Annotated in this window: 49 protein-coding genes and 1 pseudogene (1 of these 50 only partly in view); 23 read left to right on the forward strand and 27 right to left on the reverse strand. The window is 71.6% G+C overall.

The window, feature by feature from the left end; all coding sequences use genetic code 11:
• A partial coding sequence (locus AB0C27_RS29830; RefSeq protein WP_357850289.1) for a GAF domain-containing protein occupies positions 1-1,377 on the forward strand: 1,377 nt, incomplete at its 5' end.
• A 25-nt stretch (positions 1,378-1,402) separates the two neighbouring features.
• On the opposite strand, the gene AB0C27_RS29835 is transcribed toward AB0C27_RS29830, so the two are convergent.
• On the reverse strand, positions 1,403-2,290 hold the full coding sequence (locus AB0C27_RS29835; protein ID WP_357850291.1) for a M48 family metalloprotease: 888 nt from the start codon (positions 2,288-2,290) through the stop codon (positions 1,403-1,405).
• Positions 2,291-2,445: 155 nt separating this feature from the next.
• Between AB0C27_RS29835 and AB0C27_RS29840 the strand changes: the two genes are divergently transcribed.
• The 4 genes from AB0C27_RS29840 (at position 2,446) to AB0C27_RS29855 (ending at position 7,862) form a co-directional block, all read left to right on the forward strand.
• Positions 2,446-3,621: an OmpA family protein gene (locus AB0C27_RS29840; RefSeq protein WP_357850294.1), complete on the forward strand. Its 1,176-nt coding sequence runs from the start codon at positions 2,446-2,448 to the stop codon at positions 3,619-3,621.
• A 156-nt stretch (positions 3,622-3,777) separates the two neighbouring features.
• Positions 3,778-4,623 (forward strand): shikimate dehydrogenase, encoded by an 846-nt coding sequence (locus tag AB0C27_RS29845; RefSeq protein WP_357850297.1) that lies wholly within the window; start codon positions 3,778-3,780, stop codon positions 4,621-4,623.
• Between the two features lie 39 nt (positions 4,624-4,662).
• Positions 4,663-6,399: a TIM barrel protein gene (locus AB0C27_RS29850; protein WP_357850300.1), complete on the forward strand. Its 1,737-nt coding sequence runs from the start codon at positions 4,663-4,665 to the stop codon at positions 6,397-6,399.
• A 113-nt stretch (positions 6,400-6,512) separates the two neighbouring features.
• Positions 6,513-7,862, forward strand: coding sequence for an MFS transporter (locus AB0C27_RS29855; protein WP_357850303.1), 1,350 nt, complete (start codon positions 6,513-6,515; stop codon positions 7,860-7,862).
• Here AB0C27_RS29855 and AB0C27_RS29860 read toward each other — a convergent pair.
• A complete protein-coding gene (locus tag AB0C27_RS29860; protein ID WP_357850306.1) occupies positions 7,825-8,172 on the reverse strand; it encodes a nitroreductase family deazaflavin-dependent oxidoreductase in 348 nt (115 codons plus the stop codon). The two genes, AB0C27_RS29855 and AB0C27_RS29860, sit on opposite strands and share 38 nt — an antisense overlap.
• Before the next feature lie 149 nt (positions 8,173-8,321).
• On the opposite strand from AB0C27_RS29860, the gene AB0C27_RS29865 reads away from it, so the two are divergent.
• Positions 8,322-8,969, forward strand: coding sequence for a TetR/AcrR family transcriptional regulator C-terminal domain-containing protein (locus AB0C27_RS29865; RefSeq protein WP_357850308.1), 648 nt, complete (start codon positions 8,322-8,324; stop codon positions 8,967-8,969).
• A 69-nt stretch (positions 8,970-9,038) separates the two neighbouring features.
• On the opposite strand, the gene AB0C27_RS29870 is transcribed toward AB0C27_RS29865, so the two are convergent.
• Positions 9,039-9,428 (reverse strand): hypothetical protein, encoded by a 390-nt coding sequence (locus AB0C27_RS29870; protein WP_357850311.1) that lies wholly within the window; start codon positions 9,426-9,428, stop codon positions 9,039-9,041.
• Positions 9,429-9,724: 296 nt separating this feature from the next.
• On the opposite strand from AB0C27_RS29870, the gene AB0C27_RS29875 reads away from it, so the two are divergent.
• From AB0C27_RS29875 to AB0C27_RS29890, 4 genes are all read left to right on the forward strand, one after another.
• Positions 9,725-10,357 carry an isochorismatase family cysteine hydrolase gene (locus AB0C27_RS29875; protein ID WP_357850314.1) on the forward strand — a complete coding sequence of 211 codons (633 nt, stop codon included), beginning with the start codon at positions 9,725-9,727 and terminating at the stop codon, positions 10,355-10,357.
• Positions 10,358-10,492: 135 nt separating this feature from the next.
• Positions 10,493-12,358 (forward strand): ABC transporter ATP-binding protein, encoded by a 1,866-nt coding sequence (locus AB0C27_RS29880; RefSeq protein ID WP_357850317.1) that lies wholly within the window; start codon positions 10,493-10,495, stop codon positions 12,356-12,358.
• Positions 12,359-12,450: 92 nt separating this feature from the next.
• On the forward strand, positions 12,451-12,915 hold the full coding sequence (locus tag AB0C27_RS29885) for a MarR family transcriptional regulator (protein ID WP_357850320.1): 465 nt from the start codon (positions 12,451-12,453) through the stop codon (positions 12,913-12,915).
• Between the two features lie 100 nt (positions 12,916-13,015).
• Positions 13,016-13,921, forward strand: coding sequence for an LLM class flavin-dependent oxidoreductase (locus tag AB0C27_RS29890; protein WP_357850323.1), 906 nt, complete (start codon positions 13,016-13,018; stop codon positions 13,919-13,921).
• Positions 13,922-14,031: 110 nt separating this feature from the next.
• Here AB0C27_RS29890 and AB0C27_RS29895 read toward each other — a convergent pair whose 3' ends face one another.
• Positions 14,032-14,604 carry a RidA family protein gene (locus tag AB0C27_RS29895; protein ID WP_357850326.1) on the reverse strand — a complete coding sequence of 191 codons (573 nt, stop codon included), beginning with the start codon at positions 14,602-14,604 and terminating at the stop codon, positions 14,032-14,034.
• A gap of 204 nt (positions 14,605-14,808) precedes the next feature.
• On the opposite strand from AB0C27_RS29895, the gene AB0C27_RS29900 reads away from it, so the two are divergent.
• Together AB0C27_RS29900 and AB0C27_RS29905 are read left to right on the forward strand one after the other, a co-directional pair.
• The gene (locus AB0C27_RS29900; protein WP_357850329.1) at positions 14,809-15,183 is read left to right on the forward strand and encodes a helix-turn-helix domain-containing protein; all 375 of its coding nucleotides are present in this window, start codon (positions 14,809-14,811) and stop codon (positions 15,181-15,183) included.
• Between the two features lie 256 nt (positions 15,184-15,439).
• Positions 15,440-15,700, forward strand: coding sequence for a hypothetical protein (locus AB0C27_RS29905; RefSeq protein WP_346112245.1), 261 nt, complete (start codon positions 15,440-15,442; stop codon positions 15,698-15,700).
• Between the two features lie 355 nt (positions 15,701-16,055).
• Here AB0C27_RS29905 and AB0C27_RS29910 read toward each other — a convergent pair whose 3' ends face one another.
• The 6 genes and pseudogenes from AB0C27_RS29910 to AB0C27_RS29935 all read right to left on the reverse strand — a co-directional run bounded on the left by AB0C27_RS29910 (position 16,056) and on the right by AB0C27_RS29935 (position 25,538).
• Positions 16,056-18,533, reverse strand: coding sequence for a beta-galactosidase (locus tag AB0C27_RS29910; RefSeq protein ID WP_357850333.1), 2,478 nt, complete (start codon positions 18,531-18,533; stop codon positions 16,056-16,058).
• A 51-nt stretch (positions 18,534-18,584) separates the two neighbouring features.
• On the reverse strand, positions 18,585-19,799 hold the full coding sequence (locus AB0C27_RS29915; RefSeq protein ID WP_357850336.1) for an MFS transporter: 1,215 nt from the start codon (positions 19,797-19,799) through the stop codon (positions 18,585-18,587).
• 411 nt (positions 19,800-20,210) lie between these two features.
• The gene (locus AB0C27_RS29920; RefSeq protein WP_357850339.1) at positions 20,211-22,346 is read right to left on the reverse strand and encodes a serine/threonine-protein kinase; all 2,136 of its coding nucleotides are present in this window, start codon (positions 22,344-22,346) and stop codon (positions 20,211-20,213) included.
• 91 nt (positions 22,347-22,437) lie between these two features.
• Positions 22,438-23,835 (reverse strand): DHA2 family efflux MFS transporter permease subunit, encoded by a 1,398-nt coding sequence (locus tag AB0C27_RS29925; protein WP_357850342.1) that lies wholly within the window; start codon positions 23,833-23,835, stop codon positions 22,438-22,440.
• Between the two features lie 4 nt (positions 23,836-23,839).
• Positions 23,840-24,993 (reverse strand): annotated as a pseudogene (locus tag AB0C27_RS29930) (FAD-dependent oxidoreductase).
• Between the two features lie 41 nt (positions 24,994-25,034).
• Positions 25,035-25,538, reverse strand: a complete 504-nt coding sequence (locus AB0C27_RS29935; RefSeq protein WP_357850345.1) for a peptidase inhibitor family I36 protein — start codon at positions 25,536-25,538, stop codon at positions 25,035-25,037.
• A gap of 198 nt (positions 25,539-25,736) precedes the next feature.
• On the opposite strand from AB0C27_RS29935, the gene AB0C27_RS29940 reads away from it, so the two are divergent.
• Positions 25,737-26,213: a hypothetical protein gene (locus AB0C27_RS29940; RefSeq protein WP_357850348.1), complete on the forward strand. Its 477-nt coding sequence runs from the start codon at positions 25,737-25,739 to the stop codon at positions 26,211-26,213.
• Positions 26,214-26,222: 9 nt separating this feature from the next.
• On the opposite strand, the gene AB0C27_RS29945 is transcribed toward AB0C27_RS29940, so the two are convergent.
• The 12 genes from AB0C27_RS29945 to AB0C27_RS30000 all read right to left on the reverse strand — a co-directional run bounded on the left by AB0C27_RS29945 (position 26,223) and on the right by AB0C27_RS30000 (position 40,066).
• The gene (locus tag AB0C27_RS29945) at positions 26,223-28,007 is read right to left on the reverse strand and encodes a hypothetical protein (protein WP_357850351.1); all 1,785 of its coding nucleotides are present in this window, start codon (positions 28,005-28,007) and stop codon (positions 26,223-26,225) included.
• A gap of 194 nt (positions 28,008-28,201) precedes the next feature.
• On the reverse strand, positions 28,202-28,513 hold the full coding sequence (locus tag AB0C27_RS29950; RefSeq protein ID WP_357850354.1) for a hypothetical protein: 312 nt from the start codon (positions 28,511-28,513) through the stop codon (positions 28,202-28,204).
• Positions 28,514-28,683: 170 nt separating this feature from the next.
• Positions 28,684-29,886, reverse strand: a complete 1,203-nt coding sequence (locus AB0C27_RS29955; protein WP_357850356.1) for an erythromycin esterase family protein — start codon at positions 29,884-29,886, stop codon at positions 28,684-28,686.
• A 97-nt stretch (positions 29,887-29,983) separates the two neighbouring features.
• Positions 29,984-31,912 (reverse strand): amino acid transporter, encoded by a 1,929-nt coding sequence (locus tag AB0C27_RS29960; RefSeq protein WP_357850359.1) that lies wholly within the window; start codon positions 31,910-31,912, stop codon positions 29,984-29,986.
• A 382-nt stretch (positions 31,913-32,294) separates the two neighbouring features.
• Complete coding sequence (locus AB0C27_RS29965) at positions 32,295-32,819, reverse strand: DUF1707 domain-containing protein (protein ID WP_357850362.1); 525 nt, start codon at positions 32,817-32,819, stop codon at positions 32,295-32,297.
• Positions 32,816-33,619: an ABC transporter permease gene (locus AB0C27_RS29970; RefSeq protein WP_357850364.1), complete on the reverse strand. Its 804-nt coding sequence runs from the start codon at positions 33,617-33,619 to the stop codon at positions 32,816-32,818. The genes AB0C27_RS29965 and AB0C27_RS29970 overlap by 4 nt, the downstream gene beginning before the upstream one ends.
• Complete coding sequence (locus AB0C27_RS29975) at positions 33,619-34,581, reverse strand: ATP-binding cassette domain-containing protein (RefSeq protein ID WP_357850367.1); 963 nt, start codon at positions 34,579-34,581, stop codon at positions 33,619-33,621. The genes AB0C27_RS29970 and AB0C27_RS29975 overlap by 1 nt, the downstream gene beginning before the upstream one ends.
• A gap of 17 nt (positions 34,582-34,598) precedes the next feature.
• The gene (locus AB0C27_RS29980; protein ID WP_357850370.1) at positions 34,599-35,540 is read right to left on the reverse strand and encodes a DUF4097 family beta strand repeat-containing protein; all 942 of its coding nucleotides are present in this window, start codon (positions 35,538-35,540) and stop codon (positions 34,599-34,601) included.
• Positions 35,540-36,079 carry a hypothetical protein gene (locus AB0C27_RS29985; protein ID WP_357850373.1) on the reverse strand — a complete coding sequence of 180 codons (540 nt, stop codon included), beginning with the start codon at positions 36,077-36,079 and terminating at the stop codon, positions 35,540-35,542. Before AB0C27_RS29985 ends, AB0C27_RS29980 begins: the two co-directional genes overlap by 1 nt.
• 278 nt (positions 36,080-36,357) lie before the next feature.
• Positions 36,358-37,503, reverse strand: a complete 1,146-nt coding sequence (locus tag AB0C27_RS29990) for an indoleamine 2,3-dioxygenase (RefSeq protein WP_357850376.1) — start codon at positions 37,501-37,503, stop codon at positions 36,358-36,360.
• 178 nt (positions 37,504-37,681) lie between these two features.
• Positions 37,682-38,593 (reverse strand): diacylglycerol kinase family protein, encoded by a 912-nt coding sequence (locus AB0C27_RS29995; protein WP_357850379.1) that lies wholly within the window; start codon positions 38,591-38,593, stop codon positions 37,682-37,684.
• 657 nt (positions 38,594-39,250) lie between these two features.
• On the reverse strand, positions 39,251-40,066 hold the full coding sequence (locus AB0C27_RS30000) for an SGNH/GDSL hydrolase family protein (protein ID WP_357850382.1): 816 nt from the start codon (positions 40,064-40,066) through the stop codon (positions 39,251-39,253).
• Between the two features lie 350 nt (positions 40,067-40,416).
• On the opposite strand from AB0C27_RS30000, the gene kdpF reads away from it, so the two are divergent.
• The 6 genes from kdpF to AB0C27_RS30030 all read left to right on the forward strand — a co-directional run bounded on the left by kdpF (position 40,417) and on the right by AB0C27_RS30030 (position 49,675).
• On the forward strand, positions 40,417-40,509 hold the full coding sequence (kdpF, locus tag AB0C27_RS30005) for a K(+)-transporting ATPase subunit F (RefSeq protein ID WP_357850385.1): 93 nt from the start codon (positions 40,417-40,419) through the stop codon (positions 40,507-40,509).
• Positions 40,506-42,167: a potassium-transporting ATPase subunit KdpA gene (gene kdpA / locus AB0C27_RS30010; RefSeq protein WP_357850388.1), complete on the forward strand. Its 1,662-nt coding sequence runs from the start codon at positions 40,506-40,508 to the stop codon at positions 42,165-42,167. The genes kdpF and kdpA overlap by 4 nt, the downstream gene beginning before the upstream one ends.
• A 1-nt stretch (position 42,168) precedes the next feature.
• Positions 42,169-44,268, forward strand: coding sequence for a potassium-transporting ATPase subunit KdpB (kdpB, locus tag AB0C27_RS30015; protein WP_357850391.1), 2,100 nt, complete (start codon positions 42,169-42,171; stop codon positions 44,266-44,268).
• Position 44,269: 1 nt separating this feature from the next.
• Positions 44,270-45,097: a potassium-transporting ATPase subunit C gene (locus AB0C27_RS30020; RefSeq protein WP_357850394.1), complete on the forward strand. Its 828-nt coding sequence runs from the start codon at positions 44,270-44,272 to the stop codon at positions 45,095-45,097.
• Positions 45,094-47,628: a DUF4118 domain-containing protein gene (locus AB0C27_RS30025; protein ID WP_357850397.1), complete on the forward strand. Its 2,535-nt coding sequence runs from the start codon at positions 45,094-45,096 to the stop codon at positions 47,626-47,628. Before AB0C27_RS30020 ends, AB0C27_RS30025 begins: the two co-directional genes overlap by 4 nt.
• 217 nt (positions 47,629-47,845) lie before the next feature.
• Positions 47,846-49,675 carry an AfsR/SARP family transcriptional regulator gene (locus AB0C27_RS30030; protein ID WP_357850400.1) on the forward strand — a complete coding sequence of 610 codons (1,830 nt, stop codon included), beginning with the start codon at positions 47,846-47,848 and terminating at the stop codon, positions 49,673-49,675.
• A gap of 19 nt (positions 49,676-49,694) precedes the next feature.
• On the opposite strand, the gene AB0C27_RS30035 is transcribed toward AB0C27_RS30030, so the two are convergent.
• Both AB0C27_RS30035 and AB0C27_RS30040 read right to left on the reverse strand, forming a co-directional pair.
• Complete coding sequence (locus tag AB0C27_RS30035) at positions 49,695-50,588, reverse strand: M48 family metalloprotease (RefSeq protein WP_357850403.1); 894 nt, start codon at positions 50,586-50,588, stop codon at positions 49,695-49,697.
• Positions 50,585-50,947, reverse strand: a complete 363-nt coding sequence (locus AB0C27_RS30040) for a BlaI/MecI/CopY family transcriptional regulator (protein ID WP_357850406.1) — start codon at positions 50,945-50,947, stop codon at positions 50,585-50,587. Before AB0C27_RS30040 ends, AB0C27_RS30035 begins: the two co-directional genes overlap by 4 nt.
• A 170-nt stretch (positions 50,948-51,117) precedes the next feature.
• On the opposite strand from AB0C27_RS30040, the gene AB0C27_RS30045 reads away from it, so the two are divergent.
• Positions 51,118-51,771, forward strand: a complete 654-nt coding sequence (locus tag AB0C27_RS30045) for an SAM-dependent methyltransferase (protein ID WP_357850409.1) — start codon at positions 51,118-51,120, stop codon at positions 51,769-51,771.
• Between the two features lie 80 nt (positions 51,772-51,851).
• Here the strand turns inward: AB0C27_RS30045 and AB0C27_RS30050 are convergent, their stop codons facing one another.
• Positions 51,852-52,001, reverse strand: coding sequence for a hypothetical protein (locus AB0C27_RS30050; protein ID WP_357850412.1), 150 nt, complete (start codon positions 51,999-52,001; stop codon positions 51,852-51,854).
• Between the two features lie 9 nt (positions 52,002-52,010).
• Positions 52,011-53,231 (reverse strand): acyltransferase, encoded by a 1,221-nt coding sequence (locus tag AB0C27_RS30055; protein WP_357850415.1) that lies wholly within the window; start codon positions 53,229-53,231, stop codon positions 52,011-52,013.
• A 353-nt stretch (positions 53,232-53,584) separates the two neighbouring features.
• Here AB0C27_RS30055 and AB0C27_RS30060 point away from each other — a divergent pair, with 353 nt between their 5' ends.
• The 3 genes from AB0C27_RS30060 to mltG all read left to right on the forward strand — a co-directional run bounded on the left by AB0C27_RS30060 (position 53,585) and on the right by mltG (position 56,748).
• Positions 53,585-55,249, forward strand: a complete 1,665-nt coding sequence (locus tag AB0C27_RS30060) for an ABC-F family ATP-binding cassette domain-containing protein (protein ID WP_357850418.1) — start codon at positions 53,585-53,587, stop codon at positions 55,247-55,249.
• A gap of 75 nt (positions 55,250-55,324) precedes the next feature.
• Complete coding sequence (locus AB0C27_RS30065) at positions 55,325-55,837, forward strand: SigE family RNA polymerase sigma factor (protein WP_357850421.1); 513 nt, start codon at positions 55,325-55,327, stop codon at positions 55,835-55,837.
• On the forward strand, positions 55,834-56,748 hold the full coding sequence (gene mltG, locus AB0C27_RS30070; RefSeq protein ID WP_357850424.1) for an endolytic transglycosylase MltG: 915 nt from the start codon (positions 55,834-55,836) through the stop codon (positions 56,746-56,748). Before AB0C27_RS30065 ends, mltG begins: the two co-directional genes overlap by 4 nt.
• Positions 56,749-56,752: 4 nt before the next feature.
• Here mltG and AB0C27_RS30075 read toward each other — a convergent pair whose 3' ends face one another.
• Positions 56,753-57,237, reverse strand: the 3' end of a protein-coding gene (locus AB0C27_RS30075; protein WP_357850427.1) for a glycosyltransferase family 4 protein. It continues 688 nt past the right edge of the window; 485 of the gene's 1,173 nt are visible here — the last part of the coding sequence; its start codon lies beyond the right edge, outside the window; it ends in the stop codon at positions 56,753-56,755.

The raw sequence follows: 57,237 nt of genomic DNA on the forward strand, positions 1-57,237 counted from the left end.
CTGCTCGGGCTGCTGATCAAGGATGCCAGGCCGCTGCGGCTGCGGCGCATCTCCGACCATCCGGAGTCCTACGGCTTCCCGCCCGGCCATCCGCCCATGGGCACCTTCCTGGGCGTGCCGATCCGGGTGCGTGATGAGGTGTTCGGCAACCTGTATCTGACCGAGAAGCGCGGTGGCGGCGAGTTCGACGAGGAGGACGAGGCGGTGGTGATCGCGCTGGCCACGGCGGCCGGCGTGGCGGTGGAGAACGCCCGTCTGTATGAGGAGTCGCGCAGCCGCGAGACCTGGTTGCAGGCGTCGTCGGAGGTGACCACGAGCCTGCTGTCGGGCGCCGACCCGCGCGAGGTGCTGTCGGTGGTGGCCGCCCGCGCCCACCGCATGAGCGACGCCGACGTCGTCCTGATGCTGCTGCCCGGCTCGTCGCGGGAGACGCTCGTGGTGGAGGTCGTCGAGGGGGAGGGCGCGGAGGAGCTGGAGGGGACCTCGATCGAGCTGTCGAGCACGCTCGCGGGCGACGCCTTCACCCGGGGCGAGGTGGTGTCCTGCGCCGACCTGCAGACCGGCCCCTTTCCCGACTCTCCGCTGCGGCGGCTTGGGTACGGCCCAGGACTGATGGTCCCGCTGGGAGCAGCACCGGCGGTGCGGGGAGTGCTGATGCTGGCCAAGCGGAGCGGGCGGCTGCCGTTCAGCGGCGCGGCCGAGCAGATGTTGCGGGCGTTCGCCGGTCAGGCGGCGGTCGCGCTGGAGCTGGCCGAGGCGCGGCGCGACGCCGAGCGGCTGGGTCTGCTGGAGGATCGCGACCGGATCGCGCGAGACCTGCACGATGTGGTCATTCAGCGGCTGTTCGCCACCGCGATGACGCTGATGAGCACGCTGCGGCTGGTCGAGCGGCCCGAGGCGGGCAAGAAGCTGCAGCACGCGATCGACGAGCTGGACGAGACGATCCGGCAGATCCGCTCGTCCATCTTCGCCTTGCAGGCCTCCTACGACGACACGCCGCCGAGCCTGCGCGGGCAGATCGTGGAGCTGGTGGAGGGGGCGGGCAGCCACCTGGGGTTCATGCCGGGGCTGCGGATGGAGGGCCGGCTCGACACCGAGGTGCCCGAGGCCGCCGCCGAGCACGTGGTGGCGGTGCTGCGCGAGGCGCTGTCCAACGTCGTACGGCACTCGCACGCGACCAGGGCCGAGGTGTCCGTCGAGGTCGCGGGCGGCGCCCTCACCCTGCTGGTCACCGACAACGGCGTGGGCCTGGGCGAGGGCGGGCGGCGCAGCGGGCTGCGCAACATCGAGGAACGGGCCGCGCGACTGGGCGGCTCGGTGGAGCTGGAGCCCACGAAGGAGGGCGGGGCCCGGCTGTGCTGGCGGGTCCCCCTATGAGACCAGGCTGTGAAGCCGATCGTCCTCAGGTCAGGCGGTTCACCCGCTGGGCGATCGTCGGGTGGCTCGACCACCAGCCGTGCCTGGCGGGCTCTGCGGCCACCAGGCCGACGGCGGGGATCGTCGCCGCCCGCAGGTCGGTGGCGGGGATCCCACAGCCGATGATCTTGAGCAGGGTGGCGGCCAGCAGCGCGGGCTGCCCGGTCTGCACGGCCGCGTCGTGGTCGGCGGCCAGCTCGCGGCTGCGGCTCAGCGCCCGCAACGGCAGCCGGGCCAGCACGCTGAACACCCACAGCACGGCGATCCACGAGGCGAAGGAGGCCAGGAAGAACATCACCGGAAGGTCGCGGACCTGCTGGAGGAAGGGCACCGGGCGGCTGTTCCTGCGCACGTACTTGCGGGCGACCCGCATCCCCCAGGCCATGGCGATGGTCAGCGAGCCGGCCAGCGTCATGAAGGCCACGTCGCGGTGGCGGATGTGCGCGACCTCGTGCGCCATGGCCACGGTGAGCTCCTCCGGCTCCAGCGTGTCCAGCAGCCCCTGGGTCACCATGACGGTGGTGTGCCGGCGCGAGCGGCCGAGGGTGAAGGCGTTGGGCCGCGGGTCATCGCTGACCGCGACGCGCGGTTTGGGCAGGTCGTTCAGCGCGCACAACCGGTCCAGCACGGCGTGCAGCTCCGGCTGCTCCTCGGGCGAGACGATCCGGGCCCTGGTCGCCTTGCGCGCCATCCACTCGGTCGCCCACCACTGCGGCAGCACCGCCAGCGCCACCGCGACCACCACCACGGGCACGACGATCCCGGCCAGCAGCGCCAGCCCGATGGGCACGGCGTAGACGAGCGCCAGCAGCGCCATCGCCACGATCATGCGCGGAACCAGTCCCTGTGCCGAGCGCCGGGCCATCAGCCTCATCCACCCATCTGCCGGAGGTCGCGTCCTCACTCCCCAGTGGACCTCTCGCGGCCGGGGAACTCAAGGCCCGTGATCCCTTTTCCGGCTCTATACAGATCCTGAAGGTGGATGTCCTACCGTCGTGGGTCTACGCGATCCTTGTGGGAGATTTGATCATGACGAGAACCCTGCTCGTGACACCGCTGCTCGCGATGGTGCTGGCCGCGTGTGGCTCGGGTGCGACCGGCGGGGGCGGGGAGGAGCGCCAGACACCGGCGGCGACGGGCTCGGCCGGCACGGTGACCAGTCCGGCGCAGGCCGGTGAGACGACGGGCAGCCCTTCGGCGACGCCGACCGGCCCCGAGCCGACGCACTGCCCGAACGGCGAGCTCATCCCCGCCGTGGACAGTCCGGCCGTGCACGCCGATCCGGTGGTCATCCCTGAGGCGAAGGTGGGCGGCACGACCATTCCCGCCGTCACCATCCCCGGTGTGGACATCCCCGCCGTGCACATCCCGGCCCAGTGCACCGAGATCGCCCCGGCACCCGGCGGCTGCCTCGGCGCCGCGTCGATCCCGCCGGTGTCGATCCCGGCCGTGGAGATCCCCCCGGTCGAGATCCCCGGCGTGAACGCGGGCGGGATCAAGCTCGACCCGGTCAGGGCCGAGGGCAAGCGGGCGGAGGCCAAGCACGCCCAAGGCGTCTCGACGCCCGAGGTGTGCCAGGTCAAGCCGAAGCGCGGGAGCATCGTCCCGTTCGTGATCCGGCCCTTCATCATCAGGCCGTTCATCATCAGGCCCTTCGTGATCAGGCCGTTCATCGTCCGGCCCGGCGCCTGTAACAAGCAGAACGAGTGCCTGCCGGCCGTCGAGGTGCCCGCGGTGGAGGTGCCCGCCGTCGAGGTGCCGGCCGTGGAGATCCCGGCCGCGGAGCTGAAGGCGTACGAGGTGGGCAAGAGCGAGGTGCTGGAGGGAGAGGGCTCGATCGCGTTCAGCATCGAGGCCGACGTGCTCTTCGACTTCGACAGCGCCACCGTCAAGCCCGAGGCCGCTGCCGAGCTCAGGCGCGTCGCCCGCGAGATCGGGAAGAAGGCGGGGAAGGACGCGCGGATCGCCGTGGACGGGCACACCGACGCCAAGGGTGAGGACGCGCACAACCAGCCGCTGTCGGAGCGGCGGGCGCAGGCGGTCGTCGACTGGCTGGCGGACGAGGGCGGCCTGGACCGTTCGCGGCTGAAGGCGCGGGGATACGGGGAGAGCAAACCGGTCGCGCCGAACACCAAGGCGGACGGCTCGGACGACCCGGAGGGTCGCGCCAAGAACCGGCGCGTGGTGGTCTCCACGGCGACCTGAGCCATCCGGCCGAGGAGGTCAGCGGCCCCCGCGCGATCGTCCGCGCCGGGGGCCGTTGAGTTTCGCCGTCCGTGAGGCTTCTGTCTGGTCATGTAACTCACTAGTACGTACATTAGGAGGACATGCGCGGTCGTACCCGCTGGAAAGGGAGAAGTGATGGATTCGTTCCTGATCGGACTGATCGGCTCGGGTATCGGCCCCTCCTTGAGCCCGCCCCTGCACGAGCGTGAAGCCGTGCACCACGGGCTGCACTACGTCTACCGGCTGCTCGACACCGACCGGATGGGCGGCGACGTGGGCGAGCTGATCCGCACGGCGCGCCGGTTCGGCTACGACGGGCTCAACGTCACCCATCCCTGCAAACAGGACGTCATCCCGCACCTGGACGAGCTGTCGCCGGACGCCCGCATGCTCGGCGCGGTCAACACCGTGGTGTTCGACGGCGATCGGGCGATCGGCCACAACACGGACTGGACGGGCTTCGCCGAGTCGTTCGCGCGCGGCCTGCCCGACGCGCCCGCCCGCCGGATCGTGCAGCTCGGCGCAGGGGGAGCGGGGGCAGCGGTCGCGCACGCGCTGCTCACGATGGGCGCCGACCGGATCACCGTGGTCGACTCGGAACCGGCGCGGGCCCGCACCCTCACCGGGGAGCTGACCGCCCGCTTCGGGGACGGGCGGGCCCGCCCCGCGCCCGCCGCCGAGCTGCCGCGGCTCATGGAGCGGGCCGACGGGCTGGTGCACGCGACGCCGACCGGCATGGCCCGGCATCCGGGGATGCCGCTGCCCGCCGGGCTCCTGCATTCCGGCCTGTGGGTGGCCGACATCGTCTACCGGCCGCTGGAGACCGAACTGCTGCGGCAGGCGCGGGCGGCCGGCTGCCGGACCCTGGACGGCGGCGGCATGGTCGTCTTCCAGGCCGTGCACGCGTTCCGGCTGTTCACGGGCCGGGAACCGGACGCCGAGCGGATGCTCGCGCACCTCACCGATCTCGTCGCCGTCTGAAGCCCGCCTGGCGAAACCGCCGTCAAAGGGAGGAAAAGCGTGCGCAAGTCCATCGCCACCGTGTCGGTGAGCGGCACCCTGGTGGAGAAGCTGGAGGCCATCGCGGCCGCGGGGTTCGACGGAGTGGAGATCTTCGAGAACGACCTGCTGGCCTGCCCGCTGCCACCGGAGGAGATCCGCGCCCGCGCGGCCGATCTCGGCCTCGGCATCGACCTCTACCAGCCCTTCCGCGACTTCGAAGGGGCGCCGGCCGAGCTGCTGGCGGGCAACCTGCGCCGGGCCGAGCACAAGTTCCGGCTCATGGAGCGCCTCGGCGCCGATCTGCTGCTGCTCTGCTCGAACGTCTCGCCCGCGGCCGTCCCCGATGACGACGTGGCGGCCGGGCACCTGCGGCTGCTGGCCGAGCGGGCCGCCGAGCACGGCATCCGCGTCGCCTACGAGGCGCTGGCCTGGGGCCGGCACGTCAACGAGTACCTGCACGCCTGGCGCCTCGTCCGGCTGGCCGACCACCCCGGCCTGGGCGTGTGCCTGGACAGCTTCCACATCCTGTCGCGGGGCTCCGACCCGATCGGCATCGAGGCCATCCCGGGCGAGAAGATCTTCTTCCTGCAGCTCGCCGACGCGCCGCGGCTGGCCATGGACGTGCTGCCGTGGAGCCGCCACTATCGCTGCTTCCCCGGTCAGGGCACGTTCGACCTGGCCGGGCTGCTCGCCGGCGTGCGGCGCGCGGGCTACGCGGGGCCGCTGTCGCTCGAGGTGTTCAACGACGTCTTCCGCCAGGCGTCGGCGGAACGCACCGCGCTGGACGGCATGCGCTCGCTCATCGCCCTGGAACGGGAGGTGGCGGGCGCGGCCCATCCGGCCGTGCCCGCCGGGTTCGCCTTCGCCGAACTGGCCGGCCCCGCCGGGCTCGGCGGGCTTCCCGCGGCGCTCGGCTTCACGCGTACGGGGACACATCCCGGCAAGCCGGTGGAGCTGTGGGAACAGGGCGGGGCGCGGCTGCTGGTCAACGCCACGGGGGCGGCCCCCGCGCTCGTCGCGGTCGGCCTGGACAGCCCCGACCCCGCCGGAGCGGCCCGGCACGCCGAGTCGCTGCTGTCGCCGATCCTGCCGCGCGCGCGTACGCCCGATGAGGCGGAGCTGAACGCGGTGGCCGCGCCGGACGGCACCGAGATCTTCTTCTGCGACGACGGCTGGCTCGCCGACTTCACCCCTTCCCGGCCGTACGGGGAGCAGCCGGGCCACGTCACCGGCATCGACCACGTCGCGCTCACCCAGCCGCGGCACCACTTCGACGAGGCGGCGCTGTTCTACCGCAGCGTGCTCGGGCTCCGGCCGCAGCAGAGCCTGGAGGTGCCCGACCCGTACGGGCTGCTGCGCAGCAAGGCGATGTCGAGCCCCGGCGGCGAGGTGCGCGTCGTGGTGAACGTCGCCCAGGTCGGCGCCGACCACCTTCCGTGGCAGCACGTGGCGCTGGCCTGCGACGACGTGGTGGCCGTGGCCCGCAGGCTGCGCGAGGAGCATCCAGGGCTGCTGCTGCCGATCCCCGGCAACTACTACGACGACCTGGACGCCCGGTGGGAGGTCGATCCCGAGCTGCGCGGCCTCGGCGTCCTCTACGACCGGGACGAGCGCGGCGGCGAGTTCCTGCACCTCTACACCGTCACCGCGGGCCGGGTCTTCTTCGAGCTGGTCCAGCGGATCGGCGGCTACCAGGGGTACGGCGCCGGCAACGCCGCCGTCCGGCTGGCGGCTCAGCACGCGGGACGTCGCTGAGGCGGCGTGTGCGCGGCCAGAACGTCCGAAACGCGGTCTTGTAACGTACGAACCAGTGAGTTAGTTTCGCTGGAAGCATCACCCCCCTCGAATTCCCCTGTGAGGAGCGAATCGTGACCGTGCCCGGCAAACCTCGGAAAGCGGCCGTCGCTGCCTGGATCGGCAGCGCGCTGGAGTACTACGACTTCTTCATCTACGGCACCGCCGCCGCGCTGGTCTTCAACCGGATCTTCTTCCCCTCCTCCTCGCCCGCCACGGGAACCCTCCTCGCCCTGGCCACCTTCGGGGTCGGCTACCTGGCCAGGCCCGTGGGCGCCTTCGTGCTCGGGCACGTGGGGGACAAGTTCGGCCGCAAGCGGGTGCTGGTCACCACGCTGGTGCTGATGGGCGCGTCGACGTTCCTGGTCGGCTGCCTGCCCACGTACGACGAGATCGGGGTGGCGGCGCCGATCCTGCTCGTCGCGCTCCGCCTGCTGCAGGGGTTCTCCGTCTCCGGGGAGCAGGCGGGCGCGAACGCGATGACGCTGGAGCACGCGCCTGAGGACCGCCGGGGCTATTACACCAGCTTCACCCTGAACGGCACGCAGGCCGGCCAGATCATCGCCACCGCGATCTTCCTGCCGGTCGCCGCCCTGCCCGAGGAGCAGTTGCTGAGCTGGGGCTGGCGGGTGCCGTTCTGGCTGAGCGTGGTGGTCGCGGCGGCGGGTGTGATCATCAGGCGGACGCTGGAGGAGACGCCCGCGTTCGAGCGGGAGGTCGCCACCGACACCGTGGCGAAGATGCCGCTGGCGGTGCTCTTCCGCGAGCAGTGGCGTGACGTGCTGCGCGTCGTCGTCGCCGCGGTCATCGCGTCCGTGAGCACGATCTTCACCGTGCACGCGCTGTCGTACGCGGTCAACACCATGGGCCTGGAACGCACGCCGATGTTGTGGGTGGGGGTGCTGGCCAACATCGCCGCGCTGATCTCTATCCCGCTGTGGGGCAGGCTGTCGGACCGGGTGGGCCGCAAGCCGGTCCTCATCGGCGGCTCACTGGGCAGCGCGGTGCTGATGTTCGGCTACCTGTGGTCGATCTACACCGGCGACTTCCTGCTGATCTTCGTCGCGGGCATCGCGCTGTTCGGCATCGTCTACAGCGCCGTCAACGCGGTGTGGCCGTCGTTCTACGGGGAGATGTTCACCACCCGGGTACGCCTGTCGGGCATGGCGATCGGCACCCAGATCGGCTTCGCCATCGCCGGGTTCGGGCCCACCGTGGCCACCGCCGTGGCGGGCACCGGCCCGGAGAGCTGGCTCGGCGTCTCGATCATCACCGCGGTGTTGTGCCTGGTCAACGTGGCCGCGGTCGCGACCGGGCGGGAGACGTACCAGGTGCCGACCGCCCGGCTCGGGCTGCCGCAGGAGGTCGGGGCCGGGCGGCGGGACGTCAGCTCGCGGCCAGGTCCATCCGCAGGAACTCCTTGATGCGGAGCACGCGTACGGGGCGGCGCGACTTGGTGGGCAGCGCCTCCAACGCCTCGTCCCTGCCGACGACGCGGGGGGTGGCGAGTTCCACCTCCTTGCCGTCCACCAGGAGTCGCGCGCTGCCCGCCGCCAGGATGTTGCGCACCCAGTCGGAGCGCGATCCGTACACGAGGATGAACAGGTAGCCGCCAGGGACGGGAAAGGCGTCGAGCGGCGTGTGGTAGGTGCGGCCGGAGGCACGACCGACGTGCGTCAGCACGGGCGATTTTCCCTGGGCGAGCGTGAGCGGGTTGAACACCCGCTTGTTCACGTGACCCCACCATAACGGCATCGGCATCGCGGACCCCTCTCGGCTGGCGTGCTCCGGCACGAAGACTTACGTTTGTAAGGTGACTTACTACCGTAAGGCTGACTTACACTCGTAAGGTTGTCAACCGTCACCAGCTCCGGAGTTCTCTCGTGTCACCAGCGCGGCCGCTCAGCAGGGACCTCGTGCTGGAGGCCGCGGTCCGGGTCGCCGATCGCGGTGGCATCGAGGCCGTCACCATGCGGCGGGTGGCGCAGGAGCTGGGCGTGGAGGCGATGTCGCTCTACCACCACGTGCCCAACAAGGACGCCATCCTCGACGGCGTGGTGGACGTGGTCTTCACGGAGATCGAGCTGCCTCCCGCCGGGTGCGACGACTGGCGCGACGCGATCCGTGTGCGCGCCGGCTCGGCGCGGGCGGTCCTGGCGCGGCACACCTGGGCGCTCGGCCTCGTGGACTCCCGCCGCAACCCGGGGCTGGCGACGCTGCGTCATCACAACGCCGTCCTCGGGGTCCTGCGTGAGGCGGGGTTCAGCCTGCAGATGGCCGCGCACGCCATCTCGATCATCGACAGCTACGTGACCGGGTACGTGCTTCAGGAGGCGAACCTGCCGCTGAGCACGCCCGACGAGGTCGAGGACGTGGCCGGCGGCATCCTCGCCGAGCTGCCGGTGGAGGAGTTGCCGTACCTCGCGGAGATGATCGTCGATCATGCCCTGCGGCCGGGCTACGACTACGGTGACGAGTTCGGCTGGGGCCTGGATCTGATCCTCGACGGGCTCGAAGCCCGCAGGAAGTGAGCCGCGCGGTCCTTCCCGCGGCTCAGGGCCTGCTCGGCGGAGGCGCAGACAGGGGAGCCCGGTCTGGAGTCACGCCGCCTTCGCCGGGTGCCGCCGCTGGTGCGGGTGGCGGCGATGCGGGCAGGACGGCGTATCGCCGGCACGCCCCCGGGTCCTGCGGGCCTCGGCGGCGGGGGTCATGGGCTCAGCGGAGGGGGTCGCGGGCTCGGCGGGCGGCAGGAGGTCGTCGGGTCCGGCCTCGGGGGACTCGGCGTCGAGCACGGCGAGGGCCACCGGCTGGGCGGCCGATGGGGGCTGGTCGTCGGGTACGGCGAGCGCCGGCTTGATCCGGATCTGGGCGATCTCGGGGGCGGGCGCGGGCGGCTGGGCCGGGGCCGCGGGCAGCAGCACCTCCTCCAGTCGCTGCATGAGCATCAGTCCGGCCAGGAGAAGCAGAGGGAGAGCCAGGACGGCCAGCATTCCAACGAACCTTCCAATGTCACTGTGAGCCAAGTCGCTTGCTGCCGACACTGCCCGGGACTTCGCCCGCTATGCGCAGGATCGCCGATCCGCCGCGGGTCAAGGGGCCGCGCGTCACCCACATCGGCAGTGATTATCCCATAACTGCATAAAGCGCGTGTCGCAGAACCCGCCCCGCTCCTCCCGTTCGCCCGTTGTGCCAGGTCGCGATGGGTGAGGGTGGGTATATCGGCAGCAGGAGCGGACCCCGTATGGGTGGCTTTCCGTTTCTTCGTCCGAATCTGAGGGGGAACGTCATGACCCGCGCCTACGGCCCAGGCAGCACGGCGGTGCTGCTGGTCGACCCGTACAACGACTTCCTCTCCGAGGGCGGCAAGCTCTGGCCCCGGCTGCGGCCCGTGGCGGAGGCGGTCGGGCTGGTGGACCACCTGCGCGCCGTGCTCGCCACCGCGCGCGGGGCCGGCATGCGGGTGATGTACGTCCCGCACCGCCGCTGGCGGCCGGGCGACTACGACACCTGGGACCATCCGAACCCGACCCAGCGCGGCATCCAGGAACGGCACTCCTTCGAGTACGGCACCTGGGGCGGGGAGTTCCACCAGGACCTCCAGCCGCACCCCGAGGACATCGTCATCCATGAGCACTGGGCGCAGAGCGGCTTCGCCAACACCGACCTGGACTTCCAGCTCAAGCAGCACCACGTCACCCACGTGGTGCTCATCGGCGTGCTGGCCAACACCTGCCTCGAATCCACCGGCCGCTTCGCCATGGAGCTCGGCTACCACGTGACGCTGGTGCGCGACGCCACCGCCGCGTTCCAGCCCGAGATGATGCACGCCGCGCACCACCTGAACGGCCCCACCTTCGCGCACGCCATCCTCACCACAGGGGAGCTCGTCACCGCGTTCGCGGGCGACACCGCCGGCTGAGCGCACCCGCCGGCCACCCGGCGCCCACCCGTCGGCTGCCCGCCGGCGCCGCTGGGCGCGGCGGAAAATCATTGGCTGTCCGGGCACGCCCTGCGGCAGCATGGCCACGGTGGGTCGCGGCGTTCGGGAGGGCCGATGTCTGTGCTTGAAACGGGGGAGGGCTCAGGAGACGGCCCGTCCGTACGGAAATCAGCGGTGCTGCTGGTCCTGCGTCATTACGGCGGGGAGCTGAGGCGTCAGTGGCGCGTCTCGGTGCCCGCGCTGACGCTGCCGGCGCTGGGCAACGTCTGCCTGTTCTATCTGGCGCCGCTCGCGGTGGCCGGGCTCGTCGGGCATCTGGCCGCGGGCGGCGACGGCTCCGTCATGGCGCTGCTGCCGTACGTGCTCGGCTTCGGCGCGCTCCTGCTGGCCGGCGAGACGCTGTGGCGCATCGGCCTGCACTTCCTCAACCGCACCGACGCCAGGGGCATCGAGCGGCTCGGCGTGATCGGCATGGACGAGCTGCTGGTCAAGGACACCGCGTTCTTCCACGACAACTTCGCCGGCTCGCTGACGAAGCGGGTGCTCGGCTTCTCCAGCAGGTTCGAGGAATTCGTCGACACGCTGACATTCTCGATCATGGCCAAGCTGGTGCCGCTGATCTTCGCCTCGGTGGTGCTCTGGCAGTACCACCCGCTGCTGGTCATCGTGCTCCTGGGCCTCATCCTGCTCACCGGCTTCCTCGTCGCCCCGCTCATCCGCCGCCGCCAGGCGCTGGTGGAGCGGCGCGAGGCCGCCAAGGTACGCGTGTCGGGCCACGTCGCCGACGTGCTGTCCAACATGGACACGGTCCGCGCGTTCGCCGCCGAACGCCGCGAGGCGAGCGAGCACCGGGAGCGGATCGCCGAGCAGCGCCGGCTGTCACTGCGCTCGTGGGACTTCGGCAACCTGCGGGTCGACACCGTCGTGGCCCCGCTGGCGGTCCTCACCAGCGCCGTCGGCCTGCTGCTCGCCGTGGCGCTCAGGGGCGGCCTGGGCGTGGAGGCCATCGTGGTGACCTTCACCTACTACTCGAACACGATCAACATCATGTTCGAGTTCAACCAGATCTACCGGCGGCTGGAGAGCACGCTCACCGAGGCGGCCCAGTTCACCGAGCTGCTGCTGGAGCCGCCGACCGTGGTCGACCCCGCCGACCCGCAACCGCTGCGCCCGGCCGACGCGGGCATCCGCTTCGAGCGGGTGAGATTCGCCTACGGCGACGGCCCGCCGCTCTTCGACGGGCTCGACCTCGACATCCCCAGCGGCACCAAGATCGGGCTGGTCGGCCAGTCGGGCGGCGGCAAGAGCACCCTCACCCGGCTGCTGCTGCGCCTCATGGACATCGACGGTGGCCGGATCCTGATCGGCGGCCAGGACATCGCCCGCCTGCGCCAGGCCGACCTGCGCAGTTTGATCTCGTACGTGCCGCAGGAGCCGGCCATGTTCCACCGGTCGATCCGCGACAACATCGGCTTCGCCCGGCCCGGCGCCACCGACGCCGAGATCCTCCGGGCGGCGCAGGCGGCTCATGTCACCGAGTTCGCCGAGTCCCTGCCCGACGGCTTCGACACCCTGGTCGGCGAGCGCGGCGTCAAGCTCTCCGGTGGCCAGCGGCAACGACTCGCCCTCGCGCGGGCCATCCTGCGCGAGGCGCCGATCCTGCTCCTGGACGAGGCGACCAGCGCCCTCGACTCCGAGAGCGAACTCCTGGTCCAGGAGGCGCTGTGGCAGCTCATGCGCGACAGGACCGCGCTCGTCGTCGCCCACCGGCTGAGCACCGTCGTCCGGATGGACCGGCTGATCGTGCTCAACCGGGGGCGGATCGTGGAGCAGGGCACCCACAGTGAGCTGCTGGAGGCCGACGGGCCCTACGCCCGGCTCTGGCGGCACCAGTCGGGCGGCTTCCTGATCGACGACGACCTCGACGCCGACCCCGCAGGAGCGGCCGGCACGGCCACCGCCGACGCCGTGCGCGGCTGACCGGCCGGCACGGTCACCGCAGCTGCCGGTGCGCGGCCGACCGGTCGGGCAGTTCACGATAGTTCGTTGCACGAATTCGTTATTCTGGGTCGGTGAGTGAGAACGCAGGTGGTCCGATCGGGCCGGTGAGCGCCCTGGTGCGGGCCACGTTCCTGGTGAACGCCGTGTACGCGGCCTCCGCCCGCGAATACGGCCTCACCCAGCAGCAGGGGCAGCTGCTGTGCGTGCTGATGGCGCAGCCGTACGGGATGAGCGAGCTGGGCGCGGTGCTCGGCCTGGCGAAGTCGAGCCTGACCGGACTGGTCGACCGGAGCGAACGCAACGGCCTGGTCGAGCGCAGACCGGACCCGCAGGACTCCCGCGCCGTGCGGGTGGCGCTCACCCGGCGGGGCGCCAAGGTGGCCGAGGGCTTCCACGCCGAGACCTGCCACCGGGTCGAGGAGCTGATCGCGGGCTTCGGGCCGGCGGAGCACGACACAATCGCCGCCCTGCTCGGCCGGGTCGTGGCCGAGAACAAGGTGCCTACGGTCTTCCTGGAGCCGGAGCGGGCCGGCTGACTTGCAGTTCGTACTACGAATCAATATGGTTCGTAACACGAACTCAAAGTGACGATGGCGATCGACTGCCTATGGTCGCGCACGGGGGAAAGGCAGAACAATGTCCGCACATGACGTAGTCTTCGGTTTCGGCGCGCATCCCGGCATCGACGACATACCCGGACTGCTGCGCACGGTCCAGCAGGCCGACCGCGACGGGCTCGACCACTTCAGCGTGGCCGACCACCCCTATCTCGGCGGGCGCCTCGACGCCTACGCCACGCTCGGCTTCGTCCTCGGGAGCACGCGGCACATCGCCGGCCTGGTCAACGTCACCAACGTGCCGACCCGGCCGCCGGCCATGCTGGCCAGGACGGTGACGTCGCTGTCGGCACTGTCGGGCGGCCGGGTCGTGCTGGGTGTGGGCGCGGGCGGGCTGTGGGACCGTATCGCCGACATGGGCGTGCCCCGGCTGTCGCCCGGCGCCGCCGTGGACGCGTTCGAGGAGGCGATCACCCTGGTCAAGCTGCTGTCGGGCGGCGGCGCGCCGGTCACCTTCGAAGGCGCCCACTACCAGGTGCGCCAGATCGAGCCCGCCCCCGTCGCCGCGCCGCCCGTGTGGACCGGATCGGTCGGCCCCAAGTCGCTGGCCGCCACCGGCCGCGTGGCCGACGGCTGGATCCCCGGCCATGCGGCCGACTGGCTGAGCGAGCGTTACCGTACCTCCCGGCCGATCATCGACGAGGCCGCGGCGGCGGCCGGCCGCGACCCGGGCGAGATCCGTACGATCTACAACCTTCCCGGCCGCATCACCGACCGGCCGCTGCCCGTCACGCGCGGCGACGACGGCCGCTGGCTCGGCGGATCGGCCGCGCAGTGGATCGAGGAACTGACCGGGGCGGTGCTGGAGCACGGCGCGTCCGGTTTCACGCTTTTCTCCGCCGAGAACGGCGCCGCGGACGACACCGTACTGGCCCGCTGGGCCCAGGAGATCGCCCCGGCCGTACGCGAGGCGGTCACGAAGTAGGACGCGAGGTGGTCACCGGGCGGGACCTGCTTCCTCGCCACCGCCGAACACGGCCGGCTCGCCGACCTGGAACCACGCCACCGCCGCCGGGCCCGGCAGGCAAAGGTTCCTCAGTCGAACAGCATCGCCGTACCCTGGATCTCCATCAGCATTTCAGGCAGCCATAGCCGGTTGATCCCGATCACGGCCATCGCCGGGTAGTTCGGTCCGACGAGCCGGCGCCAGACGGCCTGGATCTCGTCCCAATGCGCCTGGAACTGCGGCATGTCCACAACGTAGGCGGTGAGGCTCACGAGGTGCCGTGGCCGGCCGCCCGCCGCGCGTACCACGCTGAGCAGATTGCGTAGCGTCTGCTCGTACTGCGCTACGACACCGACCGCCCACGTGCCGTCCCGGTGCTGTCCGCTTGCGCCACCGAGCAGGAGCGTTCGACGAGCTTCGACCACGACGCCGTGCGACCAGCCCTGTGGCGCGGGAAGGTCGCTCGGGTTGATCACCTGGTACGGCCGCCCCGTCGCCTGGGCCGTTCCCGGCATCGTGGTGCTCGCGACCGCGGCGACTGCGGTGGCCGTGGTGACAGCGGTGGCCGCGCCCGCTGTGCCGGCCAGCAAGGCGCGCCGCGCGAGCGATCGGCCGGTCGAGGCCGCGGGCGGCTGCTCGTCCTCGGGGACTCGTACGTCCATGATCTGGTCCTTTTCGTGAGGGTGAAGTTGCGGATCTTCCGGCGGGAGGGGCCGTTCAGGTCGTCGGCGACGCGCTGTCCGAGTCGGCCGGGCGGACACCGGCGGCCGCGCGGTGCGGGTTCTCCGTGCCGGAATGAGCCGACTCCGCCCAAGCTAGAGTCATTGGATAGCGGGTACCAAAAGGAAACTAAAGGAGAGGGAGCCATGGTCAGCTACACGAGTGATCAGGTATTCGATCCGTGCCCGATCGCGCCCGCGGTCCGGGTGATCTTCGGGCGATGGACCACGGACGTCCTGTGGGTGCTCATGCACCAAGGCCGGATGCGCTTCACCGATCTTCGGCACCGGATCCCCGATGTGACGCCGAAGGTCCTCTCCCAGCGCCTGCGTCAGCTGGAACGCGACGGGCTCGTAACGCGCTCCTACTATCGTGAAATGCCGCCGCGCGTCGAGTACGAGGCCACACCACTCGCGCACAGTCTCGTGTCGATCTACACGATGGTCGACAACTGGTCGAAAGAGCACACGCACGAGGTCGAGGCCGCACGCGCCGCGTACTCCGGCCCTCTGGTTTCATGACTTCTTGACCGCGACCGGTGGCACGTGCGGCGGCTCCAGGAACTCCCATGATCCCTCGCGGACGGTGGTGCTCGCGGCGTAATGTGAGTTCTCCTCATTCGCCGGGCTCGTTGTGAAACGTGGGGCCGCGGGGATTCATTTTCTAGATCCGGATGATATTGGGCGCGAAATCGATGTGCCGAGCGCGTACAAGTACATAGAGCGGAATTAATCGGCTTCCTATCGTGAGCAGCAATCTCCACGAAAGGAAGAGGTCATGCGAAAGATCCTCGCGGGCGGCGTCCTCGCCGCTTCATTGGCGCTCTCCGGTCTTGCCACCGCAGCCCCCGCCCAGGCGAGCACCACCACGACCGGGGTCACCTCGGTCAGTGACAGCGCCGGCTGCAAGCACGGCTACTACTGGCACAAGCACTGGTACAAGAAGTGGTACAAGAAGGGTCACTGGTGGAAGGGCCACTACCACAAGAAGGGCCACTACCACTCCTACTACAAGTGGCACTGCCACAAGAAAGGCTAAAGACAGCTGAAAAAGGGCCCACCGGCGTCTAGCCGGTGGGCCCTTTTCGCTGAGTCAGCGTCTCGCATGCGTCACAGCAATCTTCTTCACCTAGCGGCGGCGACGCCTGCGGCGTGCGCTCCTGCTGGTGTCGGAGTCTCCACTGCCTCCACCCGGAATCGGATAGGGCTTGCGTGACTGCTGCACGCTTGTCAGTCCGAGATAATGTAGCAACGACATGAGTTTCCCCCGATTGGATCATGTGCCGATCCCTCGTACGAACCGGTACTGCTTCGTTGTCGACACCTGTGCAAACCAGCCCCCCATAACGATGCTTCCCCGGTAGCCCCTTCCGGGCGAATCCTCGCCCAGCCTTTTACCAGCCGTGTACCCGCCCGGGGGGTGACCCGGCAGGGAGCACGGTCCGCGGCAGCCGAACCAGGCTGACGGAACGCAGCTCCAGCACGCTGCCGCCGGGGTATGCCGTGGGCCGGGCCTGGGGCGAGACGTACACGGGGGCGTCCTCGCGCAGCGGCAGCAGCCGCAGCTCCAGGCAGCCGTGTTCCCTGAGCGGTTCGCGGAATCTGCGCAGGCCGATCTCCCAGACGGGCCCGTGCCAGAACTGGTCGGCCACGAGGCGGCCGCCGAGGTAGGCCCGCCCGACGTCGCCGATCCAGTCCAGCCGCAGCAGCACCTCGTCCTCCTCTGCGCCGCAGTCCGCTGCGGCATTCTGCGCGAACGCCTCCTCGGGGATGGTGATCCGGTAGACGGCGGCCTGGCCGAAGTCGGCATCGGTGGGCGCGGAGGCCCGTCCTGAGGCGGCGTCCACGACCGGTGGCCGGGCCGGGCCCGCCGGTGCGACCAGCTCCACCTTGGCCTGGGGCATCGGGTCGGGCGAGGGGGCGGGCAGTGGCAGGACCCCGAACACGCCGTCGGTCGTGGCGGCGGAGTCGGGGGCGGGGAAGATCCGGACCTCGTCGGCTTCGCCGTAGCAGGTCAGGCATTCGTCGTCGATGACCGCCGGGCCGTCGCTCAGCACGAGCCGATCGGCGTCCCAGAGCCGGCCCCGGGTGGCGGTGAGGGCGCCGGCGGCGTCCAGCACGAGGACGGACGCCCGGCCTCCGGACGCGTCGCTCACCCGCACCAGACACCCGGGCCCCGGCCGCAGCCCCGCGACCACAAGCCGGTCGCCTTCCCGCCGCACGGTCGCGGGATTCGCGGCTGCTGTCACTGTCACGGGATCTGCGTCTCTGGTCGCGGTCGCAGAACCCTCGGTCGCGGTCGCCCGGCCCTCGATCACGGTTACCGTCGCGGCGTCGAAGACCAGCTCGACCGGGATCCCCGCCGTCTGCGTGAACACGTGCACAGGCTCTTCGTCGTCGATCACGCACACGGGCTGCGCGGTGGCCGTCAGCAGCAGGCTCCGTCCGACGGGCCGAGCGAGCGGCCAGGCGAAGTACGCGCCGGACGGCACCGTCACCGGCTCGCTCGGGACGACGAGCTCGCGGCCGTCCAGCTCGACGGCGAATTGGACGCCGTCATGGGCGGGCAGCGTCTCGACGGGCTGGTGGTTGTTGACGAACAGGAAGCCGGAACGACCGTCGGAACGCACGCACCAGCGCAGCGTCTCCCGGTCGGCGGTGTCGGCGGGCGCGCCGGGCGGCATGGTCAGCGTCATGGTCGCCAGATCGGGCCCGTCCGTGGCCAGCCACAGGTGCTGCAGCCGCAGGTGGCGGTAGGAGTCGCGGAACTGGCCGTACTCGCCGAGCGGGGCCTGGAAGTCGTAGTTGATCACCGGGCAGTCGTTCGGATAGCCGGTGGCGTGCGACTCCTGGAGGGTGGACAGCTCGCCGACCTTCTGCGAGGCGCCGTGGTACATGTAGTAGCCCTGCCACACCGACCCGCTGCCCAGCTTGACCAGCGCGAGCGCGGCGATGTCGGCGGCCGTCACGAGGGGACGGCGGTGGTAGGAGGTGTACATGCCGCCGCCCAGCTCACAGGTGGCGAACGGGTAGCGCGCGAGGTGGCTCTCGTCCGAGCCGGCCGCCTCGGTGGTGCGCAGGTCGGCGCCGATGGAGTCGTCGTCGCGGCCCGGGCCGAAGAAGTAGTGGGCCCGGCTCTGGCGCGGCCAGCCGTCGTGGGCGGTGTCCCACGCGGCCTCGGGATAGCCGCCGAACAGCGGGATCAGCTCGTCCGCAGGAAGCCGCGCGTGGCCCCAGCCGGTGGCCGTCCACAGGGGCGCGTCGATGCCCGCAGCCCTGGCCAGGCGCTTGAGCGTGCGAAGGTGCTCGGGCTGGTCGTACAGCTCGTTCTCGATCTGCACCGCCACCACCGGGCCGCCGTCCGCCCGGGTCAGCCCGGCGAGCCGGTCGCCGATCTGCTCGAACAGCGGCCGCACCAGCGCGAGGTAGTGGAGGTCGTCGGTACGCGGCACGCAGTCCGCCGCGAGCAGCCAGTCGGGGAAGCCGCCGTTGCGTGACTCCCCGTGCCCCCACGGGCCGATCCGCACCACCACGTCCAGGCCCAGCTCGGCGCAGGTGGTCACGAACCGCCGCAGGTCACGGTCGCCGCTCCAGTCGAAGACGCCCCGGCGTTCCTCGTGCAGGTTCCAGAAGACGTACGTGGCGACAACGCCCACGCCGCCGCCCCGTACCTTCAGCAGCTCCTCGCGCCACTCGGCGGCGGGGTAGCGGCCGTAGTGGAACTCGCCCATCACGGGGAACCACGGTCGGCCCGCCCGGCTCAGATGGCGCGAGTTCACCGTGATCGCGTCAGGATGCTCGGGTGGATCGCCGAGCCGCAGCGGCGTTTCCAGGGGCGGAGGTACGTGCCCCGGCACAGTCAGTCGCCGCATGGGCGCACCTCTCCTCAGACGGCAGCAAACTGGCGGAAATACTACTGAAGCTCACAGCGCGGGGCGGCGAAGGAGCCGCTCGCGCCCCTGGCCGCGCAGCGCGATCGCCGCCACCAGGGCGGAGGCGCCGACGCCGGTCAGCGCTGCCGTCGCACCCACCGGGCCCAGATCGAAGAGCTGCCCGATCACCAGTTCGCCCGCGAAGGAGAACATCCCGGCGCAGAACGCCAGCACGCCGTAGTACGAGCCGAACCGCTCGGCCGGGGCATGCCGGGTGACACGCTGGAAGATCGACGGCTGGATGAGCCCGTTCGCCACCCCGTTCAGCACGGCGGCGATCATGAGCGGACCCGGCTGCGTACCGTCCAGTGAGGCCAGCACGAAGAACGCCGCCGCCGCGCAGCACAGACCGGCGCGCAGCACCCACGGACGTTCGCCCCGCCGACCCGCCGCCACGAACGGCTGCGCCGCGGCGGCGACGGCGGCGAGGACGCAGAAGCAGAGCGTCGCCGCGCCGGGCGCGAAGCCGAGCAGCGGCACAGCCGTCATGATGTGGTTGGCCAGCAGCGTTGTGGGCGCGGTCAGCAGCGCGAAGAGCAGGAACGAGCGGTCGCCGAGCACCGCCCGCACCCCGGCGGCCACCCCGCTGAACGCCGCCGGCGCGGGTTCTGGCCGGCCCTTGGGCAGGAGCAGGAACAGCCCGCAGGAGATCGTCCACATGGCGGCGGCGGCCCCGGCCAGCAGCGCGAACCCGGGCCCCGCGGCGAGCAGCAGCAGCCCCACGGGCGGGCCCGCGACCGTCGCGACGTGCTGGGCGGTGACGTACGCGGCGAAGCCCCCGGCCCGGTGCGCCGGCCCGGCGCTGGCCAGCAGCGTCTGGGCCGCCGGGTTGTAGAGCGCGCCGCCCACCGCGATGACAACGGCCGCGCACAGCAGCGTGCTCACCTCGCCCGCCGTACCGAGCAGCCCGAAGCCCAGCGCGCGCAGCAGGCACGCGATCACCCCCGTCCGGCGCGCCCCGAGGCGGTCGGTGAGCACGCCGATCGGCAACAGGAGCGCGAACTGCAGCCCGGTACGCACCCCGAGCACCAGCCCCACCGTGCCGGCCAGCAGACCGAGATCGTGCCGGAGGTGCGCGACCAGGTGCGCCATCACCGAGAAGAAGCCCAGGCAGGCGGAGAGCTGGATCACGACCACCGTGACGACCACCCGGCGGCCGGAGACGTCCTGGAGGGGCGGGGGAGAGGCGGGTGCGGTGACGGTCACGGGAGTGAGCACACCAGAGAACGATCCGGCCGGTCCAATATCGGTACACCCCACGACCGATACCCGAAACCATATCAACGCCCATCCGCCCAGGCCGGCGCCTTTCCGACAGCACCGCTCGGCCCGCATTGCCCGGGGCCGCACCGCCCAGGCCGCAGAGTCCTGGGCTGCATCGCGCGGGACAGTACCGCGCGGGTGGCATCGTTCGCGGTGCTGCGCCGGGCCGCCATCGCCGGCGCAGTACCGCGCGGGGTCGCATCGTCCCGCTGGAGGTGGGACGTTGGGCGGGGGACGAGGGACGTGGAGCGTCGGACAGGTGATGCTGGGAGCGGGATGGCGGAGGTCGGAATCGTGTCGCCTGGTTGGCGGTGACCCCGTCCCGATGGCGGGATCGCGCAGGTCGGAGCAGGGTCAGGGTGCTGTGTCGGTCCAGCTGTGCGTGTCGGCGATCACGTTCGCGTCCGCGTGACTGATCCGGTACGGCTCGGTGAAGTCGACCGGGGCCGTCTTCAGCTGCGCGCGGTCGAAGGCGACGGAGATGCTCGCCCCCGAGATCACTGGCTTGACCTCGACCGGGCCGGTCGCCGGTGCCCATTCGGCGCTCCACGCGCCGTCGCGGCCGGTGAATGACAGCACGAAGGTCTTGCCGTCCTGCTCGATGGAGACCGCCCACCGGCTCTGGCTCTTCCCTCCGGACGGAGCCTTCGCCGGGATGGGGCCGGCGGTGACGAACGCCAGCGTGACGCCGTCCTGGCCGCCGTTCGCCGCCGCCACCAGGAGGTCCGCGTACGGAGGCGCCTCGCCCGAGTCCGGCCCGCCCTTCACGTCCCCGCGTACGTCCTTCAACGCCGCGCTGCGGAAAGCCGGCTCGGGGATCGAGCACGTGAGGTCGGCCCGCGTGGTCCGGTCCGGCGTGACCCGGGCCGTCGTCGAACACGTCTTGCCGGCCACGGCCGTCTGGAGCCGGTAACCGCCCCGGGGCAGCGAGAAGCGGAACCCGCGGCGGTCCGCGCGCCGGCTCGCCACCCGCTTGCCCTTGCCGGTGAAGACGTCGACCTGCCCAGGCTGGTAACCGTCCTCTCCCGGATCGCCGGAAGACGGCCCGCCGCTGTGCACGATGCCACCGACCAGCACGCCCTCGGCCGGAGCCGGAGGAGACGGGTCCTCGGAGGGGACGATCTCCGGGGTGGTCTTGACGGGGGCGGGGGTCGTCGGCTTGTCGCGGGGCTTGTCGTCGTCGTCCCGCGTGTGGGTGAGCAGGTCCGGCGACGGGTCGGCGGCGATCGGCGGTGTCGGGCCGGCCTGCGCCTGGGACGCGGACGACTCCGGCGGACCGGTGCCCAGCAGGTTCCAGGCCGCCGTTGCCGCGACGGCCATGGCGACGAACCCGGCTCCCACGCCCAGCGCCCGACGCCGTACGCGCCGCCCACCGGCCGGGGCGGAAACCGTGGCCCGCCCCGTACCCATCCCGGAGCCCGCCGCCCCACCAGCCGCGCCACCAACCGCAGCCCGACCGCCGGCCTCCGGACCGCCACTCGAACCGGCCCGCCCGCTCGCCGTCGGCCCGCGACCCGAACCGGCCCGCCGGCCCGCTGTCGGCCGCTCACCCGAGGCGTCCAGCGCTGACCGCCCGTCCAACCCAGGCCGCTCACCCGAGCCGGAAAGCCCGTCCAATGACGGGCGCGGGGCTGATCGGTCCGCGAGCGACGCGCCAGGCGCCGCCCGGTCGGCGAGCGCGCGGGCCACCACGGCCAGGGCCCCGGCGCTGGGCCAGCGATCCGCCGGATCCTTGGCCAGCGCCCGCATGACCACCTCGCCCACCGCCGCAGGCACGTGCGCGGGCAGCGGCGCCGGCGCCTCGTGCAGGTGCTTGAGCGCGATCGCGACCGCGTTCTCGCCCTGGAACGGCGCCTGCCCCGTCAGGCACTCGTAGGCGACCACGCCCAGCGCGTACACGTCCATCGCCGTGCTGGGCGCGGCGCCCTCGGCCTGCTCGGGGGCGCAGTACACGACGGTGCCGAGCACGATGCCGGTGGCGGTCAGCTTGCCGTCGCCCGCCGCCCGGGCGATGCCGAAGTCGGTCAGCACGACGCTGCCGTCCGGCCGGATCACGAGGTTGCCCGGTTTGACGTCCCGGTGCACCACGCCGGCGTCGTGCGCGGCCTGCAACGCCTCGGCGGTCTGCGCGACCAGGTCCATCGCCGCGCCGGCCGGGATCCGCCCGCCGCGCGACAGCAGCAGGTGCAGCGGCTCGCCGTCCAAATACTGCATGACCAGGTACGGAGTACGCCGCCCCGACAACTCGGCGATCCCGAAGTCGAACACGGCCACCACGCCCGGATGGTCGATCGTGGCCATCGACCGGGCCTCGGCATGGAACCGGGCCGCGAACTCGGGGTCGCCGTCCAGCCCCGCGCGGATGGTCTTCACCGCGACAATTCGGTCGAGCAGGAGGTCGTGAGCCCGCCACACCTCGCCGTGACCGCCGCCGCCGAGCCGTGACACCAGGCGGTAGCGATTCGCCAGCACGGTATCCGGACTGATCATGTTGCTGAGCCCCCGCCCTTCGCTCCGACACAAAGTGTCCGTTCTTGAAAGACGGCTCGGGCGGGTCAACGGTTCGAAGATCGGCCGATTTCTACGACGGCGCGCTCCCGGCGCGTACGTTCCGTGGCAGCAGGGCGACCAGCCCGAGCAGCACCGCGGCGGCCGGAACGCCCCAGAACAGCACCTCAGGAATGGCCGCCGCGGTCGCCGCAGGACCGGGGACGCGCCCCTGGAGCTCGCGGGTGAGCAGGCTGCCGAAGACCGCCACGCCGAGCGACAGCCCGAGCCCGCGCACGGACACCACGGCTGAGGTGGTGGCGGCCAGGTCGGCGGGAGGGGCCGCGTTCTGCGCGACGACGACCAGGTTCTGCATGAGCAGCCCGAACCCGGCGCCCAGCACCGCGATCCCCGCCGCGAACAGCAGGTATGGGGCGCTGGGAGTGAGGCCGCCCAGCACCGCGAACCCCACCGCCGCGATGGCCGCACCGGCCATCAGATAGGGCCGGAACCGCCCGCTCGCGCCGATGCGGGCCCCGGCCAGGAAGGAGACCGCCATGAACGTCAGCACGTACGGGTTCAGCGCCAGCCCCGCCTGCGTCGCCCCCATGCCGTACCCGGCCTGCAGATACGTGGGCAGGTAGACGATCGAGCCGCCGAGCAGCGCGCCCAGCAGCGCGGCGGCGGGCAGGGCGGTCCGCAGGGCGGGGTGGGCGAACAGCCGAGGCGGCAGCAGCGGGTCGGCCGCCCGCCGTTCCTGCCGTACGAACAGCGCAGTCAGCACCACCAGCGCGCCCACCAGCCCGAGGATCGTCCCGGATGTCCACGCGTAGACGCGTCCGCCCCATTCGGCCACCAGCAGAAGACTAACCATGGCGCCCGCGAGCAGCACGGCCCCGGCCACGTCGGCCCTGCCGTGCGCGCCGGGCGTCGGCAGACGCAGCGCGTACGCGGTGAGAGCCACGCCGAGCAGGCTGAGCGGCAGATTGACGTAGAAGATCCAGTGCCAGCCCCAGGCGTCGGTGATGGCGCCACCGGCGAGCGGCCCGCCCACGCTGGCCAGCGCGAACACGCCGCCGGTGAAGCCCTGCACCCTGCTGCGCAGCCGCGGCGGGTACAACTCGGACAGCGCGATCGTCGGCAGCACGAACAGCCCGCCCGCGCCGATGCCCTGCACCGTCCTGGCGGCGATCAGCTGCGGCATCGACTGCGCCAGGCCGCACAACGCCGAGCCCGCGGCGAACACGACGACCGCCGTGACGAAGACGGCGCGCCGGCCGAACCTGTCGCTGACGCGGCCGTAGAGCGCGCCGGTCGCGGTCGAGGCCAGCACGTACGAGGTGACGACCCAGCCGATCGCGTCCATGCCGCCCAGGTCGGCGGCGATGTCGGGCAGGGCGATGGCCACCACCGTCTGGTCGAGCACCGACAGCAGCATGCCGATCAGGAGCCCTGCCGTGGCGAGGGGGACGTTGCCCGTTCTGGAGGACATGAGCTCAGCCCTCCCGTCGCGCGAACGGGTCGGGCAGGCCGAAGTCCTCGCCGAGCAGGTCCTGGTCGACGGCCCCGCCGGCCAGGGTGCCGCTCGCGGCGGCGGCGATCACCGCGGCGAGCGGCATGGGCACGGTGCGGCGCCTGGCCATGTCGCCGGCCGCGTACACGCCGGGCACACTCGTCCGGCCGAACTCGTCGATCTCCACGCACCCGTCGGCGAAGGCCGCGCAGCCCAGGTGCTCGGCCAGGGCGGAGCGCTGGCGCGGCACGTTCGCGACGAACACCGCCGCCCGTTCCAGCGGCGGGCCGCTCTCGAACACGATCTGTTCCAGCCGTCCGTCCGCGCCTTCCAGCCGGGTGACGGGCTCGCACCGCACCGCCACGCCGTACGCGGTGAGCGTCTCCCGCGCAGCGGGGCCAGCGGCTCGCCGCCGGTGCAGAGCACGACGCCGGCGGCGAACCGGCTCAGCTGCAGCGCCAGCCGTACGCGGCCGGGCCCGGCGCCGAGCACCGCGACCGGCAGGCCGGTGCACTCGAAGCCGTGGCAGTACGGGCAGTGGAACGCCGACCGGCCCCACAGCTCGGCCACTCCGGGCGGGCCGGGAAGCTCGTCGGCCAGCCCGGTGGCCAGCAACAGCCGCCGCGCTCCCACCGTCCTGCCATCGGACAACTCAACCCGGAACCCGCCACGTGCCACGTCGGCGCCGGGAACGCCCTCCACGTTCTCCGCCGCAGAGGCCGCAGAGGCCGCAGAGGCCGCAGAGGCCGCAGAGGCCGCAGAGGCCGCAGAGGCCGTGGGGACCGTGGGGACCGTGGGGACCGTGGGGACGGTGGGGACCGTGAGAACCGCCTCCGCAGCGGCAACCGTCCCCGCCAGCGTCCGCACCGCCGGATACCCGGCCAGCTCCCGCCGGCCAAGCTCCCGCAGCTCGTCCGGCGGGGTCCCGTCCCTGGTCAGAAAGTTGTACACCGCATCGGCCCGGGCATTGCGCCCGTCCCCGGCGTCGACCAGCAACACCGTGCGGTGCACCCGCCCCAGCACCAGCGTCGCGGCCAGACCGGCCGGCCCCCCGCCGGCGATGACGACGTCGTACATCGTTGCCTCCATGAGTTCGGTTGTTCGAACGGAGGCAAGTCTGCAAGTTAAGGTCAACATGAAGTCAAGCGACTCCACGCGACCCCCGCACGGGCCGGCCGTCAGCCGGTGTAGCCGCGCGCCGCGTAGTCGTAGGCGTCGTTGTAGTAAACGTACGGCTTCTTCCCCTCGAAGGGCTGGAACTGGTCGGGCTGCCACTTCTTCTTGTTCTTGAGGAAGTAGTTGTCGGCCGGGCACTTACCGCGAGCCCAGAACGAGGAGATCCTGTCGCGCCACCAGTCGGTGAATTCGTACTTCTTGCACTTGGACGCGGACGCCTTCCACCTGGCCATCGCACCACGGAAGTTCGAGTCCGTGTAGACGCAGTAGTACCCCGCCTTGCAGTCCTTCGCCGTGGCCGAAAGCAGCACGGAGACCGCGCCGCCCTCATAGGAGATCTCGTTGTTGCTCACCTTGGTCCCGTTAGGGAAGGCCGCCATGTACGCCTCGACCCTGGCACTGCCGGAGGCAGCCTGGGCCGGGACCGCGCTGGAGGCGACGACCCCGGCGGCGACGGCGACACCGGCGGTCCTCAGGACTTTGACGAGAAGCGGATGCTGGCTCATTTCGTCTCCTTCTCCGTGTGGTCGCCACGAAGATAGGCACCCCGATGTTGAGCCCCCGTTGAGTCCCCGTTGACCCCCGTGCTCGTGCTCAGGCCGCTTCATACCACCAGGGCATGAAGCGGTGAACCGCTGGCGCCCGGACCTGGGCTGGGTCAGGATTGAAGCATCTGTCGGCACGGCCGTTCACGGAGGTATGGCATGCGCGCCCGATGCGTGGCCATGGTGGCGTGCGTACTCCTCTCGGCATCCTGCTCGGCCGGGCCCTCGCTCGGCGACGCCGTGGCCGAACTGCGGAAGGACACCCGCACTCTGGAGACGGACGACGTCTTCAAGAACCCGCTCAAGAAACTGACCATCCTCGAACGCCCGGACAAGGACGTCCCGTGTGGCGAGGGCCGGTTCAAACGGGTGATGCGAGCCACGGCCGACTACGAACGCGCCGCCGGCCAGACCGTGGACGCCTACCTGAACCTGGCCCAGAGCCTCATGGAGGACACCCTCTCCCTGCCGCGATTCGGTTACACGGTGACGTCCGACCCCGGCCGGCGGGACAAGCCGGCGGCACGGGTCATCCGGGGGGTGAAGGACGAGGCGGGGGTGACGATGACCGTCGACGTGCGGCCCGACTCTCCGACGTGGTCCATCCGCGCCGAGACCGGCTGCTTCGCCTCCTGAGGATCGTCGTCAGCTCCAGATGTCGATGATGTCCCGGGAAAGAGTGCTCGTGCCCAGCCGGGAGGAGTCCTCCATCTTCGCGTCGAACCGCGGATTGTCGTCCATCCACCGTTCGAATTTTGCGAGCTTGTCCCTGAGGGTCTTCCCGCGGTCGCCGTTCCCGGCCTCCCTGGTGGCCTCCGCGACGATCTCGTCGTAGGTCTTGAGCCGGCCGGTCGTGCCGCTGATCAGTTCGGGAGGCGGGGCGCTCGCCGGGAATCCGGCTTCGTACAGCATGCCCGCCAGGTCGTAGCGGTGCCGTACGACATAGTCGAGCTGCTCGGCCTCCAGCTTCTCGGCCCGGGTCTCGAAGCTGTCGGCCCATCCGTCCAGCGCGGTGCTGACCCCGTACGCCTTGGCGACGTCCCATGCCGCGTTGACGACCCGCTCCCTGACCACGGCGCCGCCCAGGGCGGCCAGGTCGCCCACCGGAAGCTTGTCGATGCCCAAGGAGAGGGTGTTCTTGACGATGTCGCGCAGCAGCTCGTCCTGTGCGTCCATCTCGCCCCGCACGTCGCTGATCGCCTTGTACTCGATCCCGCCGAAGTCGCCGAACACCTTGCTCGCCATCTCGAACTGACCGCTGTCCTGGCCCTTGTCCAGGCGGGCGGCGGAGACCATGGTGTCGTGGTAGAACGTGGCCATCGCGGCATCGAAATCACCGGTGGCCCGTTCGTCGGCGGCGAACGTGCGCAGGAAACGATAGGTGTCGCCCGGGCTCAGATGGAAGGACGGCGTGATCCCGGCGACGTCGGTCCATCCCTCCGGCGCTCCCATGGTCGATGAGCGGTAGAGCGCCCTGTCGATCCGCGCGCCCGTGACCATCTCGTGGGCGTACGACGTGGCGATCGCACTCATCGAGTCAGCGGCGGTGAGCGGCAGATCCTCGCCGAAGGAGCCCATGGCGGCGATGGTGTCGAACGCGAAGGCGGCGGCTTCGGGGGAGTGCCGGCCGGGCCGCTCGTCCACGGCCTCGGACCCGTCGGCCAGCACGCGGCCGAGAGAGTCGGCGACCTGGTCGCCGTAGCCGTGGCCTTTCGCGTACTGGACGAAGAGCTTCATCTTCTCGGTCTGCGAGAGCTTCACGTCGTCCCCGCCCATCCGGGCGAACGTGTCGCGGATGACGGCTCCGTCGCCTTCGAGCACCGACAGGGCCATGGCCACGGTGTCCGGGGGAAACCCGTAGGCGCTGACGTCGGTGACGGTTCCGGCGCGGAAATCCCCGCGCGGATCGGCCACGAACTCGTCGAGCACCAGGGCGCGGGCGGCGGACGCGCGATAGGAGGCCGGCGCGCCGGAGTCCTTGAGCAGGGCGAGGCGGTTCCAGGCGACGTCGCGCCCGGCGGGCTTCAGCAACTGGCTCCTGACTTTCGCGAAGCCAGGGATGGCGGTGGGCGCCGCGAGAGCCGCGCCGAGGGCCTGGCTGAATGCCGCCAGATCCGCTTTCGCCGTCGAACTGCCGGTCGCGGCGATGATCTGAGGCAGGTCGTCGCGGATGTGGGGCGGCAAGGACGCGTAGAAGGCGGCGGCAGCCTGGGGGTCCTGCTTCAGGGCCGCGATGTCGTCGGCGTACGCGTGGATCTCCGCGGCCTGGTCGCGTTGCTCGTTCTTCGTCCTGGTGCTGAAGACGCCGGTGACCTTCTTGGCGAGGCGGCGGGCTCGCTCGAGGTCGTCCAGATCGTAGGGCAGCAGCAGGAAACCGGGGCTCGCGCCGTCGCCCAGCTCCTCGATGGTCTCGACACGATAGGTCAGCATGGAAAGCTGGCTCGTGCCCCAATCGGCGATATCCCGTATTTCGCGGAATATCGCGGTGCTCATGTCGTTCCGGCGAAAGCCGGCCTCGAACTCCGCGCAGAAAGCGGTGATGGTGTCGATTCCGCCTTCCAGCGAACGAGACATTCGTTCCATTCTTCGTGGATCAACGCCGCAGAACTCGTTGACCGGAGTCGTCATGGGATCCTGCCCGCCATCTCACGCCGGATGTGGTTCGCCTCCGCGGCCGTCACCTGGGGCGGATGACGGCTCAGCTCCTCCTCCAACGCGTTGACCACCTGCTCGGCGAGCCGGGCCAACCGGCGATGACGAAACTCGAGGTCATGCGTCCACTTTCTGGCGGTGGGCCCCGTCCACACCTGGTTGGAGTACATGTCGGCGACCGGGGCCTGGTAGGCCGTCCGTACGTGGGCGGCCTGGTCGCGAGCGCGGGTGAGAAGCTCGCGGAGCACCATGTGCCTGGGATTGGGCACCAGCGGCTCGGCCATGGAGGTCTCCCTGGGCCTGACTCCAGAAATGGTCAACGTGAACCGTAGACCGGCTTATTGCCGGCGGCAAGCGAAAAGCCCGCTTGGCTATGGGAATGGCGGACGCCGCCGATCGGAATTGCGCGAACCGGCACCAGGATCATCTTCCGGCGCCGGTCGCGGGCGGGGGCTCAGGCCGGTGGCAGGTCCTTGATGTAGAGGAGGCCGTCGTACGTGGGCGGGTGGGTCGGGTTCAGGGGGATGTAGCCGTAGTACGGGGATTCGCGGGGTGCGGGGGCGGCGGTGAGGGTGGTGGCGAGGTGGCGGGTGTCGATGAGGTGGCGGTCGCCGGGGAGTTGGTGGAGGAGGCCCTGGAGGGTGTCGGGGGGTGGGGCGGGCACGTCGTGGTGGGCGATGGTGCCGACGTCCGTGGCCAGGAAGGCGTAGTCGTCGCCGAGGCGGGGGCTCACCAGCGCGCCCGCGCCCCACCAGTCGAACGGCCGGCCCGCCATGGTCAGCGTGCCCTTGTCGCGCTGGAGGTGGGTGTTGTGGGCGTAGACCAGGGTCGGGCCCTGTTCGGCCAGGGCGAGGAGGTTGGCGGCCATCATCGTGTCCCGCACGCTCGCCAGCCGGGGCCAGCGGGCCGGTGAGGTGTCGGCCATCCAGTAGTGGTAGCGCAGCAGGCCGGTGGCGGTGCGACCGTACAGGCGGGCCCGTTCGAGCTCGCCGGGGGTGGAGGTCGCGATCAGGTGCGGCAGGGACGCGTCGAACAGGGCCACCAGGTCGTCGGCGAGCAGCCGCAGTTGCCTGGCGTCGTCGGAACGGCCTACGGATTTGGACGGTTCCCAGGCGGCGGCGGGGTCGGTCCAGCGTTCGTCGGCGCCGATGAGCTGGTCGAGGGTGTCGGCCGTGCAGGGGAGCAGGGCCGGCTCGACACGGGCGGCGAGGTAGGCGTGGAGTGCGGTGAGGACCTGCCGGGGGCTCGCGGCGGCCTCCGTCTCCAGCGGGCCGTCGAAGCCGGCGAAACGCAGCTGCTCGGAGGCGGGCCTGCCCTCGTTGTACGCGCGCATCCAGCGAACGAGCTCGCGGTTGCCCGGTGACGTGCCCCATCCGTGGCTGATGCCGCGCTCCACGACCTCGTCGAGCGTGCCTGTGCCGGAGGTGACGTAGTCGTCCACGGTCAAGCCCGCCAGGCAGTCGCTCTCGAGCGCGATGATCCGGTAGCCGTCCTGCTCGACGAGCTGCCGGAACAGGTCGTTGCGTACGTCGAGCAGGAGTTCTTCGCCGTGGGTGGGTTCGCCGAGGGCGAGCAGGCGCGGCCGGGCCCGCAGGAGTCTGGAGACGGTGGCGGCTTCGACGGCATGGGCGGATTCTTGGATGATGCCGATGTCCATGCCTTCAACGGTATCGTTGAACTTTCAGTGTGAACTTTTGCCGATATCTCCGTGGTCGTGGTGCTGAAAGCTTCAAACGAGGGGCAAAGGCGGGCGATCAGCCGACGTGGACGACCGGACGGCGGGCGGGATCCGGTTCGGCCTGGCGGAGCACCTCGCGGGTCAGGGGCGGCACGTCGCCGCCGCCGAAGACGAGGTAGCGCAGCAGCGCGCCGATGGGGTTGCCCTCGGCGGCCCAGTGGAAGTAGACGTGAGGCGTCTTGCCGTACGTGTCGCGCAGGTGCAGCAGCAGTGCGGCGATGGAGTTGGCCACGGTGGTGCTCTGCAGGCGCAGGACGCGGAAGCCGTGCCGTTCCTCGCCGACCACCCGCAGTTCACCGGCGAACTCCGAGGCGTCGGGGATGGTCACCTCCAGGAAGAGCAGGCCCTCGCTGGTGCGCAGGCGGTGCAGCTCCCACGCCTCGCGGGCCTTGTCGACGTACTCCTTGGCGTCGCGGGTGTGGGGCTCGTTCGCGATCAGGTAGATCTCGCCGGCCTCGTTGATGAAACGGTGGGCGCAGTCGTCCAGGCTGATGGTGGTGACGCGCAGTTCGGTGGAACGGGTGGCGCGGGAGACCAGCGAGATGACCACGATGGCCAGGACGAACAGCAGGGCGATGACCAGGCCGTCGGGCCGTTCGATGATGTTGGCGACGGTGGCGTAGGCGAAGATCAGGCTGATGAGCCCGAAGTAGGCGGCGGCCTTGAACCGGCGCGCGGTCCAGGCGGCCAGGGTGACGGCGACGCCGGCCGACAGGATCAGGGCCAGCACCCCGGTGGCGTACGCGCCGCCCTGAGCCTCCACCTCGGCGTCGAAGAACACCGTGATGAGGAACGCGATGCCGGTGAAGACCAGCACCATCGGCCGGGTGGCGCGGGTCCAGTCGGGGGCCATGCCGTAACGCGGCAGATAACGCGGGACGATGTTGAGCAGCCCGGCCAGGGCGGAGGCCCCCGCGAACCACAGGATGGCGATGGTGGACAGGTCGTACGCGGTGCCGAACCAGTCGCCCAGGTAGAGGTGGGCGAGGTAGGCCAGGGCGCGGCCGTTGGCCGAGCCGCCCTCCGCGAACTCCTCGGCCGGGATGAGCACGGTGGTGGCGACGCTGGAGGTGATCAGGAAGACGCTCATGATCAGGGCGGCGGTGGTCAGCAGCTTGCGCGCGCCCCTGATCCGTTCCGCGAGCTCGCCCTTGACCAGGGGCATGACGGCCACGCCCGTCTCGAAGCCGGACAGGCCGAGGGCCAGCTTCGGCATCACGTACAGGGCGACGGCCACCATGGCGATCGGGCTGGAGTAGTCGGAGGCGAGCACGTCCCGCCAGCCGGCCACCTGCTCGGGATGGGTGAGCACCCGCTGGACGGCGGTGCCCACGACGACCAGGTTGAGCACCAGGTAGACGGCGACGAGGACGACCGCGATGGAGATGGCCTCGCTGAAGCCGGCCAGGAACACCCCGCCGAGCGCGGCGATCAGAGCCAGGGTGACCGGCACCTGCCAGCCCGCCCAGGAGTGCGGGACGAAGGGATTGTGCAGGATGTGCGCGGTCGCGTCCGCCGCCGACAGCGTGATGGTGATGACGAACGCGGTCGCCACGAACCCGAGCAGGAACAGCACCAGCAGCTTGCCCCGCCAGCCGGGCAGCAGCCGCTCCAGCATCGACAGCGAGCCCAGCCCGTTGGGGCTGTCGGCGGCCACCTTCCGGTAGACCGGCAGCGCGCCCAGCAGCGTCAACGCCACCAGCAGGAGCGTCGCCACGGGGCTGAGCGCGCCGGCGGCCAGCGCGGCGATGCCCGGCTGGTAGCCGAGGGTGGAGAAGTAGTCGACGCCCGTCAGGCACATCACCTGCCACCACTGGTGCCGGTGCCCGGCGGGCTCCTCGGCGGCGGGGCGGTTCACCGGGGTCTCGGGGGTGGGCAGGCCCTTGAGCAGCCACCGCCGCAACGGCGTGTCGGGCACAGCCGCACGCTGGTCCACCTCGGTCACCTGGGTCCTTCCGTCGTCAAGGGGACGTCAGGACGAAGACACTAGTGAGGCAAGTACGGGTACCAGCGTGATCATGGCGTCAATAAAACGTCAATATTCGGGCGGATGGGGTCGGGGTCGGGGGTGAGAGCGGGTGGTCTCATCCGCAGGGAGGCCTGACGGGGGGCGGACGGGGGTCAGACAGGTAGCCGGTGGCCGGGATCTCACCTGCGGGCACGCGGACTTTAGGGATTCACCTGAGGGAGGGTCGGCTGTGGGGATCGCACCTGCAGGCGGGCCGGCCGTGGGGATTGTGCCCGTGAGTGAGTCGGCCGAAGGGATCGCATCCGCGGGAGGGCCGCTGTGGGGGTCACGCCCGTGGGTGGGCCGACCGTAGGGGAGGTCAGCTGCGGGCTGGGCGGATGACGAGGCGGCCGTAGGGGAGGGCGCCGGTGACCTGGACGTGCAGCTCGCCGGGACGCCGGCGGCCCGGTGCCTTGCAGATCACCCGGCCCCATTCGGCCCGCACCCCGTCGGCGTCCACACTCGCACCCGCGGGCACGATGATCGTGGCCTGGCCATAGGCGAGGTGGAGCTCGATGTCGACCTGCGCGTGCCGGATGACGGCCCGCGACAGGTCGAGCCGCACCCTGCCGTACGCGGACTCGATGTGCAGGCGCCGGGGGACGTTCCAGTCGCCCGACCGCTTGAGGCCCCCGCCGACCGACTGGAGCCTGACCACCTCGTCGTGACGCGGCAGGTCGGCGACGACGAGTTCGAGCTCCTGGACCGAGCCGGCGCCGAGTGCGCGTTCGAGCCGCCGCTCCAGCTCCTCCTGGTCGAGCCGCCCGTCGGCGTACGCCTGCTGCACCAGCTCCACCGCCCTGTCGCGGTCCCCGTCGGAGACCCGTGCCGTCGCGGGGTTCACCGGCTGACGGCTCTCTTGTACAGCCGCGTGGCCAGCGGCACGAACACGGCCAGCAGCACGACCGACCACGCCAGCGACACCGGCACCGCGTGCTGGAGCGGCCACGCGGCGGGCGTCGGTATGGCCGGGCTGGTGTTGCCGAACAGCTCGCGCGCGGCCTGGACCAGCGTGGAGACGGGGTTCCACTCGGCGATCGGCTTGAGCGGGCCCGGCAGGCGGGCGCTGTCGACGAAGGCGTTGGACAGGAACACCATCGGGAACGACAGGATCGTGGCCACGTTGTTGAACACCTCGGGCGTACGCAGGGCCAGCGCGACCGTCGCCGTCACCCAGGAGAAGGCGTAGGAGAACAGCAGCAGCATCAGGAAGCCCAGCGCGGCCTCCGGCGGCGAGGAGTTGATCCGCCACCCGACGAGCAGGCCGACCGCGACCATCGTGACCATGCTGGTCAGGTTCATGATCACGTCGGCGATGGTCTGGCCGGTCAGCACCGCCGACGGGGACATCGGCAGCGTGCGGAACCGGTCGAAGATGCCCCGCTGCAGGTCCTGCGTCAGGGTGTAGCCGGTGATCTGCGCGCTCGAGACGATGGTGAGGACGAAGATCCCGGGGAGCAGGTATTCGCCGTAGGACATGCCGGGCAGGCTGATCATGCTGCCGAAGACGTAGGTGAACAGCAGCACGAACACGATCGGCAGCATGACCACGCCGCCCAGCAGGTCGGGGGCCCGGCGGATCTTCAGCGCGTTGCGCTTGGCGATCGTCATGCCGTCGGCGACGGCCAGGTTGAGGGCGTTCATCACACGGTCTCCTTGACCTTCTCGTCGGCCTGGTGTCCCGTGAGGGTGAGGAACACGTCGTCCAGGGTCGGCCGGCGCAGCCCGGCGTCGCGTACGGTGACCCGTTCGGCGGCCAGGCGGCCGAGCGCGGCGGTCAGCGCGCTCACCCCGCCGCTGACCGGGACCGTCACCCGCAGGATGTGCGGATCGCGCTGCGGCGCTCCTACGGCCAGCGGCGCCAGCGCCCGCTCCGCGGCCTCCAGGTCGGCCGGGCTGGTCAGCCACACCTCGACCCGGTCGCCGCCGACCTGCCGCTTGAGCTGGTCGGACGTGCCGAGCGCGATCACGTGCCCGTGGTCGACCACCGCGATGCGGTCGGCCAGCCGGTCGGCCTCCTCCATGTATTGGGTGGTGAGCAGGACCGTGGTGCCCTCGGCGACCAGCTCGGAGATGACGTCCCACAGGCTCGCCCTGGCCCGCGGGTCCAGGCCGGTGGTGGGCTCGTCGAGGAACAGCACCGGCGGGTTGGCCACCAGCGCCCCGGCCAGGTCGAGCCGCCGCCGCATGCCTCCCGAGTAGCCCTGCACCGGCCGGTCGCCGGCCTGCGTCAGGTCGAAGCGCTCCAGCAGCTCGCGGGCGCGCTGCCGGCTGCGCTGCACGCCCAGGTGGTAGAGGCGGCCGACCATCTCCAGGTTCTCGGCGCCGGTGAGGTGGTCGTCCACGGCCGCGTACTGGCCGGAGGCGCCGATGTGGCCGCGCAGGGCGCGTGCGTCGCGGACGACGTCGAACCCGGCCACCGTGGCGTGCCCGGCGTCGGGGCGCAGTAACGTCGTCAGGATGCGCACGGTGGTGGTCTTGCCGGCGCCGTTCGGGCCGAGCAGCCCGAACACCGTGCCCTCGGGGACAGACAGGTCCATCCCGTCGAGGGCGACCACGTCGCCGTATCTTTTGACCAGCCCCTCGGCCATGATCGCGTCAGGCATGAAAGTCTCCTTGATCGTCAGGATCGGTGGATGGAGATGTCGCCGTGCGCGGTGTGCGCGCGCACCTCGACGACGTCGTCGGTGTGACCGGGGCCGTCGCTGGACTCCAGCTCGACGTCCACGGTGCCGTAGGTGGAACTGAGATCCAGCCAGGCCGCGCTGCCCTCGCGGATGCCGAGGTCGAGGCCGCCGCCGGTGGTCTCCATGACGACCGAGCCGGCCACCACCTCGCCGATGCGAGCGCTGCCGTACGAGGTCTTGATGGCGACGCCGGACAGGGCGCGGTCGACGGCGATGTCGCCGTGGGAGGTCTGCACCCGCAGCTCGCCGGTGATCTCGCCGAGGCGCAGGTCGCCGTGGGAGTTCTTCAGCACCGCCGTGCCGTCGATCTCGCCGATCCTGATGTCGCCGTGGGTCGTGGTGACCTCGGCGTGGCCGGACGAGCGGGTGACCGAGATGTCGCCGTAGGTGGTCTTCAGCCGCAACCGGCCGGACTCCTCCACGTTGACGTCGCCGTAGGTGGTGGTGAACGCCACCTCGCCGAGCGGGCCCCGGCAGTGCAGGCCCGTCGCCGCCTTGGCGTCCACGCGGGAGCCGGCGGGCAGGTCGATCGTCACCTCGATCGAGCCGCTGTGGCCGAGCAGCAGCGAGCGCGCCCAGGACGTGGGCGACTCGACCAGTTTGTCGAACGACAGGCCCCAGCCGAGCGACGTGGCGGGCCCTCCGCCCTCCACCCGGAGCAGCAGCCTGCCGCCGGTGAGGTCGACCCGCGCCTGCCGGGCGGCCTCGACGTCGGATTCGTCGAACTCGTTGCTCGGGCGCACCTCCACGACGGTGTCGGTGCGCTCGCTCGCGTTGATCCTGATGGTGGCCGTCGGCAGGTCGATGACGACGAGGACGGGCTCGGGAGTGTCGAAGGTCGGCATGGCGATCCAGTCGTCGCGGGTTGACGTGGTCATCAGCGCACCCAGCCGCTGTAGCGGTTGCCGGCCTGCCGCGGCGCGCTCTTGCCTGAGCGCCGGGTGTCCTGGCCGGGGTCGAGGGCGGCGGAGACGGCGCGTACGAGCCAGGCGTTAGCGGACAGGCCGTCGCGGGCGGCGGCCTCCTCGATGCGCGGCTTGAGGTGCTCGGGAACGCGCAGGGAGATGCGGGACGTGCCGCCGTCGTCGGCGTCGGGCGGCATGGGTGGTGGCGGCGGCGGTGGCGGGGCGGGCGGGCCGTGCCGCTCGCCGTCGTCCTCGAACGAGGCGGCGACCAGCGGTGGCGTCACCACGAAACCGGGTTCGCGGCCACGCAGGCGGACCTCGACCGAGCCGGGGGCGAGGTCGCGGGTGATCTCGTCCGCGGCGGCGGACAGGGCCTCCAGCAGGGCGAGCCGGGTAGCGGACTCGAGCGTCGCGGCCAATCGCTCGGCCAGCGCCCGCGCCTCGTCACCGCCCGCCGCGGCGGCGATGGCCAGATCGCGCCGGAGATTGTCAACGTACGGAGCCAAGTCCATGGCGTCACTATGACATCATCGTGGCGTCATATCAAGTGGGCTGGTGGGAGTGGGTGGAGTCATCATGGCGTCATGTGGCGTCACCAGACTAGCGGCTCCTGCGCGATCGTGGTCTTCCATCGAGGGCCACGAAGAGCTTGGGCAGGCACGACAGAATCCGCACGCGCTGCGCTGGCGTGGTGTCGCGGCAGGATCCGTACGCGCTGCACCGGCGTGGTGCCACGGCAGGCGATCAGCAGGACGACCGCCATCGCCAGCAAGCCCCGCCGCCTCGCTGATCAGGGCAGCAGGTAGCCGATGGTCTCCTCGCGGGCGCGGCGGAGGAAGCCGGTGTAGTCGCTGCCGCCCGTGCCCTTGGCCGCGCCGTCGCGTTCGAAGCGCTGGATGTAGCGGCCGGTGATGCCGATGTGCTGGGCCCTGAGCCGGGCCAGCGCGTCCACGGCTCCGTTGTACGCCTCCACCAGCCGTGGCCGGTCGCGGCGCCGGTCGGCCACGTAGGCGCGTACCGAGGGGCCGGTCTCCAGGTCGGTGAGGAAACGGCGGTGCGGCGCCGGCATGTACGCGCGCATGCCGGTGAGGAAGCCGGCAGTCACCTCGTCGTCGTGGCGGATGCCGAGCCCGGCGTCGAACGACTGGATCAGTGAGCTCTGCGCGGCGCTGCCGCCGGCCAGGACGACGGGCCCGCGATCCACGCCCTCGAAGATCAGCCCGGGTTCGGCCCAGCCGGTGAGGAACGGCCTGATCCGGTGGAAGAAGACGTGCGGGTCGCACCAGCGTTCGATGCCGAGCAGCGCGTCCGTCGTGCGGCCGAGCACCTCCTGCACGCCTAGCAGCGCCTCTGTGAGCAGGTCGGGGGCGTTGGCGATTACGGCGTCGTGGGCGCGCACGAGCAGCGGCAGCCCGGGCGCGCCGGCCAGCTCGACGCCCACGGTGGCGAGGTAGAACCACTTCTCGTCCACGCCGCCGAGGAACGTCACCTGGGTGTCGATGTTGGACGTGCTCAGCGGCTCCGTGCGGTCGAGGCGGCGCCAGTTGTTCAGGACGATCGAGGCGTGGGCGATGATCGGCGGCCGTTCCAGCAGGCGGGCCAGCTCGTCGAGGGGGCGGGCCACGGGGGCGGGGAGCGTGCGGGCGGGGGTGGTTGATCCCCATACGTACGCGTTCGCCAGGCAGGTCAGCAGCAGCATGGCCCGTTCGCGCTCTCCGTGTGAGCTCAGTTTTTCGAGTGTGAGCACGGGCAGCGACGCGACGGTGCCGCGCAGGCGGCCCGTCATGATCAGGGCTGACAGGTCGCGTACGGTCCGCTCCCAGGGGCGGTAGTACGGCGGCAGCGTGTTCGGCGGGTCGTCGGCGGGGACGAATCCACGGACCGGGTCGATGGCATAGTCGCCCAGGCCGGCCATCCGTCCCGCCCCAGATGTCATCGGCCCCTCCAGCCCGGACCCCGACGCCGCCTCACGCACATGAACTCCGCCGAACCGGGCCCCCGCGCCGTCTCAGGTGTCATGGGTTCTTCCGGTCCGTGCCCCTGTGCTGTTCCGGGCGCCTCTGGTCTGGATGCCCGCACCGTTCCAGGATTCTCCAGGTCGGCCGTTTCCGTGGTCATCGGTTCTTCTCCGGCGAACCGTTCGCGGGGGCGAGGATGCGCCAGGCCGCAGGATGCACCGTCCAGGCGTAGGAGGGGCTGGCCTGGTACAGCTCCCCGTCGGCGTTGGCCGGGACCGGCTCGCCGTCGATGGAGATGGCGCGCGCTCTGAGGGTCACGACGTCGTCGTGGCGGCGCTGTCTGCCTAGCCGCAGCAGCAGGCCGAAGGTCAGCCGGGCCAGGGGTGAGACGGCGAAGGAGACGACCACGTCCGCCAGGCCGTCGTCAGGACGGGCCTGTGGGGTGAGCGGGGTGCCGCCGCCGATCGAGGTGCCGTTGCCGACGCCCACCATCAGGATCCGCCGCCGGCCGTCGGCGATGGTCCTGCCGTCCGCGCGCACCCGCAGGTGCCAGCCCTTCGCGCGTACGCCTGCCAGCAGCGCCCCCGCCGCGTACGCGACCCGGCGCAGCAACGGTTTGAGGGGCGTCGCCTCCTCGGCGGCCAGTGCGCCGACGCCGACGTGCACGGCGTTCACCACGATCGTGCCGTCGCCGGCCACGAGCAGGTCCATCGGCCGCTCCCGGCCCCGCAGGACCACCTCAGCGGCCTCGCACGGGTCGAGCGGGATGCCCAGGGAACGTGCCAGGTCGTTGCCGGTGCCCATCGGGATCAGGCCCACCGGGCGCTCGGCCAGCTCGTCGCGGGCCAGCAGCTCGGCCACCAGCGTGTGCAGGCTGCCGTCGCCGCCGAGCACGACCGGAATGCGATCGGCGTGCTCGGCCAGCGCGCGGCCGATGTCCTCCGGCCGTTCCGTCACCCGCTCCACGACGTCGACCCCGCCGGAGAGGACGTCCAGCACCGCCTTGCGGCGCTCCTCGCCGGCTCCGCCCGCGGCCGGATTGCCCATCACCAGCAACCTGCGAGCCATCGCGCCTGCCCTCCCCGATCCCTGCCCTGTCAGAGTCCTGCCCTCCCGGCCTTGCCTTTCCGGGGTCCTGCCCTCCTGCGGTCCTGCTCTCCCGGAGTCCTGGGCGCTCGATGCCCATGATTCGCCCCGCGAAACCGGGCTGGTGGAGCCGGTGGTGGTGAGGCTGGTGGTGCTGACGGCGCGGGTGGCCGAGCTGGAGCGCTTTCCGAGCCGGTCGCCGTACATCGGCGGACAATGGATGGAGCGTTCCGGTCGACGAGAGGAGACCCGTGGCGGCCCAAGGTCGGGACATGACGCTGGAACTAGCCGCCGAGGAAGTGTGGCGGTTGCTGGACCTGATCGCCCCTGACGTGCGGGCGGTCGCCGAGGCGGAGCTGCGGGCGGAGGGATTCGGCCCGGACGAGCCGGAGGGGCCGTCTGCGTCTGACAGGCCTGACGGGCCGGACATGTCGGATGAGTTGTCTGGGCGGGTTGGACTGCTTGGGCGGGGCGGATTATTCCGGCGGGCCGGACGGCAATCTGCCCGAACTCCTCACCATCGCGACCGCCCAAGCCCGCCTCCCGCCCACCTCCTGAGAGCCAGGCGCCGCCTGCGAGCGCCAGGCGAGGGAGCATGGGGTGTCCAGTGGAGGATCACGCGGGACGGCCGACGAGGGGTCACGCGTGCGGCCGGTGCTCGGTCAACCGTTCCACGAGCGCCCGTACGATCGCGATCTGCCCGTCCAACGACGGATGCACCCCATCCTCACCCTGCAGATCAGACCGCGCCGGAACCCCGAACGCGGCCGTCAGGTCCACGACCGGCTCGGGAAAGCCCAGCACCTCCCCGGCCAGCGCCACCACGTCGGCGTTGCGCCAGCCGACCTGGCTGAACCCGAAGGCGGGGAAGGCGGCGACCCGTTCCTCGCGCACCGGCACAGGAGTCAGCCACACCCACGTCTCCACCGCCCCGCCGATGCGCCGCAGCTCCCGCAGGTTGGCCACACTCTCGGCCAGGCCGACCTGGGGCTTGGCGGACTCGGGGCCGATGCGGGTGACGTCGTTGCCGCCGAGTGCGCAGATCACCCAGTCGGGGCGGACCGCGTTCAGTGTGGCCGGCCAGCGACGCAGCAGCATGGCGGTCGTGTGCGCGGACAGGCCGCCGTTCACGACGAGCACGCCGCGCGGGCGGAGCAGGTGGCGCAGGATCTCGGCCCAGGACTGCAGGTCGTCGGTGATGCTGTCGCCGATCGCCAGGATCGTCCGCCCGGCGGGTACGGGCAGCGCGGCCAGGCGGGCGGCGAACTCCCCGTCGGTGAGCAGGGTCTCGGCGGCCTGGCCGGCGCGGGCGTCGTACTCGGCGATGACCTGGACGTACTCGTCCCGGCTCAGCCCGAAGATCGTCGGCAGCGCGTCCGCCATGCCGGGCAGGTAGCCGTACAGCTTGTCGAGATGGGTGTGCTGCAGCCAGGTCTTGCCTGTCATGGGCTTCATGGCCGTCCATGGTCCACCTCCGGGTGGCAGGGAGACAGGCACGTAGCAGGACACTTACCGGACATCCGGCCCGGCATCGCGAGAAAGCGCCTTATGCGCGTCAAGAATCCCCGCCCGGCACCGTGAGAAAGCGCCCTGTGCGGATGGCGTCAAGAATCCCCACCCGGCCGTATGAAACCCGTCAAGGAATGCGAAACAGGGCTATTTCCCAGATTTGCTGGACTCTGTCCCGCTCATCCGAGCGGAGGAAACCAGAACTGAGGAGTGGAGATGGCCGACGTCGTCTTCGTCGCTCTGACGATCGCGATCTTCGTGATCTTCGGGCTCGTCGTGAAGGCGGTGGAGCGCCTGTGAACGCGGTCAACGCCACGGGCCTGGCGATCGTCGTCGCCCTGACGGTCTTCATGGTCGCGGCCCTGCTGTTCCCGGAGCGGTTCAGATGAACGCCACGACGGCGGGGGTGCTCTTCGTCGCCTCCCTGGTCCTCGTGCTGGCTCTGCTGCACCGGCCACTCGGCGACCACATGTTCCGCGTCTACACGAGCAAGAGACACACCGCCGCCGAGCGCGGCGTCTACCGGCTCCTCGGCGTGCGGGCCGACGCCGAGCAGAGCTGGGCGGTCTACGCGCGCAGTCTGCTCGCGTTCTCGGTGATCTCCATCCTGGCCGTGTACGGACTCCAGCGCCTCCAGGACCGGCTCCCGCTGAGCGAGGGCATGGCCCCGGTCACCGATCACATCGCCTGGAACACCGCCGTCAGCTTCGTCACCAACACCAACTGGCAGGCCTACTCCGGCGAGTCCACCATGGGCCACCTGACCCAGATGGCCGCCCTGGCCGTGCAGAACTTCGTCTCGGCCGCGGTCGGCATGGCGGTGGCCATCGCGCTGGTGCGCGGCTTCGCCCGCAGCCGGTCGGGCACGATCGGCAACTTCTGGGTGGACCTGGTCCGCGGCACCGTCCGGGTGCTGCTGCCGATCGCGTTCCTGGGCGCGCTCGTGCTGGTCGCGGGCGGGGTGATCCAGAACCTGTCGGGCGTGCACGAGGTCAGCACGCTGACCGGCGGCACGCAGGCGATCACCGGCGGCCCGGTCGCCTCGCAGGAGGTCATCAAGCTGCTCGGCACCAACGGCGGCGGCTTCTACAACGCCAACTCCGCCCACCCGTTCGAGAATCCGACCACCTGGACGAACTGGTTCGAGCTCCTGCTGATCCTGGCGATCCCGTTCGCGCTGCCGCGGACGTTCGGCCGGATGGTCGGGCAGGTCCGTCAGGGGCACGCCATCCTCGCCGTCATGGGCGTGCTGGCGCTGGCCTCCGTGCTGCTCACCAACGCCTTCGAACTCGGCGGCCACGCGACCGTGCCGCAGGCCGTCGGCGCGGCCATGGAGGGCAAGGAGGTCCGCTTCGGTGTCTCGGACTCCGCCACCTTCGGCGCGGTGACCACGCTCACCAGCACCGGAGCCGTGAACAGCTTCCACGACTCCTACACGCCGTTCGGCGGCATGATGACCATGGCGAACATGATGCTCGGCGAGATCGCCCCCGGCGGTGTCGGCGCGGGCCTGTACGGCATGCTCGTGCTGGCCGTCATCACGGTCTTCGTGGCCGGACTGATGGTCGGGCGCACCCCCGAGTACCTGGGCAAGAAGATCGGCCCCCGCCAGATCAAGCTGGCCTCGCTCTACTTCCTGGTCACCCCGGCGCTCGTGCTGATCGGCACGGCGTTCGCGATGGGCTCGCCGGAACAGCGCGCGAGCATGCTCAACTCGGGCCCGCACGGCCTGTCGGAGATCCTGTACGCCTTCACCAGCGCCGCCAACAACAACGGCTCCGCCTTCGCCGGCCTCACGGTCAACACCCCGTGGTACGACGTGGCGCTCGGCCTGTGCATGGTCTTCGGCCGGTTCCTGCCGATCATCCTGGTCCTGGCGCTGGCCGGCTCGCTGGCCCGCCAGTCGCCCGTCCCCGAGGGCGCGGGCACGCTGCCCACGCACCGGCCGCAGTTCGTCGGCCTGGTCGTCGGCGTCACCGTCATCCTGGTCGCCCTGACCTTCCTGCCGGCGCTCGCGCTCGGCCCGATCGCGGAAGGACTGTCCTGACATGTCAGCCCCCGTACTGGAGAAACCCCTGGAACGGACCGGCCGCGCCGGCGGCGGTCTGTTCGACCCCCGGCACCTGCTCCTGGCGCTGCCCGAGGCGCTGAGGAAGCTCAATCCCGCCACGCTGTGGCGCAACCCGGTCATGTTCGTCGTGGAGATCGGCGCGGCGTTCACCACCGTCCTGGCCGTCCTGCGGCCGTCGTTCTTCGCCTGGGCCGTCGTGGTGTGGCTGTGGCTGACCGCGATCTTCGCGAACCTGGCCGAGGCCGTCGCCGAGGGGCGCGGCAAGGCGCAGGCGGCCACGCTGCGCCGGGCCAGGACCGGCACCAGGGCCCGCCGCCTGAGGAGCAGGGACGCGGCCGAGTGGGACGAGATCGGCGCGCCCGAGCTCAGGCCGGGCGACTTCGTGGTCGTCGAGGCGGGAGAGATCATCCCGGGCGACGGCGACGTGGTGGAGGGCATCGCCTCGGTGGACGAATCGGCCATCACCGGCGAGTCCGCCCCCGTCATCCGCGAGTCCGGCGGCGACCGCAGCGCCGTGACCGGCGGCACCAGGGTGCTGTCGGACCGGATCGTCGTGCGCATCACGCAGCAGCCGGGCGAGAGCTTCATCGACCGCATGATCGCCCTGGTCGAGGGCGCGAACCGGCAGAAGACGCCGAACGAGATCGCGCTCAACATCCTGCTCGCCGCGCTGACGATCGTCTTCCTGGTCGCCACCGCGACCATGCAGCCGCTGGCCGTCTACTCCAAACTGGTCAACCCGGGCGTGCCCGACTCCCTGGCTCTCGACGCGAACGGTGTCACCGGCGTCGTGCTGGTGTCGCTGCTGGTCTGCCTGATCCCCACCACGATCGGCGCGTTGCTGTCGGCCATCGGCATCGCCGGCATGGACCGCCTGGTGCAGCGCAACGTCCTGGCGATGTCGGGACGGGCCGTCGAGGCGGCGGGGGACGTGTCCACGCTGCTGCTGGACAAGACCGGCACGATCACCCTGGGCAACCGGCAGGCGTCGGAGTTCGTCCCCGTCGCCGGGGTCACGGAACGGGACCTGGCGGAGGCGGCGCAGTTGTCGAGCCTGGCCGACGAGACACCAGAGGGCCGCTCGATCGTGGTGTTCGCCAAGGAACGTCACGGCCTGCGCGAGCGCGAGATCCACGGCGCCGAATGGGTGCAGTTCACCGCACAGACCCGCATGTCAGGCGTGAACTTCGAAGGCCGCGAAGTCCGCAAGGGCGCCGCCACGGCGGTGATGAAGTGGGTGCGCGACGCCGGCGGCCACCCCACCGACGAGGTGGGGCACATCGTGGACGGCATCTCGGCCTCCGGCGGCACCCCGCTGGTCGTGGCCGAGCGCGACCGGGTGCTCGGCGTGATCCACCTCAAGGACGTGGTCAAGCAGGGCATGCGGGAACGGTTCGACGAGATGCGCCGCATGGGCATCCGTACCGTCATGATCACCGGCGACAACCCGCTCACCGCCAAGGCCATCGCCGACGAGGCAGGCGTGGACGACTTCCTGGCCGAGGCCACCCCCGAGGACAAGCTCGCGCTCATCAAGAAGGAGCAGGAGGGCGGCCGGCTGGTCGCGATGACCGGCGACGGCACCAACGACGCGCCCGCCCTGGCGCAGTCGGACGTCGGCGTGGCCATGAACACCGGCACCAGCGCCGCCAAGGAGGCCGGGAACATGGTCGACCTCGACTCCAACCCGACCAAGCTGATCGAGATCGTGGAGATCGGCAAGCAACTGCTCATCACGCGCGGCGCGCTGACCACGTTCTCGATCGCGAACGACGTCGCCAAGTACTTCGCGATCATCCCGGCCATGTTCGCGGCCGTCTACCCGGGCCTGGACGCGCTCAACATCATGCGCCTGTCCAGCCCGCAGTCCGCGATCCTGGCCGCGGTCGTCTTCAACGCGCTGATCATCGTCGCGTTGATCCCGCTGGCGCTGCGCGGCGTCCGCTACCGCCCGTCGAGCGCGTCCAAGCTGCTCAGCCGCAACCTGTACGTCTACGGCCTGGGCGGCATCGTCGCGCCGTTCATCGGCATCAAGATCATCGACCTTCTGGTCCAGTTCCTTCCGGGGATGAGCTGACATGCAACGTCTGCCCGCCTGGCTGCGCCCGCATCTCGCCGCGATCCGCGCGGTGGCCGTACTGACGGTGCTGCTCGGCCTGATCTACCCGCTGGCCGTCACCGGCCTGGCCCAGGTGCTGTTCCACGACTCGGCCAACGGCTCGATCGTCAATGGGAACGCCGGGAGCGCGATCATCGGCCAGTCCTTCACCGACGCGCGCGGCGTGCCGGTCGGGAAGTACTTCCAGTCCCGGCCCTCGGCCGCCGGAGACGGTTACGACCCGACCGCCACCGGCGCCTCCAACCTCGGCCCCGAGGACGTCGTGGACACCCTGCCCACGCCGGGCGAGGAGGGCAGGCAGTCGCTGCTCACCCGGGTCTGCGCCCGTTCCAAGGCGGCCGGTGAGCTGGAGGGCGTCAGCGGCGCCCGTCCGTACTGCACGCCCGACGGGGTCGGCGCGGTGCTGAAGGTCTTCCCCGATCACGCGGTCAGCGTCAACCAGCCCTGCCCCGCCACCCCGTTCCTGGCCACCTACCAGGGGCTGCCGGTCGAGTGCGGCCGGCCGGGCGCGGACTACGCGGCCGGCCGGACCGTCCCCGTGCGCGGCGACGCCGGCGCGCCCGCCGTCCCCGCCGACGCGGTGACGGCGAGCGGCTCGGGCCTGGACCCGCACATCTCCGTGGCCTACGCCGACCTCCAGGCGCCCCGCGTGGCCAGGGAACGCGGCATCGCCGTCGAACAGGTGAAAGCGCTGATCGCCGAGCACACCACGGGCCGCGTGCTCGGGTTCGCCGGCGAGCCCGCCGTCAACGTGCTCGAACTCAACCTGGCGCTCGACCGGACATGAGCCGGGGCCGCCTGCGCGTCTACCTCGGGGCCGCGCCCGGGGTAGGCAAGACGTACGCGATGCTCGGGGAGGGCCGCAGAGCCGTCGAACGGGGCCGGGACGTGGTCGTGGGGCTCGTCGAGACCCACGGCCGCCCCCGCACCGCGGCCCTGCTGGACGGCCTTGAGGTGGTTCCGCGCAGGACGGTGACGCACCGGGGCGTGCCGCTCACCGAGCTGGACACCGAGGCGGTGATCGCCCGCCGGCCCCGGGTGGCGCTGATCGACGAGCTGGCCCACACCAACGTGCCCGGCTCGAAGAACGCCAAGCGCTGGCAGGACGTCGACGAGATCCTCGACGCCGGCATCGACGTCGTCTCCACGGTCAACATCCAGCACCTGGAGTCGGTCAACGACGTCGTCGAGCAGATCACCGGCGTGCCGCAGCGCGAGACCGTGCCGGACGAGGTGGTGCGCGGCGCCGATCAGGTCGAGCTGGTCGACATGTCGCCCGAGGCGCTGCGCCGCCGCATGGCGCACGGGAACGTCTACGGCTCGTCCAAAGTGGACGCCGCCCTGGCGAACTACTTCCGCGTCGGCAACCTGACCGCGCTGCGCGAGCTGGCCCTGCTGTGGGTGGCCGGTGAGGTGGACGACCAGCTCGACCGCTACCGCGCCGACCACGGCATCGCCACGACCTGGGAGACCCGCGAACGCGTGGTGGTCGCCCTGACCGGCGGCCGGGAGGGCGACACCCTGATCCGCAGGGCCGCCCGCATCGCGGCCAGGACCAAGGGTGCCGACCTGCTGGCCGTCCACGTCACCAGCGCCGACGGGCTGGCCGGGGCCGACCCGGCCAGCCTGGCCCGCCAGCGCACCCTCGTCGAGAGCATGGGCGGCAGCTACCACCAGGTCGTCGGGGACGACGTCTCCCAGGCGCTGCTCGACTTCGCCCGTGGCGTGAACGCCACCCAGCTCGTGCTCGGCGCCTCCCGCAGGGGCCGCTTCGCGCAGATCCTCTCGCGCGGCGTCGGGGTCGAGACCACCGCCCGCTCCGGCTCCATCGACGTCCACATGATCACCCATGAGGAGGCCAGGAAGGGGCGGCGCCGGCGGGCCGGCTCCCGCGCCGCGCTCACCCGCAGGCGGCGGCTGGCCGGCTGGGTGCTGGCGGTGGCCGGGATGCCGCTGCTGACGCTGGTGTTGTCGCCGTTCCGCGACGTGCTGTCGCTGCCCAGCGAGATCCTGCTCTTCCTCTGCCTGACGATCGGGGTCGCGCTGGCCGGCGGCATGTGGCCGGCCATCACCGCGGCCGTGGGCGGGTCGCTGCTGCTCAACTGGTACTTCACGCCGCCGCTCGGCGAGTTCACGATCAGCGATCCGGAGAGCCTGTTCGCGCTGGTGGTGTTCGTCGCGGTGGCGGCGGCGGTGAGCACGATCGTGGACGTCGCCGCCCGCCGTACCCGCCAGGCCGCCCGCGCAGGGGCCGACGCCGAGCTGCTGTCCACGCTGGCCGGGCACGTGCTGCGCGGCCAGGCCGCCGTACCATCCCTGCTGGCACGCATGCGCGAGACGTTCGGCCTGGACTCGGTCACGCTGCTCGAACGCCGGCCCGAGGCCGCTCGCACGCCCGACGTCCGCACCGACCCCGGCGCCTGGCGGATCGCGGCCACCTCCGGTGGCGAGCCCGCGACCTGCCCCGGCCGGGCCGACACCGACGTGGTCATCGACGACGACATGATCATGGCCGCCAGGGGCGGGCCGCTGGAGGCGGCCGACCGCACGGTGCTGGAGGCCTTCGCCGCCGAGGCCGCCGTCGCCCTGCGCCAGGAACGCCTGCGCGAGGAGGCCGAACGGGCCCGCCCGCTGGCCGCGGCCGACCGGATGCGCACCGCGCTGCTCGCCGCCGTCAGCCACGACCTGCGCACCCCGCTCGCCTCGGCCAAGGCCGCGGTCGAGAGCCTGAGCGGCACCGAGGTCGCCTGGTCGCCCGAGGACCGCGCCGAACTGCTCGCCACCGCCGCCGAATCCCTCGACAAACTGGACCGGCTCGTCGCGAACCTGCTCGACATGAGCCGGCTGCAGGCCGGAGTGCTCGGCGTCGCTCTGGAGCCGGTCGATCTGGAGGAGATCGTCCCGCGCGCCGCCGACGACCTCGGGCCGCCGCGCGACCGCGTCGAGTACGACCTCCCCGCCGGGCTGCCCGACGTCCTGGCCGACCCGGTGCTGCTGGAGCGGGTCCTGGTCAACCTCATGTCGAACGCCGTCCGCTACAGCCCGCCCTCGGAACGGGTGAGGGTCACGGCCGGGCGGCACGGGGAGCGGGTCGAGGTACGCGTCGTCGATCGCGGGCCCGGCCTGCCGCCCGAGGCGTACGACCGGGTGTTCCAGCCGTTCCAGCGGCTCGGGGACCGGGACAACCACGCGGGGGTGGGGCTCGGCCTGGCCCTGTCGCGCGGGCTCACGGAGGCGATGGGCGGGGCTCTCGTCCCCGAGGAGACGCCCGGGGGCGGGCTCACCATGACCCTCACCCTGCCTGTCGCCGCCGATTGATCGGGGGTGATCCGGCGGGGAGCGGCGGGCGAATCAGTTCCCGGAGGGGATTGCCGCCGCTGGGAGGGGCGAGGCGTTGAACGAACCACATATTTCCGGCAGATCTGCTGGTTTCCCTGGCCAGGGGGCTGGTGGTCCGGGCAGACCGGCCGGGTTCTTTGATTCGGGGGTCGGGCGGGCGGCCGGGTTTCCTGACTCGTGGGCCGGCCGGGCGGCCGTGACCTGGGGGCTGCCCGCAGCGGCGGATCCCGGGACGGTCCTGCCGTGCGTGGTGCTCGTGGACCAGGCGGGGAGTGCCGAGTTCACGGGGCTGCAGCGGGGGTTGTCCGCGCTGGGCGTGCCGAGCCTGCGGATCGACGCCCAGGCGCTCGCGGGCCTGGCGCTGACCCTGGAGGAGGACGGCTCGCTGCGGATCGACGGCCGCCGGATCGTCCCCGCAGTCACCTGGGCCCGCCACCTGCCGCCAGGTGCGGCGCCCGGCCACGCGTACCCGGCGCCGTCCCCGGTCATGGCCGGCCCGTGGCACGCGCTGATCGGCCGGTTGCCGGAGCTGTCCAGGGTGCGGCTGCCCGGCGCGGGCGATCCGGGGCGGCTCGTACGGCTGAGGGACGCGGCCAGGGCGGGCGTACGCACCCCCAGGACGATCGTCACGACCGACGCCGCCACGGCGGCCGGAACCCTCGGCGGCCCCCGCGCCGTCGTCAAGCCCCTCGACCGCCACACGACAGGCACCACCCCCAGCCTCGTCCCCTGCCCCGTGCCAGGAGCCAACGCAATGCCAGGAACCGGTCCGGTGCGGGGCGTGCCGGTCATCGTGCAGGAGTACGTCGAGCACCGGGCCGAGCTCCGCGTCCACCACGTGGACGGCGTCCTGCGGGCCTTCCGCGTGACCAGGCCCTCACCCACGGCGAGCCGGCATCACCCGGCGGTCACGGTCGCCCAGGTGGCGGTCCCCGAGGCCGTCGCCAGGGCCGTGCGCGAGCTGGCCGGGCGCTGGGAGCTGCGTTACGCGGCCTTCGACTTCCTGCTGACGGCACGGGGCCCGGTCTTCCTCGAAGCCGACGGCGACGGCGACTGGCACTGGTACGAGACCAGGGCAGGCGTGGAGGACGTCTCCCGCGCCGTGCTCGCCATGGTCCGCGACCTGCACGCCCGCGCGGCCCGACGGAACAGCGCGCCGGCCCCCGGCACCACGGCGGAAATGCCGGCAGGCCGGACGGCCGGGCGTGCGTCGATGGGCCGGGTAGCGGGGCGCACCCTGGTGGAGCCGGTGGCGGAGGACACTGGTCCGGCCGGTGGCGCGGGACTGGACGCCCGTGTGCTCGGGCCGCTCGACCTGAACATGGCCGGCACGCCTCTGCCCGTCACCGCCAGGAAGGCGAGGCTGCTGATCGCCGTCCTGCTCACGCTGCCGAACGAGGTGGTCCCCACCGACCAACTGATCGCCACACTCTGGCAGGACGCTCCGCCGCCCACAGCCCGCAAGAACCTCCAGGTGTACATCTCCACGATGCGCAGGCACCTCGGCGACCGGATCTCCTTCCACGGCCGTGGCTACCGCATGGCCGTGGAGCCGGAGGAGCTGGACCTGCTCAGGTTCCGCCGGCTGGCCGGCGCCGGGCGCGACCTGCGGGGCAGGAGAGAGGCTGGCGCGGCGCTGGAGGCGCTGGAGGGGGCGCTGCGGCTGTGGCGGGGCGGGCCGCTCGCGGAGTTCGCCGGGGTGCCGATGCTCGACGAGGCGATCGGCCGGTTCACCGAGGCGTACCTGGCGGCCGGCGAGGACTGGGCGGAGCTGGCGATCGAGCAGGGCCGGCCCGCCGAGGCGCTCGCGAGGCTCGACGAGGTGGTGCGGCTCTCGCCTGACCGCGAGCGGCTGGTCGCCGCCCGGATGCGCGCTCTGGCCGGCTGCGGGCGCACCTCCGAGGCACTGTCGCAGTACGAGTCCGTACGCCGCGATCTCGCCGCCCGCCTGGGCCTGCCCCCGAGCCCCGCCCTGACCAGGCTCTACGAGGAGATCCTGGGCGGCGAGAAGCAGGGCGCGGCCTGAGCACCGGGCAGGGGAGGCGTCACAGCAGCACCAGGACGAGGTTGACGTGATGGGTGACGGTGGGGGAGATGGCGCCGCCGGTGGCCATCCAGGCGCCGCCGAACAGCACGGGCCCGGCGATCCGGCTGTCGGGCGGAGTGCGTCCGAGCAGCGCGGTGACCCTGCGCGTGACATGGGAGCCGGTGAGTGCGAGCCGGCCCGGCCCATCATGGGGGCCGGAAGGGGCGGACCCCATGATGGGCTGGGCCAGCGCGACCCGGGCGATCGTCCGCGCGGTCAGCACCCGGTCGCCGACCGCCACGGCGGCCTCCTCGTCGGCCCAGCGTTCGAGCGCGTACCGCAGCGCCCGGTACGGATACGCCAGGAAGGGGAAGACGCGGGTGAAGACCGAGCCCGCCACCAGGTAGAGATGGTGGCGGTGCTTGAGATGGGCGGCCTCGTGGCGGAACACGACCTCAAGCTCGCGCCTGGACAGCAGCCCGACCAGGCCGCTGGAGAGGATCACCCCGCCCTCGTGCCCCGGCACCGCCATCGCGTACGGCCGTTCGTCGGCGACGACCCCCGTGCCCAGAGCCCTGACCGCGCGGAGCTCCCGCCGCCAGCGCAGCGCGGAGCAGGTCACCGCCACGGCGATGAGCACCAGCAGCGCCCCCGCCGCGACCCCCACCGGAAGGGGGACCCGGCCGTTGTCGGCCAGCAGGCCGCCCGCCAGCGCGGCTTTCGCCGGGGTCCAGACGCCGGTGGCCATCACGACGAGGAAGGCCAGCAGGCCGAGCACGGCCGACGCGGAGGCGCCGATGAACAGGATCAGGATCCGCGCCGTCCAGGCGGGATGCATGCGGGGCTGCCGCCACGCGACGACCAGGGTGCTCAGCGCCAGCAGCGCGGTCGGCAGGTAGATCTCCAGGTTCACCGCTGCTCTCCCGTCTCGTCGAGCAGCGCGCGCAGGGCCTCCTCCTCCTTGGGGTTGAGGCCGTGGACGAACTGGCTGAGCACCGCCGACGGATTGTGCGCCAGCCGCAGGTGGCCGAACATCCGCTCGGCGGCCAGGCCGGGCTCGTCGGCGGTCAGCCGGTAGACGTAGGCCCGCCCCCGCTTCTCGCGGTCGACCATGTTCTTGTCCAGCAGGCGGAACAGGATCGTGTTCACCGTCGTGTACGCGGCCCCGCCGGCCAGCCGGTCGCCGATGTCGTTGGGCGACAGGAACCCGTCCGCCCCCGCCAGCACGGCGAGCACCTCGGCCTCCAGTTGCCCGAGCTTGCGCCGCGACATCGAACCGCACCTCCACCGCTCCGACGGCCCTCTCTGCCGGAACCGTATCCCATCCTCCGGCCGGTGGCAGGCCGGGCTCGTCCACCACGCGGCTCCAGGCAGCCGCGCGCAGCTACGACATTTGTCGTAGAAGAAAAGGAGTGACCCAAGGAGCGACCCCAAGGAGTGACATGGCCAAGGCGGGCGACGCCCTTCACCGCGCATTCTTCGGCCTGCTGGCCCTCCTGCCCGCCACGGGCGCGCAGGAGTCGGTACGCCGCTACTTCGACTGGTGGCACCGCAGGCCCGACCCCTGGCGCTACACCAGCGACGGCTACGAGCGCGACCGGCACGCGGCACTGCTCGGCTGCCTGCCCCGGCGCGAGTACGCCCGCATCCTCGACGTCGGCTGCAGCGAAGGCGTCTTCACCGACCTGCTGGCCACGGCCCACCCGGGGGCGGAGACGCTGGGCGTGGACATCTCGTCGCAGGCCATCCGCAGCGCCGCGCGACGCGCCGCCTCGGCCGCCCGCTTCGCCTGTCTGGACATCCGCAGGCACGCGCCGCAGGGCGCGTTCGACCTGGTGGTCTGCACCGAGATGCTCTACTACGTGGGTGGTGCGCGCAGCCTGCGCCAGGTCTCGGGGCGGCTGGCCGGCCTGCTGGAGCCCGGCGGCGTGCTGATGGTCTCCCACCCGTTCCCTGAGTCCAGGCGGCTGCACCGCCACTTCTCGGCGGCGGGCTCGCTACGCCAGATCGAGGAGCTCGTCGTACGCGGGAACGGCCGCCCCTACGGGATCTCGGTGTACGGCCGCGCCCCGGACACCCTCACCGCGAGCCCCTGAGACCGCGAGCCCCTGAGACCCCGAGCCCCTGAGACCCCGAGCCCCTGAGACCCCGAGCCCCCTGAGAGCCCGAGCCCCGTTCACCGCAGCCCCCTGACGGACAACAGGAACGAGGCGGCCCCCATCGCCACGGACAGCAGGACCAGCAGCGCCGCGCCCACGACCAGCAGCACGCGGCGCCCACGCGTGGGCCGTCCTGAGCGCTCGTCGTCGGGCGGAGGGACAGCCATAGGCGGACGCTAACATCCGGGCCCCGCCGCGACCGGCGCGGACGCGCGGACGACCGGTTCCCGCCTGCTTGTCAGCGCCCGCCCCAGACGCTGCGCGGGCACCTCGACGAGCCGGTACGTGACCCAGCTCGCGGCCAGCACGGCCCCCGTGACGAGCACCGTGGCGACCGCCTGGAGGGGCAGGGAGGCGGCACGCAGGTCGCCCGCCAGCTCGACGAGCACCTTCAGCAGCGGGACGTGCGTCAGGTAGAGCGAGTAGCTGACGAGCCCCAGCCACGCCAGCGCCCGCGGCACCCGCCGCTCCCGCAGCGCCATGCCGGCGGCGAAGGTGAGCGCGGCGAGCGTGAGCGTGGTGATCCACACGTCGGGCCGCACCCACCACCAGCCGGCCTGCGGCGCCCACACCGGCGCCACGGCGACGAGCGCGGCGGCGGGCACGATCGGCCAGAGCCGTCCGGTGCCGCGTTCCCACCGGTGGACCGCGTTCCCGACGAACATGACCGCCAGCATCGCCGCGCCGAACCAGGGCGTGCGCCCGCTGAGGAACAGCAGCGCGACCGCCCCCGCGCCCAGGGCGCACGTCGCGGCCATCGCGGCCCGCCGCGCGAGCACGCACGCCAGCCCGGCGGCGAAGCCGGCGCTCGACACCCACACGGGCCAGTCGCCGGCCAGCGGCGGGCCGGACAGCATCAGCCCCGCCACCATCGCGCCGGCCGCGAACAGCAGCGCGGCCACGCCGCCGCCCGCGTGCACGCCCGCCGCGTACATGGCGGCGGCCACGAGATAGAACACCATCTCGTACGACAGCGTCCACATCGGATCGACCACCGCGGCCACGCCCACCACGTCGGTCAGCATGGTGAGATGCGCCGCCACGGCCGTCAGGTCGCGGGGGACGGCCTCGCGCACCGGGATCCACCACGACAGCGCGAGCGTCAGGACGATGACCGCCAGGTAGAGCGGATACAGACGAAAGGCACGGGAGATCCAGAAAGCCCGCAGATCACCCCGCCGCTCCAGCGAGAACGGAATGATGTAGCCGCTGACCAGGAAGAACACCAGCACGCCATAGATGCCCAGATTGCACCAGTAGGGGCGCAGCGAGGGCATGACGGCCTGCAACATGTGCTCGGCGAGCACCGCGATCGCCGCGATCCCCCGGAGAGCGTCCAGCCAGGCCAGGCGCGGGCGGGCAGACGCAGGTGAGGAATCAGGCGCGGCGGGGATCACCCCGGCAATTTACCGAACCTTTAACGTCGCGCCATCCCGTTATCCATAGGGGGTGTGGCAGGTGTGGCGGAAGCGGTCCTGGGCGGCTGCTAGGGTGATAGGCACTTTTGATCGAGTGCCTGGTTGACCTCGACAGGGCAGCCCCTCGGATCGCGTACACAGGGAGAGCGGACATGGCAGGTGACGACGACATCTCCGGGTGATACCGGAAGATGACGGCCCCGGCGGGCGCGCCCATGCCGCCGCCGTGCGGGCCATGCCGTCGTTCCACCGTCCCTGCCCCCGCTCATCGGGGTTCCCGTCACCGGGCGACCGCCGTCGCGCGCCCGCGTACCCGTACGAGGTTTTTCGCCATGTCCGATGCCTTCATCGTCTGCTCCGGCCTGTCCTTCTCCTGGCCCGGCGACGTGCCGGTCTTCCAGAACCTGTCCTTCACCGTCGGCGCCGGCCGCACGGGGCTCGTCGCCCCCAACGGCGCGGGCAAGAGCACGCTGCTCAAGCTGATCGCCGGCGAACTCCGGTCGGCCGCCGGGTCGGTGACCGTCCAGGGCACGCTCGGCTACCTGCCGCAGACCCTGCCCTTCTCGGCCGGGCCGCGCTCCGGCGGGCTCACCGTGGCCGAGGTGCTCGGCATCGCGCCCGTGATCGCGGCGCTGGACGCCATCGAGGCCGGTGACGCGAGCGAGGAGCACTTCACCACGATCGGCAACGATTGGGACATCGAGGAGCGCACCAGGGCCCAGCTCGACCGCCTCGGTCTCGGCGAGCTCGGCTTCGGCCGCACCCTCGACACGCTCAGCGGCGGCCAGGTCATCTCGCTCGGCCTGGCCGCGCAACTGCTGCGGCGCCCCGACGTGCTGCTGCTCGACGAGCCGACCAACAACCTCGACCTCGACGCCAGGAACCGGCTGCACGGCGTGCTGGAGACGTGGAACGGGTGCCTGCTGCTGGTCAGCCACGACCGGGCGCTGCTCGACCGGATGGACCGCATCGCCGAGCTGCACGAGGGCGAGCTGCGTTCGTACGGCGGGAACTTCACCGCGTACGAGGAGGCCGTGCGCGCCGAGCAGGAGGCCGCCGAGAAGAACGTGCGCAACGCCGAGCAGGAGCTCAAGCGCGAGAAGCGGGAGCTGCAGCAGGCCAGGGAGCGGGCCGACCGCCGGGCCAGCAACGCCGCCCGCAACCTCAAGAGCGCCGGCCTGCCCCGCATCTTCGCCGGGAACATGAAACGCGGTGCCCAGGAGTCGGCGGGCAAGGCGGGCCAGACCCACGCCGCGCGGGTCGGCGACGCCAAGGCCAGGCTCGACGAGGCGGAGCGCGCCGTGCGCGACGACCAGAAGCTGGTGCTGGAGCTGCCGGGAACCCGCGTCCCGGCCGGCCGCACGCTCTTCCACGCCGAACGGCTGCAGGCGGGCTTCCCCGGCGAACGGCCGCGGGCGGGGCACGACGGACGGACGCTCTACGCAGGAGAAGGGCTGGACCTGACCGTGCGCGGGCCCGAGCGCATCGCGCTGACCGGCCCCAACGGCGCCGGCAAATCCACCCTGCTACGCCTGGTCGAGGGCGGTCTTGAGCCGGAAAGCGGCCTGATCAGGCGGGCGGACGGCCGGATCGCCTACCTGTCGCAGCGGCTCGACCTGCTCGACGTGGACCGCACCGTGGCGGAGAACTTCGCCGCGTTCGCCCCCGAGCTGCCCCAGGCCGACCGGATGAACCTGCTGGCCCGCTTCCTGTTCCGGGGCGCCAAGGCGCACCTGCCGGTGGGGGTGCTCTCGGGCGGCGAACGGCTGCGCGCCACCCTGGCCTGCGTCCTGTGCGCCGAGCCCGCGCCCCAGCTCCTGCTGCTCGACGAGCCCACCAACAACCTCGACCTGGTCAGCGTCGGGCAGCTGGAGAGCGCGCTGAACGCGTACGAGGGGGCGTTCATCGTGGTCAGCCACGACGAGCGGTTCCTGGCCGGGATCGGGGTCGAGCGGCGGCTGCGGCTGGCGGAGGGCCGGCTGACCGAGCTCGCATGAGCGGACACATCCCGCAGGAGGCATAGTTTCGCGGTCCCGTCTCGTCCTTGCCGGTGACATCGTGAGGAGGACCGGGTGGATCCAGGATTTGCGGCGAACTTCCGGCAGTTCGTCATCGACAGGTCGGGCGCGCTCTTCCGCACCGCCTACCTGCTGACCGGTGACCGGCACGCCGCCGAGGACCTGGTGCAGTCGGCTCTGGCCAAGACGGCCGCGCGCTGGCGCGGCCTGCGGGACCCGGCGGCCATCGAGGGTTATGTCCGCCGGGCCATGTACCACGAACAGGTGAGCCGGTGGCGCCGCCGCGCCAAGATCGTCGAGCTGAGCACCGCCGAGCAGCCCGACGTGCCGCGCGACGGGCACGCCGACAGCGCCGACCTGCGCCTGACCATGCGGGCGGCGCTGGCCAGGCTGACGCCGCGCCAGCGGACCATGCTCGTGCTGCGTTACTTCGAGGACATGTCGGAGACCGAGATCGCGCGCCTGCTGGGCGTGCGGGTGGGCTCGGTCCGCAGCCAGATCTACCGCTCGCTGGAGCGGCTGAAGCGGTCCGCCCCCGAGCTGAGCACTGTGAGGGAGTTCAGATGAACGTCGAGGACCTGCTCCGCGAGACCCTCGCCGAACTGGCGGACGAGGAGCGGCCACCGCACCCCGAGCGTTTCCTGCGCTCGCTCCCGCCGCCCCGCACGCACCGGCGGGGCGTCGCCCTGGCCGCCGCGGCCGCCGTCGTGGTGCTGGCGGCGGGCGGCACCGTCGCGGTGCGGACCCTGTCGGAGCCGGACCGGCCGGCCCCGCCGGCGGCCACGCGGGCGGCCACGCGGCCGCAACCGCGGCCGGACCGGGTCGTCATCAAGGAGGGGACACGCCTCGCCGACGTTCTCGCCCGGCTCGCCCACGCGACCGGCAGACCCCTCGCCGCCTTCGCGCAGGCCGCGCGGGACGGGCGGGCGCTGGGCCTGCCCGCCTACGCCAAGGGCCGGCTGGAGGGCTTCGCCTACCCGGGCACGTACGAGTACACCACCGCCACCACCCCCACGGAACTCCTCGCCGCGATGGTGGCCCGATTCCGCACGGAGTCCGCCAAGCTCGGCCTGGACGCCCGGCCCGCGCCTCTCGACGTCGTCATCATCGCCAGCCTGGTGCAGGCGGAGTCGCCCAGCAAGGCCGACATGCCCAAGGTGGCCCGCGTCATCCGCAACCGCCTGGATCGCGGCATGTATCTGCAGCTCGACTGCACGGTCATGTACGGACTCGGCAAGTACGGCATCCAGGCGACCGTGAAGGACGTCAAGGCGCGGACGCCGTACAACACCTACCGCCACCGCGGCCTGCCTCCGGGCCCCATCCTCGCCCCCGGCACGGCGGCGCTCAAGGCGGCCCTGCACCCCGCCAAGGGGTCCTGGCTGTACTTCGTGGCCGTCGATCCGAAGACCGGCGCCCTGGAGTACGCCACCACCCAGGCGGAGTACGAGGACCTCGTCAAACGCTACAAGGGCTGACCGGTCAGCCGGCCGCTCTGGAGCCGTTCGCGCGCCCGTGTTCCAGCGACGCGAACAGCTGCTCCCAGAGCGGCATCACGACCTGCGGGGTGTAGGAGACGGCCGTCTCCGCGGCGGCGGCCCCCATCCGCACCCGCAGGTCGCGGTCGGCGATCACCTCGCCGAGCGCGGCGGCCAGGGCGTCCGTGTCGCGCGGCGGCACCAGCACCCCGTCCTTGCCCGGGGTGAGGACGTCGGCGGGCCCGGTGGGGCAGTCGAAGGCGACGATCGGCAGGGCGTGGCCCATGGCCTCGATCATCGCCATCGGCAGCCCCTCGATCCTGGAGCTGAGCGTGTAGACGGATGCCCTGGCCAGCTCGTCGTGGATGCGGTTGCTGCGCCCCATCAGCCTCACCTGGTCACCCAGCCCGGCCTCGTCGATGCGCTCCTGCAACCGCTCCTTCAACGGGCCGGTGCCGAAGATGCGCAGCTTCCATCCGGGATGCTCGC

This window comes from Nonomuraea sp. NPDC048882 (assembly GCF_040649755.1).
Taxonomy (GTDB): Bacteria; Actinomycetota; Actinomycetes; order Streptosporangiales; family Streptosporangiaceae; genus Nonomuraea; species Nonomuraea maheshkhaliensis.

Bases quoted from the DNA above. Each gene is read 5' to 3' on its own strand.
- AB0C27_RS29835 (WP_357850291.1), bottom strand. From the start codon at position 2,290: ATGAGGCTGATGGCCCGGCGCTCGGCACAGGGACTGGTTCCGCGCATG.
- AB0C27_RS29840 (WP_357850294.1), top strand. From the start codon at position 2,446: ATGACGAGAACCCTGCTCGTGACACCGCTGCTCGCGATGGTGCTGGCC.
- AB0C27_RS29845 (WP_357850297.1), top strand. From the start codon at position 3,778: ATGGATTCGTTCCTGATCGGACTGATCGGCTCGGGTATCGGCCCCTCC.
- AB0C27_RS29870 (WP_357850311.1), bottom strand. From the start codon at position 9,428: ATGCTGGCCGTCCTGGCTCTCCCTCTGCTTCTCCTGGCCGGACTGATG.
- AB0C27_RS29875 (WP_357850314.1), top strand. From the start codon at position 9,725: ATGACCCGCGCCTACGGCCCAGGCAGCACGGCGGTGCTGCTGGTCGAC.
- AB0C27_RS29880 (WP_357850317.1), top strand. From the start codon at position 10,493: ATGTCTGTGCTTGAAACGGGGGAGGGCTCAGGAGACGGCCCGTCCGTA.
- AB0C27_RS29890 (WP_357850323.1), top strand. From the start codon at position 13,016: ATGTCCGCACATGACGTAGTCTTCGGTTTCGGCGCGCATCCCGGCATC.
- AB0C27_RS29895 (WP_357850326.1), bottom strand. From the start codon at position 14,604: ATGGACGTACGAGTCCCCGAGGACGAGCAGCCGCCCGCGGCCTCGACC.
- AB0C27_RS29900 (WP_357850329.1), top strand. From the start codon at position 14,809: ATGGTCAGCTACACGAGTGATCAGGTATTCGATCCGTGCCCGATCGCG.
- AB0C27_RS29905 (WP_346112245.1), top strand. From the start codon at position 15,440: ATGCGAAAGATCCTCGCGGGCGGCGTCCTCGCCGCTTCATTGGCGCTC.
- AB0C27_RS29910 (WP_357850333.1), bottom strand. From the start codon at position 18,533: ATGCGGCGACTGACTGTGCCGGGGCACGTACCTCCGCCCCTGGAAACG.
- AB0C27_RS29920 (WP_357850339.1), bottom strand. From the start codon at position 22,346: ATGATCAGTCCGGATACCGTGCTGGCGAATCGCTACCGCCTGGTGTCA.
- AB0C27_RS29925 (WP_357850342.1), bottom strand. From the start codon at position 23,835: ATGTCCTCCAGAACGGGCAACGTCCCCCTCGCCACGGCAGGGCTCCTG.
- AB0C27_RS29935 (WP_357850345.1), bottom strand. From the start codon at position 25,538: ATGAGCCAGCATCCGCTTCTCGTCAAAGTCCTGAGGACCGCCGGTGTC.
- AB0C27_RS29940 (WP_357850348.1), top strand. From the start codon at position 25,737: ATGCGCGCCCGATGCGTGGCCATGGTGGCGTGCGTACTCCTCTCGGCA.
- AB0C27_RS29945 (WP_357850351.1), bottom strand. From the start codon at position 28,007: ATGCTGACCTATCGTGTCGAGACCATCGAGGAGCTGGGCGACGGCGCG.
- AB0C27_RS29950 (WP_357850354.1), bottom strand. From the start codon at position 28,513: ATGGCCGAGCCGCTGGTGCCCAATCCCAGGCACATGGTGCTCCGCGAG.
- AB0C27_RS29955 (WP_357850356.1), bottom strand. From the start codon at position 29,886: ATGGACATCGGCATCATCCAAGAATCCGCCCATGCCGTCGAAGCCGCC.
- AB0C27_RS29970 (WP_357850364.1), bottom strand. From the start codon at position 33,619: ATGAACGCCCTCAACCTGGCCGTCGCCGACGGCATGACGATCGCCAAG.
- AB0C27_RS29975 (WP_357850367.1), bottom strand. From the start codon at position 34,581: ATGCCTGACGCGATCATGGCCGAGGGGCTGGTCAAAAGATACGGCGAC.
- AB0C27_RS29980 (WP_357850370.1), bottom strand. From the start codon at position 35,540: ATGACCACGTCAACCCGCGACGACTGGATCGCCATGCCGACCTTCGAC.
- AB0C27_RS29985 (WP_357850373.1), bottom strand. From the start codon at position 36,079: ATGGACTTGGCTCCGTACGTTGACAATCTCCGGCGCGATCTGGCCATC.
- AB0C27_RS29990 (WP_357850376.1), bottom strand. From the start codon at position 37,503: ATGACATCTGGGGCGGGACGGATGGCCGGCCTGGGCGACTATGCCATC.
- AB0C27_RS29995 (WP_357850379.1), bottom strand. From the start codon at position 38,593: ATGGCTCGCAGGTTGCTGGTGATGGGCAATCCGGCCGCGGGCGGAGCC.
- AB0C27_RS30000 (WP_357850382.1), bottom strand. From the start codon at position 40,066: ATGAAGCCCATGACAGGCAAGACCTGGCTGCAGCACACCCATCTCGAC.
- kdpA (WP_357850388.1), top strand. From the start codon at position 40,506: ATGAACGCCACGACGGCGGGGGTGCTCTTCGTCGCCTCCCTGGTCCTC.
- kdpB (WP_357850391.1), top strand. From the start codon at position 42,169: ATGTCAGCCCCCGTACTGGAGAAACCCCTGGAACGGACCGGCCGCGCC.
- AB0C27_RS30020 (WP_357850394.1), top strand. From the start codon at position 44,270: ATGCAACGTCTGCCCGCCTGGCTGCGCCCGCATCTCGCCGCGATCCGC.
- AB0C27_RS30025 (WP_357850397.1), top strand. From the start codon at position 45,094: ATGAGCCGGGGCCGCCTGCGCGTCTACCTCGGGGCCGCGCCCGGGGTA.
- AB0C27_RS30040 (WP_357850406.1), bottom strand. From the start codon at position 50,947: ATGTCGCGGCGCAAGCTCGGGCAACTGGAGGCCGAGGTGCTCGCCGTG.
- AB0C27_RS30045 (WP_357850409.1), top strand. From the start codon at position 51,118: ATGGCCAAGGCGGGCGACGCCCTTCACCGCGCATTCTTCGGCCTGCTG.
- AB0C27_RS30050 (WP_357850412.1), bottom strand. From the start codon at position 52,001: ATGGCTGTCCCTCCGCCCGACGACGAGCGCTCAGGACGGCCCACGCGT.
- AB0C27_RS30060 (WP_357850418.1), top strand. From the start codon at position 53,585: ATGTCCGATGCCTTCATCGTCTGCTCCGGCCTGTCCTTCTCCTGGCCC.
- mltG (WP_357850424.1), top strand. From the start codon at position 55,834: ATGAACGTCGAGGACCTGCTCCGCGAGACCCTCGCCGAACTGGCGGAC.